This is a genomic window from Streptomyces sp. NPDC002588 (genome assembly GCF_040295925.1).
Lineage (GTDB): Bacteria > Actinomycetota > Actinomycetes > Streptomycetales > Streptomycetaceae > Streptomyces.
This window is the reverse complement of record NZ_JBEOWF010000018.1, coordinates 134,971-192,641: the sequence shown is the minus strand read 5'-3', so window position 1 is coordinate 192,641 and position 57,671 is coordinate 134,971. Positions and strand designations below refer to the sequence as shown.

47 protein-coding genes (2 of these 47 only partly in view) are annotated in these 57,671 nt (G+C 71.2%); 5 read left to right on the top strand and 42 right to left on the bottom strand.

The annotated features are described in order from the left end of the window. The 15 genes from ABT057_RS22320 to ABT057_RS22250 all read right to left on the bottom strand — a co-directional run. Nucleotides 1-422, bottom strand: partial view of an MFS transporter gene (locus ABT057_RS22320; RefSeq protein ID WP_352345047.1) — the beginning only. 1,063 nt of this gene lie to the left of the window's left edge; 422 of the gene's 1,485 nt are visible here — the first part of the coding sequence; it begins with the start codon at nt 420-422; the stop codon falls past the left edge of the window. 88 nt (nt 423-510) lie between these two features. Further along, nucleotides 511-1,731 (bottom strand): acyl-CoA dehydrogenase family protein, encoded by a 1,221-nt coding sequence (locus tag ABT057_RS22315; protein WP_352345045.1) that lies wholly within the window; start codon nt 1,729-1,731, stop codon nt 511-513. Between the two features lie 128 nt (nt 1,732-1,859). Then, nucleotides 1,860-3,371, bottom strand: a complete 1,512-nt coding sequence (locus ABT057_RS22310; protein ID WP_352345043.1) for an FAD-binding oxidoreductase — start codon at nt 3,369-3,371, stop codon at nt 1,860-1,862. A gap of 320 nt (nt 3,372-3,691) precedes the next feature. Continuing rightward, nucleotides 3,692-4,495 (bottom strand): discoidin domain-containing protein, encoded by an 804-nt coding sequence (locus ABT057_RS22305; protein ID WP_352345041.1) that lies wholly within the window; start codon nt 4,493-4,495, stop codon nt 3,692-3,694. A 611-nt stretch (nt 4,496-5,106) separates the two neighbouring features. After that, complete coding sequence (locus tag ABT057_RS22300) at nt 5,107-5,664, bottom strand: phage tail protein (RefSeq protein WP_352345039.1); 558 nt, start codon at nt 5,662-5,664, stop codon at nt 5,107-5,109. Next, nucleotides 5,661-7,619 carry a putative baseplate assembly protein gene (locus tag ABT057_RS22295; protein WP_352345037.1) on the bottom strand — a complete coding sequence of 653 codons (1,959 nt, stop codon included), beginning with the start codon at nt 7,617-7,619 and terminating at the stop codon, nt 5,661-5,663. The genes ABT057_RS22300 and ABT057_RS22295 overlap by 4 nt, the downstream gene beginning before the upstream one ends. Before the next feature lie 6 nt (nt 7,620-7,625). Further along, nucleotides 7,626-8,033, bottom strand: coding sequence for a GPW/gp25 family protein (locus tag ABT057_RS22290; protein WP_352345035.1), 408 nt, complete (start codon nt 8,031-8,033; stop codon nt 7,626-7,628). After that, the gene (locus ABT057_RS22285) at nt 8,033-9,901 is read right to left on the bottom strand and encodes a VgrG-related protein (RefSeq protein ID WP_352345033.1); all 1,869 of its coding nucleotides are present in this window, start codon (nt 9,899-9,901) and stop codon (nt 8,033-8,035) included. Before ABT057_RS22285 ends, ABT057_RS22290 begins: the two co-directional genes overlap by 1 nt. Continuing rightward, on the bottom strand, nt 9,898-10,626 hold the full coding sequence (locus tag ABT057_RS22280) for a CIS tube protein (RefSeq protein WP_352345031.1): 729 nt from the start codon (nt 10,624-10,626) through the stop codon (nt 9,898-9,900). The genes ABT057_RS22285 and ABT057_RS22280 overlap by 4 nt, the downstream gene beginning before the upstream one ends. Continuing rightward, a complete protein-coding gene (locus ABT057_RS22275; protein WP_352345029.1) occupies nt 10,626-11,063 on the bottom strand; it encodes a phage tail protein in 438 nt (145 codons plus the stop codon). The genes ABT057_RS22280 and ABT057_RS22275 overlap by 1 nt, the downstream gene beginning before the upstream one ends. 60 nt (nt 11,064-11,123) lie before the next feature. Further along, entirely contained in the window at nt 11,124-11,522 is a 399-nt protein-coding gene (locus ABT057_RS22270) for a hypothetical protein (RefSeq protein ID WP_352345027.1), read from the bottom strand. Nucleotides 11,523-14,618: 3,096 nt separating this feature from the next. Next, on the bottom strand, nt 14,619-14,771 hold the full coding sequence (locus ABT057_RS22265) for a hypothetical protein (RefSeq protein ID WP_352345025.1): 153 nt from the start codon (nt 14,769-14,771) through the stop codon (nt 14,619-14,621). After that, nucleotides 14,768-15,253 (bottom strand): hypothetical protein, encoded by a 486-nt coding sequence (locus tag ABT057_RS22260; protein ID WP_352345091.1) that lies wholly within the window; start codon nt 15,251-15,253, stop codon nt 14,768-14,770. The genes ABT057_RS22265 and ABT057_RS22260 overlap by 4 nt, the downstream gene beginning before the upstream one ends. Next, nucleotides 15,253-15,696, bottom strand: a complete 444-nt coding sequence (locus ABT057_RS22255; RefSeq protein WP_352345023.1) for a phage tail protein — start codon at nt 15,694-15,696, stop codon at nt 15,253-15,255. The genes ABT057_RS22260 and ABT057_RS22255 overlap by 1 nt, the downstream gene beginning before the upstream one ends. A gap of 69 nt (nt 15,697-15,765) precedes the next feature. Next, a complete protein-coding gene (locus ABT057_RS22250; RefSeq protein WP_352345021.1) occupies nt 15,766-17,313 on the bottom strand; it encodes a phage tail sheath subtilisin-like domain-containing protein in 1,548 nt (515 codons plus the stop codon). A gap of 273 nt (nt 17,314-17,586) precedes the next feature. On the opposite strand from ABT057_RS22250, the gene ABT057_RS22245 reads away from it, so the two are divergent. Next, nucleotides 17,587-19,035 (top strand): RICIN domain-containing protein, encoded by a 1,449-nt coding sequence (locus ABT057_RS22245; protein WP_352345019.1) that lies wholly within the window; start codon nt 17,587-17,589, stop codon nt 19,033-19,035. A 51-nt stretch (nt 19,036-19,086) separates the two neighbouring features. Then, on the top strand, nt 19,087-20,814 hold the full coding sequence (locus tag ABT057_RS22240; RefSeq protein WP_352345017.1) for an eCIS core domain-containing protein: 1,728 nt from the start codon (nt 19,087-19,089) through the stop codon (nt 20,812-20,814). A 25-nt stretch (nt 20,815-20,839) separates the two neighbouring features. On the opposite strand, the gene ABT057_RS22235 is transcribed toward ABT057_RS22240, so the two are convergent. The 12 genes from ABT057_RS22235 to ABT057_RS22180 form a co-directional block, all read right to left on the bottom strand. Then, nucleotides 20,840-22,855 carry an ATP-binding protein gene (locus ABT057_RS22235; RefSeq protein ID WP_352345015.1) on the bottom strand — a complete coding sequence of 672 codons (2,016 nt, stop codon included), beginning with the start codon at nt 22,853-22,855 and terminating at the stop codon, nt 20,840-20,842. Beyond that, nucleotides 22,852-23,481, bottom strand: a complete 630-nt coding sequence (locus ABT057_RS22230; RefSeq protein ID WP_352345013.1) for a Pvc16 family protein — start codon at nt 23,479-23,481, stop codon at nt 22,852-22,854. Before ABT057_RS22230 ends, ABT057_RS22235 begins: the two co-directional genes overlap by 4 nt. Before the next feature lie 43 nt (nt 23,482-23,524). Further along, entirely contained in the window at nt 23,525-24,154 is a 630-nt protein-coding gene (locus ABT057_RS22225; protein ID WP_352345011.1) for a response regulator transcription factor, read from the bottom strand. Nucleotides 24,155-24,222: 68 nt separating this feature from the next. Then, nucleotides 24,223-24,810, bottom strand: coding sequence for a hypothetical protein (locus tag ABT057_RS22220; RefSeq protein WP_352345009.1), 588 nt, complete (start codon nt 24,808-24,810; stop codon nt 24,223-24,225). Nucleotides 24,811-24,837: 27 nt separating this feature from the next. Continuing rightward, nucleotides 24,838-25,701 (bottom strand): alpha/beta fold hydrolase, encoded by an 864-nt coding sequence (locus ABT057_RS22215; RefSeq protein ID WP_352345007.1) that lies wholly within the window; start codon nt 25,699-25,701, stop codon nt 24,838-24,840. 23 nt (nt 25,702-25,724) lie between these two features. After that, nucleotides 25,725-26,414 (bottom strand): type 1 glutamine amidotransferase domain-containing protein, encoded by a 690-nt coding sequence (locus ABT057_RS22210; RefSeq protein WP_352345005.1) that lies wholly within the window; start codon nt 26,412-26,414, stop codon nt 25,725-25,727. A gap of 29 nt (nt 26,415-26,443) precedes the next feature. After that, on the bottom strand, nt 26,444-27,127 hold the full coding sequence (locus ABT057_RS22205) for an alpha/beta fold hydrolase (protein WP_352345003.1): 684 nt from the start codon (nt 27,125-27,127) through the stop codon (nt 26,444-26,446). A 60-nt stretch (nt 27,128-27,187) separates the two neighbouring features. Then, nucleotides 27,188-27,622 carry a VOC family protein gene (locus tag ABT057_RS22200; RefSeq protein WP_352345001.1) on the bottom strand — a complete coding sequence of 145 codons (435 nt, stop codon included), beginning with the start codon at nt 27,620-27,622 and terminating at the stop codon, nt 27,188-27,190. A 182-nt stretch (nt 27,623-27,804) separates the two neighbouring features. Beyond that, nucleotides 27,805-31,029: a BTAD domain-containing putative transcriptional regulator gene (locus tag ABT057_RS22195; protein WP_352344999.1), complete on the bottom strand. Its 3,225-nt coding sequence runs from the start codon at nt 31,027-31,029 to the stop codon at nt 27,805-27,807. Nucleotides 31,030-31,340: 311 nt separating this feature from the next. After that, nucleotides 31,341-34,229, bottom strand: coding sequence for an AfsR/SARP family transcriptional regulator (locus ABT057_RS22190; protein WP_352344997.1), 2,889 nt, complete (start codon nt 34,227-34,229; stop codon nt 31,341-31,343). Nucleotides 34,230-34,354: 125 nt separating this feature from the next. After that, nucleotides 34,355-35,413: a type 1 glutamine amidotransferase family protein gene (locus ABT057_RS22185; protein ID WP_352344995.1), complete on the bottom strand. Its 1,059-nt coding sequence runs from the start codon at nt 35,411-35,413 to the stop codon at nt 34,355-34,357. A 28-nt stretch (nt 35,414-35,441) separates the two neighbouring features. Beyond that, nucleotides 35,442-36,278 carry an oxidoreductase gene (locus ABT057_RS22180; RefSeq protein ID WP_352344993.1) on the bottom strand — a complete coding sequence of 279 codons (837 nt, stop codon included), beginning with the start codon at nt 36,276-36,278 and terminating at the stop codon, nt 35,442-35,444. A gap of 129 nt (nt 36,279-36,407) precedes the next feature. Here ABT057_RS22180 and ABT057_RS22175 point away from each other — a divergent pair, with 129 nt between their 5' ends. After that, nucleotides 36,408-37,136 (top strand): TetR/AcrR family transcriptional regulator, encoded by a 729-nt coding sequence (locus tag ABT057_RS22175; RefSeq protein WP_352344991.1) that lies wholly within the window; start codon nt 36,408-36,410, stop codon nt 37,134-37,136. On the opposite strand, the gene ABT057_RS22170 is transcribed toward ABT057_RS22175, so the two are convergent. From ABT057_RS22170 to ABT057_RS22135, 8 genes are all read right to left on the bottom strand, one after another. Continuing rightward, nucleotides 37,066-39,138 (bottom strand): carbamoyltransferase C-terminal domain-containing protein, encoded by a 2,073-nt coding sequence (locus ABT057_RS22170; RefSeq protein WP_352344989.1) that lies wholly within the window; start codon nt 39,136-39,138, stop codon nt 37,066-37,068. The two genes, ABT057_RS22175 and ABT057_RS22170, sit on opposite strands and share 71 nt — an antisense overlap. Continuing rightward, nucleotides 39,131-40,006, bottom strand: a complete 876-nt coding sequence (locus ABT057_RS22165) for a phytanoyl-CoA dioxygenase family protein (RefSeq protein WP_352344987.1) — start codon at nt 40,004-40,006, stop codon at nt 39,131-39,133. Before ABT057_RS22165 ends, ABT057_RS22170 begins: the two co-directional genes overlap by 8 nt. Nucleotides 40,007-40,084: 78 nt before the next feature. Then, nucleotides 40,085-41,161 (bottom strand): nucleotidyltransferase family protein, encoded by a 1,077-nt coding sequence (locus tag ABT057_RS22160; RefSeq protein ID WP_352344985.1) that lies wholly within the window; start codon nt 41,159-41,161, stop codon nt 40,085-40,087. Nucleotides 41,162-41,199: 38 nt separating this feature from the next. Then, the gene (locus ABT057_RS22155; RefSeq protein WP_352344984.1) at nt 41,200-42,414 is read right to left on the bottom strand and encodes a hypothetical protein; all 1,215 of its coding nucleotides are present in this window, start codon (nt 42,412-42,414) and stop codon (nt 41,200-41,202) included. After that, nucleotides 42,411-43,256, bottom strand: a complete 846-nt coding sequence (locus ABT057_RS22150) for a class I SAM-dependent methyltransferase (protein ID WP_352344982.1) — start codon at nt 43,254-43,256, stop codon at nt 42,411-42,413. Before ABT057_RS22150 ends, ABT057_RS22155 begins: the two co-directional genes overlap by 4 nt. Then, complete coding sequence (locus ABT057_RS22145; RefSeq protein ID WP_352344980.1) at nt 43,253-44,464, bottom strand: acyl-CoA dehydrogenase family protein; 1,212 nt, start codon at nt 44,462-44,464, stop codon at nt 43,253-43,255. The genes ABT057_RS22150 and ABT057_RS22145 overlap by 4 nt, the downstream gene beginning before the upstream one ends. Further along, entirely contained in the window at nt 44,457-45,746 is a 1,290-nt protein-coding gene (locus tag ABT057_RS22140) for a type III PLP-dependent enzyme domain-containing protein (RefSeq protein WP_352344978.1), read from the bottom strand. The genes ABT057_RS22145 and ABT057_RS22140 overlap by 8 nt, the downstream gene beginning before the upstream one ends. A gap of 17 nt (nt 45,747-45,763) precedes the next feature. Further along, nucleotides 45,764-47,239, bottom strand: coding sequence for a class I adenylate-forming enzyme family protein (locus ABT057_RS22135; protein ID WP_352344976.1), 1,476 nt, complete (start codon nt 47,237-47,239; stop codon nt 45,764-45,766). Nucleotides 47,240-47,376: 137 nt separating this feature from the next. Between ABT057_RS22135 and ABT057_RS22130 the strand changes: the two genes are divergently transcribed. Beyond that, nucleotides 47,377-48,309, top strand: a complete 933-nt coding sequence (locus ABT057_RS22130; RefSeq protein WP_352344974.1) for an HAD family hydrolase — start codon at nt 47,377-47,379, stop codon at nt 48,307-48,309. Nucleotides 48,310-48,357: 48 nt separating this feature from the next. After that, nucleotides 48,358-48,858, top strand: coding sequence for an NUDIX hydrolase (locus tag ABT057_RS22125; protein WP_352344972.1), 501 nt, complete (start codon nt 48,358-48,360; stop codon nt 48,856-48,858). Between the two features lie 56 nt (nt 48,859-48,914). On the opposite strand, the gene ABT057_RS22120 is transcribed toward ABT057_RS22125, so the two are convergent. The 7 genes from ABT057_RS22120 to ABT057_RS22090 all read right to left on the bottom strand — a co-directional run. Continuing rightward, entirely contained in the window at nt 48,915-51,266 is a 2,352-nt protein-coding gene (locus ABT057_RS22120; RefSeq protein WP_352344970.1) for a peptidase domain-containing ABC transporter, read from the bottom strand. Next, nucleotides 51,263-52,636, bottom strand: a complete 1,374-nt coding sequence (locus tag ABT057_RS22115) for a condensation domain-containing protein (RefSeq protein WP_352344968.1) — start codon at nt 52,634-52,636, stop codon at nt 51,263-51,265. Before ABT057_RS22115 ends, ABT057_RS22120 begins: the two co-directional genes overlap by 4 nt. Nucleotides 52,637-53,078: 442 nt before the next feature. Next, nucleotides 53,079-54,380: a DegT/DnrJ/EryC1/StrS family aminotransferase gene (locus ABT057_RS22110; protein WP_352344966.1), complete on the bottom strand. Its 1,302-nt coding sequence runs from the start codon at nt 54,378-54,380 to the stop codon at nt 53,079-53,081. 64 nt (nt 54,381-54,444) lie between these two features. Further along, nucleotides 54,445-54,999 (bottom strand): P-loop NTPase family protein, encoded by a 555-nt coding sequence (locus tag ABT057_RS22105; protein ID WP_352344964.1) that lies wholly within the window; start codon nt 54,997-54,999, stop codon nt 54,445-54,447. Next, nucleotides 54,996-56,060: a nucleoside-diphosphate kinase gene (locus ABT057_RS22100; protein ID WP_352344962.1), complete on the bottom strand. Its 1,065-nt coding sequence runs from the start codon at nt 56,058-56,060 to the stop codon at nt 54,996-54,998. The genes ABT057_RS22105 and ABT057_RS22100 overlap by 4 nt, the downstream gene beginning before the upstream one ends. After that, complete coding sequence (locus tag ABT057_RS22095) at nt 56,057-57,298, bottom strand: methionine adenosyltransferase (RefSeq protein WP_352344960.1); 1,242 nt, start codon at nt 57,296-57,298, stop codon at nt 56,057-56,059. Before ABT057_RS22095 ends, ABT057_RS22100 begins: the two co-directional genes overlap by 4 nt. A gap of 13 nt (nt 57,299-57,311) precedes the next feature. Further along, a protein-coding gene (locus tag ABT057_RS22090) for a phosphoenolpyruvate carboxykinase (ATP) (protein ID WP_352344958.1) crosses the window boundary here: on the bottom strand, nt 57,312-57,671 show its 3' end. 738 nt of this gene lie beyond the right edge of the window; the window shows 360 of its 1,098 coding nt (coding positions 739-1,098); the start codon falls outside the window, past its right edge — the gene reads right to left on this strand; it ends in the stop codon at nt 57,312-57,314.

Genomic DNA, 57,671 nt, shown 5'->3' with positions numbered 1-57,671 from the left:
GTGAAGGCAGCGCTGACGCCCATCACGAAACGGGCGGCGATGACCAGCGCGCCGTCGCTCGCGAGCCCGCCGGCCAGCGAGGCGGCGGCGAACACGGAGACGGCGACCAGCAGCACCTTGCGCCGGCCGAGCAGGTCGGCCATCCGGCCGCCCAGCAGCAGGAAGCCGCCGAAGCCCAGCACATAGGAGCTGACGACCCACTGCACGGCCGAGGTGGACATGCCCAGGGAGGACTGGATCGGCGGGACGGCGATGCCGACCATCGCGTTGTCGAGCGCGTCCAGGAACATCGCGCCGCACAGCACGATCAGCGTGCCCCAAAGGCGGGCGCTCCAGGCGGAGTTGGCCTCGGGCGGCGCCGAGGCGGCTTTCGGTTTGCCGGTGGCGTCGTTGATGACGGGTGGTTCGGTTGACGTAGCCATGAGAGCCGGTCCTCGTGATCGATGGGGTGTGGAGTGGTGCGGGTGCTGCTGCGGTGCGATGCAGTGCGGTGCGGTGGCCGTCGTCGGATCAGGCGACGACGCCCACGCTGTAGGCGTTCTGCGGGACGCCGCCCAGCAGATGGGCACCTGCGGACTGGACGACCTGGTCCTGGGCGATGACGTGCTGGCACATGGTGTTGAGGTCGCGCAGCCAGCGGTCGAGCACCGAGGGCCGGTAGACCGCGGAGGTCGCCACCAGGTCGAAGAGGGAGGCGACGACGGAGCGGGCGGTGCGGAAGGCGCCCACCCGGGCCAGCACGGTGGCCACCTGCTCGTCCCTGGTGGGCACGTTGCCGGCCTCGAGGATCTCCCACTGCTCGCGCAGGCTGCCGTAGACGGCGTAGCGGGCGGCGGACAGGTCCATCTCGGCCTGCGCGATGGTGGTCTGGACGCGGTAGCTGTCGGTCCAGGGGGTCTGGGTGGTGCGGTCGATACGGGTCTCGGCCACCTGGCGGACGTGGTCGATCGCGGCGCGGGCGACCCCGAGCGGCACGCCGGGCATGTTGCGCAGGACGGCGTCCGGGGTGCCGGCGGCGCCCTTGACGCGGGGGAAGGCGAAGCTGAAGGTGTACTCCTCGGGGACGTACAGGTTCTCCGTGCGGTAGTCACGGCTGCCGGAGCCGGCCAGGCCGGTGGTGTACCAGGTGTCCTGGATCTCGAAGTCCTCGACCGGGGCCACGATGATCCGCCAGTTGCCGGGCGCCCCGGCCCCGCCGGGCTCGAGTTCGCCGCCGCGGGTGACCAGCACGCCGCCGACGACCCAGGTGCTGTGCGTGATGCCGCTGCCGAAGTGCCACTGCCCGTTGACCCGGTAGCCGCCGGGCACCCGCTCGGCGCGCCCCATCGGCATGATCGCCCCGGCGGTGACGGCGTCCGGGTCGGCCAGCAGCCGGCGGGCGACGTCCTCGGCGAGGAAGCCGGCGTAGATCGGGGTGTCCATGCCGATCATGGCGCACCAGGCTGCGGAGGCGTCACCGGTGGCGAGTGCCTCGACGACCTCCGTCTGCTGCATGGGATCGAGGTCGGGCCCTCCCCACGCCTTCGGCAGGGCCATGCGGAAGACACCGGTCCCGCGCAGCAGTTCGACGACGTCCGGCGGAAGCTGCCGGTTGTTCTCGATGTCCTCGGCGCGCTCCCGCAGCCGGGGCGCGACGGCGCGGGCACGCGCCAGGATCTCCTCCGCGGTGAGGGAGTTCTGCTGCGACTCGCGTGTGACGGAGGCGGTGTCCAGGTCTTCTGTCAGTGTCATACGGCGTTCTCCCGGCGTCCGGTGTGTTGCAGGCAGGGGCAGGTACGGCGATTCGGCACGTGCGGCAGGCGCTGCAAGTGCTGCAAGTGCTGCAAGTGCGGCAGGCAAGGAATCGAGGGTCGGGGCACTCAGGCGTAGCGGCCCGGGGCGATGACGTGGTGGGGGTCGACGGCGTCCTTCAGCAGCCGGGCGAAGGCCCGCGCGCCGGTGCCCGCCGAGAGCCGGTCGGCCCAGTCTGCGTGCTCGATGCCGAGGCGGTAGGGGATGAACCCCTCGGCCACGAAGAGCTCGTGGAGCCGGTCCAGCGCCCGGTGCGCCCGCTCGGCCTCGTCGTCGGCCCGTGCGAACTTCATCGTCACCACGCAGTCGACGAGGTCCGGCCCCAGCGCGTTGAGCGTGACCCCGCAGCGTGTTCCGGTCTCCACGCGTACCTGCTCGACCAGCTCGTCCACCCGCGCCAGCGCCGGCCCGGTGAACGGCACCAGCGGAAGGAAGAACAGAAAGCCGCCCTCCTCGTCCAGCCGTGCGGCGGGCCGGCCCATCTTGGCCTCGAACAGCACGTCCGTCGGGTCCGGATCACCGGCGTACGCCCGCTCCACGCGGACGGCGATGTCGTGATTGGGGGCGTCCGGGTCCCGGGCGTCGCGGTCCGTGACGGTGGTGAACAGCCCGGACCTGACGGCCTCGGTGACCACGATGCCGCTGAGCGCGTCGACGGCCTCCGCGGTCCCGTCCACACAGACATGGACCAGGTACTGCCCGGCCGGGCTGTCGTAGGCCTTGGCGGCGGCCTCGTTGTAGATCTTCACCACACCGCGGCTCAGCCCCTGGCTCACCCAGCGCTGCACCTCGGCGGTGGCCGCCTCCACCTTGTCCGGTGTGAAGTTGAGCCGGACCACCCGCAGGTCCTCGGGCCGCGGCAGCAGCCGCACGGTGGCCGCGGTGATCACCCCGAGGCTGGACTGGACGAACAGTTGCACGAGGGAGGGTCCGAGCCCGTGGGAGTACACGGGGGTGGTGCGACCGGCGTCCGGCCACCATCCCACGCGTATCAACTCGCCACTGGGCAGGACGACTTCGAGCCCGGTCAGATCCTCCACGCGCTGATGGCGCAGCCCCACCCCGCGGTCCAGCGCATTGCCGACGACACTGGTGCCCGCGGAGGACACCGTCACGTTCAGCATGCGCTCGCTGCCCTCCAGAAGGCGGGCGAGCCGGGCCTGGGTGACGCCGGGCTCCAGCACGGCCCAGCCCTGAGCGACGTCGATGTCGCGGATCTGGTCGAGCCCGGACAGGTCGAGCACGACGGCCCCGTCCTGAGCGGGCTCGCGGGAGCCGAGGCCCCAGTTGCCGCCGGTGCTGAAGGTGTGCAGCCGGGCCGAGGTCCGCCCGTCGGCGAACAGCCCGACGACACGGCGCACCTCCTCCGCGGTCTGCGGGCGTACGACACCGAAGACGGTGCGCGAGCGGTACAGGCTGACATTCGGGCCGAGCGGAGTGGACGGCCCGCCGTCCGCGGCCTCCTCCGGGTAGATGACCCGGTCCGCACCCACCACCTGGGCGGCCTTGTCCAGCACGGCCCCCAGATCGTCGGGCCCGAACACCTCGTGCCCGGCGGTTGCTTCCGGCAGGACGGTCATCCGAAACACCTCGAATTCCTTCGTCAGGGGCGGTCGAAGGCGGCCGGAGGACGGTGCTCACCAGGCGCCGCGTCCACGTTAGGAAGGAGGAGCCGTCCGCTTTCCCGCGAAAGCGCACGCACACTGCGGAGTTCGCGCACACCTCACCGACGTGCGGGTTCTTCCCACGCCTCTGCCGGGGCCGAGCGGCCGCACTACCGACAAAAAAAGGGCCCCTGACCAGTACTTTCACTGGTCAGGGGCCCTTGGCGGCAGACGAGTCGGGCGGTACGCCGGGGGCATCTGACGCGCCCTGCCGACCTGCACCCTGCCGGCCGTGTTCAGCTCGGCGTACGTCCGAACATCTCCACCTCGGCGATCGCCACCTGCTTGTCCTCGGCCGTGCCGTACGCGCCGCGCAGGATCACGTCGACCTGTACGACGTCGTCCATCGCGGCGTCGACCAGTTGGGGACCGCCGTCGGCGAGCTGGTGACGAGTCAGCGAAGTGCGGCCCGAGGCGTCGGTGATGAGCAGATCGAAGCGTTCGGGGCGGGCCTGGACGTCGAGGTCCTCGGAACGTGTCGAGACACCAGGCGTGATCATGATCTTCTCCAGATCGACCGGCCGGCCGTAGTTCGCCTGGAGGTACTGGCCCGCGGAGTCACCGGAGAAGCCGGGCCCCCACCAACTGTTGCTGACCCCGTCGAAGGCGTTCTGCACGGGGTGAGCGGCGTCGGAGTTCGACGCGCTCACAGCGGCGGGCTGGAGCGGGGCGGGGTCGGTGAAGTGGTCGCGTATCGCGCGGATCACTGCGGGGGTCAGGAACGCGGCACCCACCAGCACCGCGACGACACCGACGGTGATCAGCACCCGCTTCCAGGGCACGCGGGGCCGCCATCCCGCGAAACGTTCGCCCCGCCGACGGGCGGCCGTGGGTGCCTGCCGTCCGCCGCGGTCCAGTGGGGCGCCGTCGTTCCGGCAGAACGTACGGTCCGAGCGGTTCTGCACCCCGCACCGCCAGCAGGTGATGCCGCTCTCCTCATCCGCCGTCACGGCGCGCACACTCGGCCGCGCGGGCTCGGGACGACCCGGCAGTACGGCCGGCACCGCCGAGGCGGCGGGCTCCGTCTCGGGTACGGGCACGAGGAGCGCTCTGGCCCGTGTCCGGCCGTCGGCCGCCGTGGGCCGCGCCGGCCGGGACCCGGGCTCACCGCGTGGGGGACGTGGTGCTCCGTCTCCGCTCGCCGGCCGGGTGAGTTCCGGCTCACCGGGATTTGCGGAAGCCACCCCTCCGGACGCCGGCGTCGGTTCCGTACCGGATTCCTCGCCGCCGCAGCGGCGTGCCGAACCGTCCGCCGTGGCTCCCGCGCCGGGTTCCCGGGTCACGGGGGCTCTCCGGCCGGAGACGGACGAGTTCTCTCGGGCCGGGCGCGAGGCACCGGCGGTGGGCTCCGCACGCGAATCGACGGCCTCCGACGAGGACCTGTCGGGCTCGGGCCGCCGCCGGCCGGATCGCTCCTCCGCGGACGCGGAGCCGGACGCGGAGCCGGAAGGGGAGCCGGAAGGGGAGCCGGAAGGGGAGCCGGAAGGGGAGCCGGACGCGGAGCCGGAAGGGACGGGCCCCGGTCCGGCGGCCGGAGCCTGCGGCGCATCCCAGTCCACGAGCGTCCCGCACACCTCGCAGAACGATTCCCCGCTCCCGGGACCCGGAGTTCCACACACCGGGCACAGCCCTTCGGCCGTGGGCTTCTCACTCATCTCTCGTCACTCCTCTCATCCAGCACCACGACGGTGAACGGCAGATGCGCGGGACGGGCCGCGGCGACCAGGGTTTCCAGGCGGTGCGTGTCGAACGCCGCGGGGTCGGCGACCCGCACGACCACCCGCAGACCCGGGCGCGGATCACCCGGGAACGGGCCACGCGGTCGGGCCGACCAGGTCGCGCCGCCGCTCTCCGCGATCTCGGGCGTGACACCGAAGGCGAGGCGGATCGCGGCCGCGAGCCCGTGCGCCGTCCCGCGGCGACGGTGCAGCGCCATCGCCGTCCCGACGGCCTCCCGCCGGACCGACTCCGATGCCAGGCCGTCCAGTTCGGCTCCGACCCAGCCCCCGATCCAGTCCAGGAAGTCGGCGGGCGCGAGCCCCGGGCGGAAGTACGCGTCCAGGCAGTCCAGAACGTTCAGTACCGGGGCCTGCATCGTGTCCAGCCCGTCCGCGAACACCCCGGCGAAGCCGTCCTCCGCGTACACACCGGGCAGTTGGTCCCGCAGGGGGTAGGCGGAAGCCGAAGGAGGAACAGGAGGGGAGGTCATCGATCCCCGATCACTCTGACTCGGTGGTCGTACGGGAACAACAGGGCGGATCCGGTCAGTTCGATGCGGTCCGTCGGCTCGCCGCGGCGACCCGTCAGTGGATCGGCGGGGCACAGCTCCACCTCGTCCACCAGTTCCACGCCCGGCACGCGCTGCAGCGCGGCGAAGATCTCTCCTGACCGCAGGGGCCGGCCGAACGGCCACCCCCGCCCGTCCGCCCCGCCGGTCAGCGGATCCAGATAGGCGTACAGGGCGTCGAGCGCGGCGGCCCGCACCTCCTGCGCGGGGACGCTCCGGTACGCGTGCAGCGTCGCCGTGACCGAGACGCCCTGGTAGTAGGGCGGGCCCACGGCCAGTCGCGTCCCCAGCGGGCGGCGCTCGTCCAGATGGCGCGTCACCCGCCCCAACAGCTCGTCCTCGGGGACGAGTTGCTCGAAGCGGAGCCGGCCGCCGGGGTCGGGAACGGCCCTGGGTACGACAAGGACCCGTACGGCTCCCTCCCCGTCCGTGTCCGACTCGGCCCCCACGCATACGATCCGTGCGGTCTCCGGCGCGGCCTGCCGGGCGAGTTCCTCGTAGTCCCGCGAAGTCACCGCGCGTTCCTGCGCCCGCAGTGCGATCGGCGCCCGGACCTTGGCCTCCTCGACGGTCTCTCCGTCGACCCCACCGCGGGCGGCCTCCCGGTTCTCGACCCGGGCGATGTACGGGATGGAGCTGCGCAGCACCTGCAACCGGCCACGCGAGACATTGCCGCCTCGGCCGCCCCCGGCGCGGTAGCGCGCGGCCCGCACCACGGCCCCCTTGGCGGGCACCGCCCCGTACTGCCGGAGGCTGCCGTCCGGTTGTCGTACGGACGGTCCGAACGTGATCTGTCCTGTCGTCGCGTCGACCGTCAGATGCCGGTCGGACGGCCCGGAGGCCGCGAAGTCGGTGACGATCCGCCATGCCCGCCAGCCGTCGCCGCCCTCCGCCACCTCGACCTCCAGCGGCGGATCGTCCGCGACGATCGGCGCCTGCCCGAGCCGCATCCGCTGCCCGGGCGCACCCGACGACTCCCCGAGCCGCTCATCGCGTATCTCGACCGCGTGTACGGCCCGGACGGTGCCGCCGATGGTGTAGGCGGAGGCGGACCGGATGGTGGGGGTGGCGGCGTAGAAGGGCTGGTCGCGGGCGGGCTCCAGGACCCGGCAGCGCAGCCAGCCCGCCTCGTGCTGCCCGAGCGGGGAGAGTGTGTGCCCGCCCGGCACGTGCAGGATCACCTCGCCGGCCCGGTTGAGGCCACCCGTGGTGTCCTCGTCCACTTCGCACGGCTCCCATCCGGCGGCCGTCCGCGCTTCCCAGACGAGCGGCGGCTGGCGGGGGTCCACTCCGACGCCGTCGACGCGGCTGTCCAGGGCGAGCACCACCGCGCAGTCGGGGACGGCCGCGGACAGCCCGAAGAGCAGTACGTCCCCGGGCTGAGGTTTCGCGGCGAAGGCGGGCACGTCGGTGGTTCCGAGGACCGCGCTCGTACGGTCCTGGGGGCTGCCCTTGTTCTCCTGCCGCAGCACGCGCTGGAGCGAGCACGGCGGCACGGTCAGGTCCCGTTCGGTGGTGAAGACGACCGCTTCCTGGGTTTCGGTGCGCTGGGTGGCGACCTCGGTCCCGGTGGGCAGCAGCACGGGCTCGGGCTGTGCGGCCGACAGCCAGAAAGTGACGTCGGCGCGGGCCGCCGACGGCGGAAAGAGGGTCACACCGAGGAGGTCCAGGAAGGACAGGTAGTTCTTGTCCGGGACCCGGTTGAGCCGGTAGACGAGCTGGTCGGTCATATAGGCGACGGCTTCGACGAGTGTGATGCCGGGGTCGGAGACGTTGTGGTCGGTCCACTCCGGGGCGCGCTGCTGTATGTAGCGCTTGGCGTCGTCGACGAACTGCTGGAAGTGCCGGTCGTCGAGGTTGGGGGCGGGCAGGGGCATGGCGGGTCACACATCGCCTTCACTGGACGGGATCACGTAGAAGGGGAAGACCAGGCTGCGCGGATTGCTGGTGCCGCGGATCGCGTACCGGACGTCGATCAGCAGCACCGCCGGGTCGTCGGGGGACGCGGTGACGGCGACCTCGGCGACGTCGATGCGGGGTTCCCAGCGCTCCAGGCTGGTGCGCACCTCGTAGCCGATGCGGCCGGCGGTCGCTTCGTTGACCGGTGCGAACACCAAGTCGTGGACGGCGCAGCCGAATTCGGGGCGCATCGGCCGCTCGCCGGGCGCGGTGGCGAGCACCAGCCGGATGGACTCCTCGATCTCGCGTTCGCGGCGGACCAGGGCGATACGGCCGGAGGCGTCGGTGTGCAGCGGGAACGCCCAGCCCGCGCCGACGAACTGCTCGCCCATCAGAACGGCACCCCGTTGCGCAGGGTGATCCCGGTCAGTGTCACGGTCGCCGCGGTGACGGAGGCGTTGGCCGCCGACAGCAGTGACACCGGCCCGGCCGCCTTGATGCTGGCGGTGCCGACCGCGTCGAGGGTCACGGCACCACCCGCGGTGAGTCCGACCCTGCCCCCGGCTTTGAGGTTCAGCGCGGCACCGGCGGAGATGTTCACGGCCCGCCCCGCCGTGAGGTTGAGGTCTCCCCCCGCCTTCACATCGACGCCGCGTGCCCCCTGAATGGTGACGCTGCCGTCGCTGCGGACCGTCACGGTCGTCCGGTTCTGGTCGAGGTGGACGGTGAGCGAGCCGTCCCCGGTTCGCAGCCTCACGCCGCGGGCCCTTCGGGCGTCGTCGAGCAGTTCGACCGCCTGACCGCTTCTCGAGGCCAGACTGCGCCAGTTGACCGCGCCGCTCGTCGCGTCCACGGGCGGACTGCCTTCCTGGATGCGGGGCAGCTTGTCGACGCCGTTGTAGAGACCGGCCAGGACGTACGGGTGCTCCAGCGAGCCCCGGTCGAAGGCGGCCAGCACCTCGTCGTTGACCTCGGGCAGGATCAGCCCGCCCCCACCCACCCCGCCGAACTGCGCCACCCGGCACCAGTCGCTCTCGTACGTGTCGGACAGCCAGGGAAAGCGCAGCTTGACCCGGCCAGTCTTCAGCGGGTCCTTGATGTTGCTGACGACGGCGACGGCGACACCGGGCATGGTGGGCGCCTCCTGGGAGCCGGCGGCCAGCCCGTACAGCGAGCGGAACTGCCGCCCGCTGACCTGTACCCACGTCGTGTACCGCTGCCGGGACGCGAAGACATGCCGTACACCCGTGACCGTGTACTTGCCCTCGAACGGCGGCCCCGCGCCGTTGAGCGCCACCGGAACCCCCGGCCGCAGCTCGGGATTGCCGTCGACGGCGACCTCCAGCTCGGCGAAGGAGCCTGTGACCTCGTCCGCCAACGCCTGTGCGGCGTGGCGCACTTGGGCCTGCGTGGTGTACGGGACGGCCGTGCCGGTGAGCGAGGCCGCACCGAACGGGGCGCTCAGCCTGGCGGGCGTGGTGTCCGCCAGGATCTCCTTGCTCGCGGTGGCGGGCGCGTCGGCGGACAGGGGCCGCTTGGTCCGCACGTCCCAGCCGCGTACCGAGACGGAGGGCACCTGTCCTGCGGCGGTGACGGAGACCCGGCTGTCGGCGGCGTTGACGCCGAACTCCAGGACGTAGGGGCTCTGCGTGGCCGGGGTGGTGTCGGCGGGAGCGCCGGAGGCCGTGCGCAGCGCGGTGAACTGGAGGCGGCCCTCCTCGTCGAAGTACAGATGCACGTCGTTCTCGCGGGCCAGGCGCGCCAGGAAGTCCCAGTCGGTGAGGTTGGGCTGGGTGGCCAGCTCGTAGACCGTCGGGGTCGGGTCGATCGTCCCGGTCCTGAGCCCGTTCTGGGTGGCGAGCCGGCGCACGATGTCGGCGGCGGTCATGTTCGGGTACCCGGCGACGCGACGGTTGCGCAGGAGCCGGTGGCCGGGGTCGTAGCCGCGGACGATCAGCGACTTGCCGGTCCCGTCGGCATCCGCCTCCAGAGCGGTGACCTCGCCGGTGAGCAGCGCGCGGCCCTGGGTGCCGTCCGTGTACGGGATCAGCTCCGCCTTCGCGCCGACGGTGAGCCCCGGGAAGGTGCTCAGCAGGTCACGGGCTGGGTCGCTGAAGACGAGCCGGAAGGCGGCCGGCACGTTCACGCTCGTGTCGATCCAGGCGGAGACGAGCCGCCCGGCCACGGGGTCGGGCAGCGGGGAGCCTTGGACCAGCACTTTCAGGATGGTCGTGAAGGACTTCGTCGTCTGCGTCGTCATGGTGTTCCGCCTCGTCGTACGTCGTCGGCCGACGGCAGCAGGAGTTCGCTGCCGGGCCGCAGTCGCATGGGGTCGTCGATGCCGTTCGCCTCCGCGATGGCACGCCAGCGGGCGGCGGTGCCGTACTCGCGCCAGGCCAGCGACGGGAGCGAGTCGCCGACGACCACGCGGTGGACGCGCTGGGCGGTCAGGGCACCGGAGGTGGGGTTCTGGCCCTTGGTCTGGGTCGGGATCTCCTTGAGGGACAGTCGGCAGGTGGCCCGAAGCGGTTCCCCGGTCGGGCTGAACAGCGAATAGGCGGCGCTGACGCTCTCCACGTACGCGGTGAACTGGACGGTGCTGAAGCCGCCCCACGAGAAGCGGACCCACGGCGGGGACGGCCGGTTGGTCGGCAGGCTCTGCGGATCGACCTCGCAGCAGGAGAGCAACTGCTCCACCTTCTTGCGGACTTGGGGGTTGGTGGGGGTGGCGGAGGCGTCGAGGAAGACCTCGACGGACAGCGAGGCCGGGTCGGCGCCGGAGAACTCCTGCTGGGCCCCGCGGTCGAAGCCGACGGCCCGCTGGGCGTACCAGGAGGCGGAGCGCGAGAGCTCCAGCTGGTTGGGGTTGAACTGGAACTCGACCTCGTCGATCCGGCCGCCCAGGGTGCGGCTCGACCCGCTCGGCGGATGGTGGATGGCGAGACGGGCCCGTACGAGGCTGTTGTTGGCACCGGTGGACGGCATCAGGTCCCCCCGGCATCGGTGAAGCCGTGGTGGGCGATTTCGAGGGTCTCGGTGGCGACGCCGGGGCTGGCCGGGTCCATGCCGGGGCCCTGCCACCGCACGGGCAGCACCTCGACGAGACCCCACTGTGCGACGACGGAGCCGTCCGCGCGCAGGGCGGCGATCTGACCGGTCGGCCGGCTGATCCCGGTGGCGATGGACGAGATCCACGCGGCGGCCTTTCCCGTGTCCGGGGTGAGCGGCCGGGTGAGCCGGATGGTGGGGTACGTCACCCGCGACGGCAACTGCCACACGAACCCGTTGTTGCCTCCCTCTTCGCGCTGCTCCACCTGCACCTCGGAGGCGAGCCCCTCGCAACTGTTGAAAAGACCGAGGTCCAGACCGTCGATGGAGAGCCGGAAGAAGACGGTGGAGGCGGGGTCGAGGGAGGTTGGCATGGGTGGGGTCCTTGGATTCTTGGGTCATTGAGCCAGGGCGGCGGAGTGACGGGCTTCGGGTCAGGGGGCGTCGCGGAGACGGCCGAGGCGCTCGCGGTCGCCGCGGAGTTCGGAGCGGAGGAGACGGGAGAGGGGTTCCAGGAGGGAGCGTGCGAGAGCGTCGAGGGACTCGGGAGGCAGCGCGTCGAGGGCGGAGCCGGGAGATACGGAAGCCGCGGTGTGGTGCTGTACGGCGGGCGCCGGGGTCTGGCGTTGCACCGGGGGTGCGGGGGCCGGGGGACGCGGGGGTGGTGCCGGGCTCTGACGGTGTGCGGGCGCGGGCGAAGCCGGGGTGGTCCGTGCCGTGGGCGAGCCGGCCGGAGGCGTGGTCGGCCGGGTGGCGTCCGCCCGCTGGACCGCGGTCGGGGTGGAGCGGGTGGTCGCGGTGCGGGGGGTCCGGGTGGCCGGAGCCGGGATCACCGGCGGGCGCGTCCGGGGAGGGCGGAGTGCGACGGGCGGCGCGGAGGCCCGAACCGCGGTTCGCGGGACGGGCGTCAGGCATTGCGTCCGCTGGAGCGGCAGTCGGCCGGGCGGTGGCGGAAGTGCGTCCGGCGACGCTGTCGCGTAGGTGGCCGAGGCCGTCCTGGCAGCGTTCGAGAGTGGTGTGTTGCCGGAGCTCCAGGCCTTCGCGGCGGGCTCCGGCAGCCGCGTCGAGGTGTTTCCGGCGGTGGTCCGGAGAATGCGGGACGCGGCGAGGGCTGTCCCGCCGGCCTGGGCTGCCCGGCTCTCGGGCGGCGCGGTGGCCGGGCGCCGCTGGACGGACGGCGCTGCGGACCGATGCCCGACGGCCGGTTCCGCAGCGTCGCCGAGTGTGCCGAGGCCGCCGTGGACGACGGGTGATTCGGCCGGCTCCGTCGCGCGATGCGCGTCGGCGGGCCCGATGCCGGAGTTCTCGGGCCCCTTCGCGGGGCGGACGGAAACCTTCCGAGCGGCCGGAACGGCGAACAGCCTGGTGGGCGGCGGGGTTTGGGTACGCGGCGTTCCCTCGGAGGAGCGTTGCACCGCCGGGGACAGGACCGTCGGCATCCGGGTGGCCGCCATGGGACGGAGGGTTCGTGGGGAGCGAGGGCCTGGCGGCGTGAGCGTCACGCTCCGCGCGGTGGCACCGCCCGCCGCGACGGGGACGGGGAGCCCGGCGGGTACGGCGGGCGGGTCCGGCGTGGCGGCCGGGGCGGTGGGGATGGTGGACATGGCAGCAGCGGCGAGAGCGGACGGGGAGGAACGGGCGAGCCTGGCGGGGGTGGCAGGGCTCACGGGAGTGGGCCGGGAGGTCGGCCCAGTGGGCCCGTTGGACGTGGGCGCAGCCGGACCGGCAGGCGTGCGCTGAACAGTCCCACCGGAGCCGGCAGCGGCGCGCCCTGCAGTCGGCGCGGCAGAACCGGCAGCCGCGGTGGGGCGGGCAGGGCCGGAGTGCCTGGCCGGGGCAGCAGGCCCCACAGGCACGGCCGACACCGCAGGCACGACGGACACGGCAGGCACCGCAGGTGCGGCAAGGCTCACGGGAGTGGGCCGGGAGGTCGGCCCAGCGGGCCCGTTGGACGTGGGCGCAGCCGGACCGGCAGGCGTGCGCTGAACAGTCCCACCGGAGCCGGCAGCGGCGCGCCCTGCAGTCGGCGCGGCAGAACCGGCAGCCGCGGTGGGGCGGGCAGGGCCGGAGTGCCTGGCCGGGGCAGCAGGCCCCACAGGCACGGCCGACACCGCAGGTGCGGCAGGCACCGCAGGCACGACGGACACCGCAGGAGACCCGGCGGGCACCGCGAGCCCGGCAGGATTGGTGAGCCCCGGCTGCGAGGGGCCTCGGCCACCGTTGTGCGCCGACGGCTCGGTCGCCGCGGCGGCGCCGGTCCGTCGCTGCACCGGCGCGGGTGCCGGGGCGACGCCCGGTCGCCGCCCGGAGCCGACGGAAGTCGACTCGGCGGAGGACTGCGCCGCAGGGACGGCGGGCTGTGGCCCCTCTGTCCACGCGCCGTGTTCGGAGGACGCGGACCGGCTCACCTGATCCGCACCCGCGGTGGGAACAGGGCTGTCACTCCTGCCTGGGTGCGGGTGCCCCGCCCGGGGCGGCAGCCCGGCCGAGCCACCCGGACTGCCGCCGGAGCCCGCTGATTCTCGGACCGCCCGCGGAGTGGCCGTCGTACTGGGCGATGGCGGGGCAGCAGTCGTGCGAAGCATCTGAAGGGCCGGAGCCGCGGTCGTGCCGGCCGGCTGTGGCGCGGCCGACGGCGACGCGGTGACCCTGCCCGGTGGCTCCTGTGCGGGTGCATCGGGTGTCGCCGGTGCGGGTGCCGGGCGCAAGGGGGCCCCGAGTCCGCCAGGCCGTGATGCGAGGTTGGTGACCCCCGCCCGGTCGTCGTGGCCCTGGCCCGCGGCAGGGCCACGTGGCGCGGGGACGGCGTCGGTGGCCCCGGGCGCCGGAGTCAGCGGTGCGCCGAGCCCGACCCGCGGTCGACGGGCTGCTGACGCCTCCGGGAGCGGCCCCGTCCCGCTCGACGAGACCGACTCGTCCCCGGCTCCGCCGCCGCCCTGAGCCCCGGCCTCGGTGGAGTCGGCGTTCACCGACCGTTGGAGCCTTGCCGAGCGCTGCCCTCCCGTCGCGATTGCCCGCCCGGCGGCCCTCGGTCCGGAGGCGACGACCGCGTCCGCGACAGAGGCATCCTGGGCCCTCGCGGTTTCGGGGGATCCGCCCGATGACGTGGACTGCGCGACCGAGGAACCCGACCCGTCGGCGGTCGGAGGATGAGACGGCCGGGCAACCGGGCGTCGTTGGACCGGCCGGCTTCCAGAAGCCGTATCGCCCGCCGCGGGAGCCGATGCCGCAGTGTTCTGAGTGCGGGCGACTCGGCCCTCGCCCGCAGTCGCCAAGCGTCGCACGGGGGTGACCGAGGGCGCCGAGAGCATCGACGGTCGCGCGGACCGCGGCGGCGTGGCTCGCGCGACACGCCGAGCCGACGGCCCTCTGGAGCCGGATTCCCCGCCGGGGGTATCAGCCGGGCCCGAGGCGGAGGGCGTACCGGACGGCACGAGCGTCCCGCCCGGCGCGCCCGGCATCGCGGGGGCGGAACCACCGACCGGTCCCCCTCCCACCGCATGCCGCGTCCCACCCGATCCGCCGGCCCTCGCCGGTGCGGCCGACCGCCATACCACCGTCGGCCCAGCCACCGCGGCCCGTTCCCCGGTGCCGCGGCCCCGGTTCGGTCCGGCGCCGATGTCAGCCCCGCGCCCGGCATCGTCCAGGACCGGCATCCCGCCCCCGGCGGCCGGGATTCCCCCGGTCAGCGCCGGGTTCCCGTGCGTGGCCAGCCCACCGGCGAAGTCCGGTGTCATCACCGGAAACATGGCCCCCAGCACCCGCTGGACCGGCGCCACCGACCGCCACTCCATACCGGAGGCCCTGGCCGCACCCGGCGCACCCGATGCCCGAGGCGAACCCGGCGCCCCCGGCTCACCCGGGTCGGAGCCCGGCACAGCCCTCCGCAGCCGGCCTCGGACTCCGGCCAAGAACCCCGCCATGTCGGTTCACCCCTCCTCGCGGCTCAGCAGCGCCGCGGTCCGCTCCACATATCCGGTGCGGTCCGCGTGTTCCATGTCCAGCAACTCGCCCAGGCCCCAGTTCAGATGGAAGGCGAGGTACGCGACCTCCTGGTGCAGGCGGTCGGTCGCGTACGTCACGATTCCCCCAGGCGGCTCCCGGCCAGTTCCACTTCGAAGGGCTCCGAGCAGTGCGGGCAGGCCACCGCCGCCCGTGTGTGGCCCTCCGCGTTGATCTGCCGGTAGAAGTCCTGCAGGAAGGCGAGATCGGAGGCGAACATGCTCTCCACCACCCCGTCGTGCACCGAGGGAAGAGTGCCGAGGCGGGTGATGACCCGGCCCAGCAGGACCACCGACAGATAGGCCGGGTTCTCCTGGACGCGCATGTCCCGCAGGGGGACGAGTTCGTCCCGGGCCGTGGACAGCCGCATCGTGCCGGCGCGGTGGACCGTCCCCGACTCGTCGACGTACCCGCGCGGCAGTTCGAAGGCGAACTCCGTCCGCAGAGCTGCCACGGTGGACGCGGGAGACATCGGAGTTTCAGGCGGCTGGGAGGCCACCGGCTCGGAAGGCGGTGCCTCGGCCGTGGCCGCACCCCCCGCTCGGCCGGCCGTACGCCTGATCACTCGATGACCAGCTCTTCGAAGACGATGGTCACCTGCTCGGTCAGCGCGGAGGTGTCCCCGGCCTTGACCCCGCTGGTCTCCACCTTGCTGCACCAGGCGTTGCGCATGTTGTAACGCTTCACCGGGCTGTTCTGGTAGTCCATCATCATGATCGTCGCGTTCTTGCGCGCGGCGCCCATGTTCCCGGCGATGGAGTCGTTGATCCACGACGTGAACGCCGCCGACTCGGTCATACCGCGGGTGACCGTGCACTCGCCGGCCTTCTTCACACCGGGCATCTTCTTCGTGACGGGCTTGCCGTCGGCCGAGACCTGCTGGTACTCGATGACGTCCTGCTCGACGGAGAGGCCGCTGACCTCCTGGAGGTACTCGACCATGACGCCGTCTATCTGCAGGCCGAAATTGTGTGAGGTGAGGGCGTCACCGGGCTGAAGGGACATGCTTGTTCGCTTCTCTTTCCGAAGTCGGGAAAACGGGGACAGTGCTCAAGGGACGGTGGTCCGTGCGGGCTACTCGGCCAACTCGCCTGTGCCGTCCGAGAACTGGGCCAGCCGGAACACCACGAACTCGGCGGGCTTGACCGGCGCGATCCCCACCTCGCACACCACGCGCCCGGCGTCCACCGACTCCGGAGGGTTGGTCTCGGAGTCGCACTTGACGTAGAACGCCTCCTCGGGACGGGAGCCGAACAGTGCTCCGGCCCGCCACTCGTTCACGAGGAAGGCCGACACATTGCGGCGGATCCGGGCCCACAGCGCCTCGTCGTTGGGCTCGAAGACCACCCACTGGGTGCCGGCGAGGATCGACTCCTCCAGGTAGTTGAAGTAGCGGCGCACGTTCAGGTAGCGCCAGGCCGGGTCGGAAGCGACCGTACGGGCGCCCCACACACGGATGCCGCGGCCCGGGAAGGCCCGGATGCAGTTCACGCCGATCGGGTTGAGCAGGTCCTGCTCGCCGCGGGTGATCTGGAGTTCCAGGTCCACCGCTCCTCGTACGATCTCGTTCGCGGGCGCCTTGTGCACTCCGCGCTCGGAGTCGTTGCGGGACCAGATGCCCGCCAGGTGGCCGCTCGGCGGGACCAGGCGCTGGCGGCCGCCGGACGGGTCGAAGACCTTGATCCAGGGGTAGTAGAGGGCGGCGTGCGAGGAGTCGTAGCCGGCCGTGTCCTGGCGCCAGTCGCGGATCTGCTGGGCGTTCATGCCCGGGGGCGGGTCCAGGATCGCCATCCGGTCACCCATCAGCTCGCAGTGCGCGATCATCCCGAGCTGAACCGCCTTGACGGCGTCCAGGTCGAGGGCGCCGCGCTCGTACGCGGACATCAGGTCGGGGACGGCGACCATGGTGATCGCGTCCAGCGCCTCGAGGCCGCCGAAACCGGTCCGGTCGGCGGGGTCGCCGAGGAACTGGCCGCTGGTGAGGCGCTCCTGCGAGGCGGCCGGTGCGGACGCGGGCGCGGACACGGCGGCCAGTGCCACCGTGCCGTTCCCCGGGCGCGCCAACTGCGCGGCGGGGGCGGCCTCTTCGACGGCGATCAGCTTGGAGCGCTGCTTGACCTGGGTGACGACGTAGTTGCGGTTGCTCTTCTTCGCCGAGACGTCGAAGGTTTCCAGGATCTTGTCGCCGTCCTTGACGGTGAGCGTGAACCGGTCGTCGGGGCCCTCACCGGAGGTGTCGGAGATCTCGACCAGCGGCGCTCCCCCGAGGTTCGCCCCGTTCAGTGCCGAGACCCGGAAGCCGCCCAGGGCGGCCTCCCGGGCCGACGCCTCGATCGCCGGGCGCCCGGCCGAGGCCGTCCCGCCCCCGACTCGCACGACATACGCGGCCGTACCACCGTTGTTGAAGTATCCGTACACCGCGTGGGCCAGCAGGAAGTCCTCGGTGAACTCGCCGAACGCGGCGGTGTACTGGGACCAGTTCGTCACCAGCATGGGCTGGTTCAGCGGACCGGTCGGGGCCAGGCCCACGAAGGCGGCCACCGAGGTGCCGACCCCTTCGATGGGGCGGGATCCACTGGCCACCTCCTCGACGTAGACGCCGGGGGAGAGATAGGTGGGCATGTGGCTTCTCCTTGGATGACGGCTGGGGGGTGCGTAGGACCAGGCTGGCGTGGGCGGGCCCGTCGGGTAACGCCCGCCCGACAGGCTCTTGGGGCCGACCGGCGTGGCCGTACGGCCACCGCCGCCCGGGACACCGGATCCGACCGGGCCCGTAGGAGGCCCGCTGCCGGAAAGGGCGGGGCCGGACGGTGGCCGTACGGTCTTCCGCACGGCCACCGGACCCTGCCCGGCTGCTTCTGACGGGCCGTCGGCCCCGCTTCCTACGGTGGCCGCGTGACCACCTTCATCTCCCTGGAACCCACCGGCGCCGCAGTCGATCCCGGATCGAGCGCGACCGCGACCCTGCGGTTGCGCAACGACGGCGACACCGTCGAGGAGTACCGGCTCTCCGTTGTCGGCGATCCCGCGGAGTGGACGCGGATCGCTCCTGACACGCTGCGGCTCTACCCCGGCGAAGAGGGCTCGGCCGAGGTGGTGTTCGCCCCGCCGCGCTCGGCGGGGACGACGGCCGGCACCGTCCGGTTCGGTGTCCTCGTACGGCCGCGTGAGAACCCGGAGCTGTCGAACGTGGCCGAAGGCACCCTCGCCGTGTCCGCGTTCGGCGAGATGCGGGCCGAGCTGCTGCCCGTCACCGTGCGCGGACGCCTCTCCGGGCGCCCCCGTGTGGCGGTCGACAACCTCGGCAACTCACCACTCCCGGCCCGGGTTTCGGGGCAGGACGACGAGGATGCGCTGACGTTCCGTCCGGTGCCGGAGACGGTGCTGATCGCACAGGGGCGGACCCGACTGGCACGGGTACGGGTCCGGCCGAGCGGGGTGAAGCTGTTCGGCCGGCCTGAGCGGTATCCGTTCGCGCTCACCGTGACGCCGACGGCGGAGGAGACCCCCGGGACCCCCGCAGGCCCCGGAACCCCGGGGGTGGCCCCGCCCGCCCAGCTGCGCGGCACCTTCGTTCGGCTGCCGCTGTTTCCGAAGTGGCTGCTCGTGCTGCTCGGGCTGTTGCTGGCCGCGGCCGGGGTGTCCGCCGCGCTCTGGTTCGTTCCGCGGCCGTCGCTCGTCTCGAACGCGGTGGCACAGCAGCAGCCGGCCGTGGCTCCACCCACCGCGTTGCCGCCCGCTCCGGCGAGCCAGGCGCCACCGCCGGTGCCCAGCCCGCCGGCCGCCGCCCCTTCGCCGTCGCCCTCGCAGTCCGAGGAACAGCAGCAGGAACAGCAACAGCAACAGGACGGCGATCAGGCGCAGAACGCCGGGGAGCAGGCCACGGACGAGGCCGGCAACACGGTGGTCACCATCCGCAGCGTCCAGAACGACAAGGACCTCACCGTCCAGGACGGCCGCACCGACGACGGCACCCCTGTCGTGGTCTCCGACTGGACCAACAGGCAGCAGGGGCTGAACCAGTTCTGGGCCCAACTCCCCTTCGCCGACGGCACGGTGGCACTCACCCCGGGCAGCTCGCCGGGCAGCGTCCTCGACCGGGCCGACGGACAGGCACTCGTGCGGATCCGTTCGGTCCAGGGCGGCGACGACGCCGTACGCCAGGGCCAGGTCCCGCCGCTCCAGCGCTGGCGTCTGCAGACCGTGTCGGACGGCGTGGTGACGATCGTGAACGCCCAGACCGGCGAATGCCTGACCAACACCGGCGACGACACCCAGGTCCAGGCCGTGGCCTGCGACGACCGCTTCGCGCCGCTTCAGCAGTGGCGGCTCGGAAATTCCTGACGAAGCGGTTCATGTGGCGCGCCTTGTCGAGAAGCACAGAAAGGAACCGTCATGAGCCCACCCCAACCGCACCATGTGTCGCGTCCGGCAGCGTCCCCCGGACGCACGGCACCACAGCAGGCGCCGAGGGCGGTCACCGCCCTCCCCACCGTGTCACGAGGCGGCCTGCCAGGCGGGTTCTCACCCGAGACGCTACTCGCCCTCCAACGCAGCGCGGGCAACGCCGCCGTGCTGCGGGCGCTGGAGCAGGCCCGTCATCAGCACAACGCGTCCTGCGGTCACACCGAGAGCACCGAGACCCGGGTGCAACGGTCGGCGGTCCACCGGGTCCTGCGTTCCTCGGGGCGTCCCCTGGACGACGGAATCCGCTCCGAAATGGAGAGCCGGCTCGGATCGGACTTCTCCGGCGTGCGGCTGCACACCGACTCCACGGCGCACACCGCGGCCCGGTCGGTCCAGGCCGACGCGTTCACCTCCGGCTCACACATCGTCTTCCGGCGGGGCCGCTACGACACGTCGTCCACCGCCGGGAAACGACTGCTCGCCCATGAACTCACCCACGTCATCCAGCAGCGCTCGGGGCCCGTGGCCGGCTCGCCCACCGGTGACGGCCTGAGCGTCAGCCATCCCCAGGACACCTTCGAGCGCGCGGCCGAGGCGAATGCCGTCCGCGCCATGGCGGGACGACCCGTTGCCCAGCGGACAGCGGAAGGCAGAGCCACCGGAGCGGAACCCGGGGTTCTCCCCGGACCCGTGTCCGTGCAGCGTGGCCAACTCACCACGACCACGGACGAGATCGACGACGTGTGGCGGGGCTACCAGGCCCGGACAGCGGATGTGGACTGGTACCTCCATCAGCAGTTCCTTCCCGCACTTCGCCGACACCGCAAACACCAGGGCGCCACGGTGACGGGTTCCAGCAAGAATCGGGGCGTGCCCAGTTCCGGGATCAGCCAGATGTACTTCAACGGGCTTCACCCCGACGCCAACCAGCTCGGGTGGACAACGGGCAACCACGGTCAGTGGGTTCAGGCGGTCTCCCAGGACGGCAGGAGCGCCCCCGTATTCGACCAGACGGCCAACAGGTTCAACAAATGGCGGAACCTGGCGAACCCGGCCGGCGGCGATTTCGCCTACCACCCCGACAAGGTGCGGGCCAAGGAAGTGGCCAGAGGCCTGGTCCACTGGGTCAAGGAGGCCACGGCGGGATCGGACCGCTACTACGCGGAGATGCGACAGGCCGTGACCCAATGGTCGACCTGGACCCCTGCCGGCGCTTTCGTCTCGGCGAACCCCCTCCTATGGCAGTTCGGTACGAACACGGACACGGAACCGGATGCCTTCTCCCTCCCGCCCGGTCAGCAGGCCGCCGTTTCCATGGAGTCGAAGAACGTGATCTCCGCGGACAACAACGCGGTGAACGGGCACATCAGAAAGGGGAGATTCCAGAGCGAGAAACGTGCCACTGTGCCGAACACCAACCAGGTTTCACCGAACGCGAACTTCGGCACATGGATCGTGGCGATAGAGATCGCCAACCAACAGAATCCCTGGCCCTACACTCGCGAAACCGCGCCCACGATCGCCACCGCGGCCCAGGTCACCACCGCGTTCAACGCTCTGCGCGACAGCGGCAGGCTACGTCCGGCGAACAGCCCGAAACCCCCCATCGCGCCCCCGTACAATTTCGCCCATCAACTCGTGGTCACCTGGCCCAACGGAAGCCCCTTCTGCGCCCCCGGGACCTCCGTCACGTTCCACTTCAACCTGAACAACTGACGGCGTGCGGCTGTGGCACCTGCGGTCAGTCGGTGCCACGGCCCGATGGCATCACCAACCGCCCCATCTTCCGGTACTCCCGTCGGGCTCCGGCCGTGACGTCCTCCGTGGTGACCCGGCCGTCGGGGCGTGCGGCGGCCAGATAGGCGGCGGTGACGGCCGCGCTGCGGATCGCCCCGCCGGACAGCTCGTACGCGGAGGCCTGCGCGTCCAGGTCAAGGCCCGGCGCGCACGGTGCCGAAGCCAGACACTGCCGCCACAGCTCGGCGCGCAGCGAGGCTTCCGGGAACGGGAAGTCGATCACCAGGTCGAGTCGGCGGGTGAAGGCGTCGTCGATGTTGGAGCGGAGGTTGGTGGTGAGGAGCACGATGCCGTCGAAGGCTTCCAGCCGCTGGAGGAGGTACGCGCTCTCCAGGTTGGCGTAACGGTCATGGGAGTCCTTCACCGCCGACCGCTTCCCGAAGACCGCGTCGGCCTCGTCGAAGAGCAGCACGGCGTCGGTGCGGTCGGCCTCGGTGAAAATGCGTTCGAGGTTCTTCTCCGTCTCGCCGACGTACTTGTCGACGACGGCGGACAGGTCCACGACGTAGAGGTCCACGCCGAGTTCCCCGGCGACCACCTCGGCCGCGAGCGTCTTCCCGGTGCCGGAGTCCCCGGCGAACAGCGCCGCGACACCGTGCCCGCGCCCGCCGCCGGTACACAGCCCCCACTCCCCCAGCACCCGCTCCCGCTGCCGGGCCCGGCTCACCAACTCCGTGAGCTGCGAGCGGGGTTCCTCCGGCAGGACGAGATCGCCCCACCCCACGGCGGGGCTCACCCGCCGTGCGTGCCGCTCCAGGGCGGGCGCCGACTGCTGCCGGGCACCCCGCTGCACCTGGGCGGCGGTCAGCGGCCCGCCCTCCAGCGCGGCGAGCGTCCGCGCGGTCCTGGCCGCGCGGCGGATCTGCTCGGGGGCGAGGCGGTACGGGGCCACGGCTGCCGGCAGGTCGAACTCCTCGAACTCCTTGGCCTCCTCGGCCTTCCGGCCGAGTTCGGCCGCCCAGAGCAGCCCGGTGTCCACCCTGGCGGGAGGCACGTCGAGGCACAGCACGTCCCCGTCGGCGGACCAGCGGGGGTCGAAGGGTTCGGTGCCGAACATCACGACGGGTACGGCGCCGGACGCCGACGGTACGACGTGCCGGGGCAGCGCGCCGGACTCCAGTGCCCGCACCAGGGCACCCGCCTTCTCCGGCAACGGCCCGACCACGACACCCGCCCCCCGCAACCGCGCCTCCCTCAGCAGTACCGGCACCAGGTGCTGGTCCCCGTGCGCCGGGTCGTACCGCAGTACCGGAAGCCCTGCCGCCCGGAGTGCCTCCACCGCCGTCCCGGACTCCGTCCCGCGCCCCCTCAGATGAACCAGCGCGGCCCGGGCGGCGAGGAGCGCCCCGAGCCGGGACGCGAAGGGCCCCGGCGGCTGCCCTGCCGTCAACAGCTCGACCGAGCCCAGCAGTTCACCGTCCATCCCGGTATCCCCCAGCAGATGCGCGATCACCCGCTCCGGAACCCGCAACCCCCGCCCCGGCAGGGGCCGTTCGGCGTCCTCCATGACCAACAGGCCGGAGGCCGTCAGCGGCGCCCCCGGATGGAACCGGGCCCGCGCCGCCCAGTCGTGCGGTGCGAGCCCGGCCAGATCGAGGGCGAGCGCCACGCTGGCCCGGCGGCGCCCGACGTCGTCGTTGAGGTACCCGTACATGGGCTCGAAGTCGCGGTCCACGTCGGGCGCGAGGGCGGTGAGAAGGATGTGGGTGTCCAGGAGCGTGAGCCCGAACCGTGCGGCCAACTCCGCCAGGGCATCGACCGTTTCGGCTCCCCCGTACGCGTCGACGGGGGGTACGGGAATCCGCCCGCCCCCTTGCAGCAGATGCTCCACCCGCTCGGCCGGCACATACAGTCCGCGCAGCGGGTCCCTCGCCGACGGGTCACCGGCGCTCCGAACCTCGACCAGGGCGCTCACCCGTTCCCGCAGCAGCCCGAGGCGCTTCAGCAGGGCGTCGCTCACCGGGACTCCCGTCGTGCCGGTGCCGGTGCTGTGCCGTCGGGCGGGCGGCTGTTCGCGATGTCGTGCACCCGGACGACCGCCGGCTCCAGGACCGGCGGCGCGACCTGGTAGTCCGGCGAGACCGGCATCGGTGCGACCACCACGACCTCCAGCGACGGCTTGAGCTCGCCGCCGAGCGCCGACCAGATGTCCGCGATGGAGCGGGACTCGGCGGGCGGCACCCCGACCGTCAGCGGAATCGCCACGCCCAGGCCGGGCAGGGTGCCTTCCAGATACCCGGCGGGCAGAACCTCGTACGGAAGCAGTCCGGCGAGCACGGCGGACAGCAGCCGGTGTTCGTCCTCCGTGCGCTTGGTCCACGCCGTGACGAGGTACGAGAGCCGGAACCAGCGCGGGGGCTGGCGGCGCCCCGTCACCAGGCCGGCCGAGTCGCGCAGCGCCATCGCTCCGCGCTCCCGGCGGGCCACCTCCTCGCGGATGTCGTACAGATAGGCGTCCACGGTGGGCGCGTTGCGGCGGGCGGCCCAGTCGCGGGTCGGTGAGTCGAAGACGACCTCCGCCATGCCCCCGGGCAGCGCTCGGGCGCTCAGCAGCCGCCGCAGGGCCTCGTCTATCTCGTGAATCACCGGTGGTTCTCCGGTTCTTCGTTCTCCGGGCGCCTGGGGAGCGTCACAGGTATCCCTCCCGCATCGCGAACGCCACCGCGTGGGCCCGGTTGCGGAGCTGCATCCGGGTCATCATGCCGTGCAGGATGTTCTTCACGGTCCGCTCCGAGTACGCGAGCTTGCCGGCGATCTGCCGGTTCTCCAGCCCCTCGGCCACGAACCGCAGTACCTCCACCTCCCGGTCGGCGAGCCCGGTGACCGAGACCACCGCGGTGCCGCCCGCGCCGTGTCGTCCCAGCTGCACGAGCAGCCGGTTGAGCAGGTCGGGCGGGACCTCGCTGTCGCCGCGCGCGGCGGACCGTACGGCTTTCTCCAGCCGGTCGGCGGTGGCCTGGTGCCGCCATACGAAGGTGTGCACCCCGCAGGCGACCGCGGTCAGCAGCTCCCGTTCGCGCAGCCCGTCCACGACCAGCACGACCTGCCGGGACTCGGCGCGTACGAGGCGGCGCAGGGCCGCGGCGACCGGCCCGTCGATCCGGTCGGCGAGCACGACCGCCACGGAGCGATGGCCGGCGGTCCCCACGGGCCGCTCCCGGACCTCGATGTCCGGGCGGCCCCGCAGACAACCGGTGACTCCGGCACGCGAGAGCGGGTCGTCGGCGTGCACGGTCACAGTGATCGGTTTCGTCGTCATGAGTGTCTCCCCCCGCTGGGTGCGGGCGCGAGGCTCTGCCAACGCCTGAGCCCGTGCCCGGCCGGGCGTCAGAATTGGCTGTCCTTGGCCTTGTAGCCGTCGGGTGCGACGGCGAACCAGGTGCCGCCGACTCCCTCGCCGCTGGTCTCGCCCGCCGCGGTGTCCTTGGAGAACCTGTAGACGGGCCAGCCGCCGATGGTCACCTGGCTGGTGCCGTCGGCCCGCTGAACCGTGGAGATCTTGTCCCTGTCCAGGCCCTGGAACACGATCTTGTCGTTGGCGAGGACCGGCGGCCAGGTCACCGCGCAGGCGTCCACGCAGGTCGCCTTGGACGGATTCGCGGAGTCCGGGTCGAACCGGTAGAGCGTGAAGCCCTCGCCGTCCACCACGGTCTTGCCGAGCTGGTCGTTGTGGCCGAGCTGCACGGTGGCGGGCCAGTAGCCGCCCGACGGGTTCGTCGACTGCGCGGGCTGGGCGGGCCCCGATGCCTGTCCGGCCGGTGTCCCGCCGGCCGCGCCGCTGGGTGCGGCGGCGGCCGGGGAGGACGCGGCGGCGGGTGGCGCCGCCGCCGAGCTGTCGGAGTCACCGCATCCGGAGAGCAGGAGGACGCCGCCGAGCGCCGCGACCATGCCGAAAGATGCGTAGGAACGCGTCATTACATTTCCCTTGGTGTTGTTCATGGCTCAGAGATGGGCTGCCAGGAAGGTGCGGATCAGTGGCGCCGCCTCGTCGAGTGCGCTCTCGAGGAGGAAGTGGCCGCCGTCGAGAAGGTGGATCTCGGCGGTCGGCAGGTCGCCCGCGAAGGCGAGCGCGCCGTCGGGGCCGAAGATCTCGTCGCCGCGTCCCCACACCGCGAGCAGGGGCACCTGGCGCTCGCGGAACCAGCGGTGCACGGTGGGGTAGAGCGGCGGATTGGTGGAGTAGTCGCGGAACAGCCTGAGCTGGACGAGGTCGTTGCCGGGGCGGGACAGCAGCGCGTGGTCGTGCTGCCAGGTGCCGGGATCGACCAGGGTTTCGTCGGTGACGCCGGTCAGGTACTGCCAGCGGGTGAACTCCGGGGTGAGCGCCTGACGGGCGCCCGCCTCGGTCTTTGGGGTCTGCTCTTTCCCGTAGTCCCAGACGGTCTTCCAGAACGTCGGCACGAACCCTTCCTGGTAGGCGTTGCCGCTCTGGCTGATGACGGCGGTCACGGCCGCCGGGTCGCGCAGCGCAAGCCGCCAGCCGATCGGGGCCCCGTAGTCCTGCACGTACATCGCGTACCGGTCGACGCCGAGTTGGCCGAGCAGGTCCTGGGTGAGATCGGTGAGCGCGTCGAAGGTGTAGTCGAACTCGGTGACCGGCGGCGCGTCGGACTGGCCGAAGCCCAGGTGGTCGGGGGCGACGAGGTGCCACCGGTCGGCCAGCAGCGGGATCAGGTTACGGAACATGGACGAGCTGGTCGGGAAGCCGTGCAGCAGTACCAGCGTGGGTGCGTCGGCCGGACCGGCCTCGCGGTAGAACAACCGCCGGCCGCGGACGACGGCGTAACGGTGATGGATTTTCGCCATGGTCTCCTCCTCCGGGTGACGGGTCAGGCTCCGGTCTTCTCGACCAGTGAGATCAGCTCGAGCGCGGCCGGCCCGGAGGACGCCGGATTCTGGCCGGTGACGAGCAGCCCGTCGGTCACCACGTACGGCAGGAAGTCGCCGACCTTGGAAAACTCGGCGCCCTTGGCGATGAGTTCGTCCTCCACCAGGAAGGGCACGACCTTCGTCAGGCCCATCGCCTCCTCCTCGCCGTCGGTGAAGCCGGTGACCCTCCGGCCCGCGACCAGCGGCGTGCCGTCGGGCTTCTCGCAGTGGCGCATCGCGCCCGGCGCGTGGCACACCAGCGCCAGGGGCCTGCCCGACCGGACGATCCGTTCGATCAGCTCGATCGACGTCCGGTCCTCGGCGAGATCCCACAACGGGCCGTGCCCACCCGGGTAGAACACCGTGTCGAAGTCGTCGACGGCCACCGAGTCCAGCCGCACGGTCGCGTCCAGCCGGGCCTCGGCCTCGGCGTCGGCCTCGAACCTGCGGGTCTGGTCGGTCTTGAACCGCGGCTCGTTGCTCTTCGGGTCCAGCGGCGGGCGCCCGCCCTTCGGTGAGGCCGGCGTGATCTCCCACCCCGCGTCCTTGAAGTGGTAGTACGGTGCGGCCAGCTCCTCGAGCCAGAACCCGGTCCTGCGCCCGGTGTCGCCCAGCTGGTCGTGCGAGGTCAGCACGATGAGAACCTTCATCTGTCTTCCCCTCATCCCTTCCCGCGGCCTCAGAGACCGGCTGCGGCTTCGGCGATGAAGTCGGCGACCTTCTCGGGCTGCGAGAGCATCGGCACATGTCCGGAGTCGAGGCTGAGAGTCGTGGCGCCGAGCCTGACCGCCGAGTCGCGTTCGACGGCCGGTGAAATCGTCCGGTCGTCCTCCGCCACGACGTACCACGAAGGCTTGGAACGCCATGCCGCGGTGGAGATCGCGTCCTCGAAACAGCGCGTCGCGAGCGGCCCCTGTGTGGCGTAGATCAGATCGGCGTCGGCCGCGTCGAGATCCTGAACGAAGTCCTTGTGCACGCCCTCGCGGGTGAGCGCGACGTAACCGTCACCGTACGGCCGGATCTCAGCCGCACCGGGGGCGGGTTCGTAGCCGTCCCACCACGCGCCGAACGACTGGCCCGAGTCCGGAGCCCCGGCAGCGACGTAAACCAGACCGGCCACCTTGGAGTGGTTGCCCGCCTCGGTGATGACGGCACCGCCCCAGGAGTGACCGACCAGCAGCACAGGAGCACTCTGCTGATCGATCACCCGCTGTGCCGCGCGCACGTCATCGGCCAGCGAACTGAGCGGGTTCTGCACCGCGACGGGGTTGAGCCCCTTGCCGCTCAGCAGGGGGATGACACGGTTCCAGCACGAGCCGTCGGCAAAGGCCCCGTGTACCAGAACGACATTGGTCACTGCCATGGAAGTCTCCTGTTTCGTCTTGTCGGCGGGCCGAGGCCCCTGGGGCTCACACGGGTGGGATCAGACATCGATGGCGACGACTTCCAGCTGAATGTTGTCGATGTCCCGGAAGACGATGGTCGAGAATACGAACGGCTCTTTCTTGCTCTGGATACCGGAATGCGCGACGCCGAGACTGTCCAGCCAGTTCGCCCACGCCTCCAGTCCTTCGCGCCCCTCCACCCGCAGCGAGATGTGGTCGAGTCCGGTACGGACCTCGTCGAACTCCTCGCCCCCGTTGTTCTCGTTGTGGTGCAGCCCGATGGCCAGGCCGGTGCGCGGCTCGACGACCAGACGCGCGAACCCGGTCCACTCGCGGCCGAAATGCGGCAGGTCTCCGTCCACGAGAGCGGCCTGAAAGACTTTCTGATACCAGGCGATACTGGCCTCGAGGTCCCGGACGGTGAAAGCGAAGTGGTGCAGCCCGCTGAGGCGCGGAGCGGTCGACTCGCCCATTTGTCACTCCCTACCCATGAATTGAAAAAACCGAAGCCGCGAATCACGGTGGCCCGTATTCGCATCTTCTTGGTTCAATTTAGGAAGATCCGCTTGAAGACGAGTGAGTGCTTTGTGGATCGACGAGTGGACAGTTTGTGGATCCCGGATCGGCACGGAGCGAGCACCCCGGTCGGAGCCGGTCAATGGCCGGCGGGCTCCTCGAGCTCTCTCAGGAACTCCTGGGCGCGGTGGGCGAACAGGTGAGCCTCGCGCCCGGTGGACAGCGCCCGGGCCTTCTCGGCGGCGGCCCGGACTACGGCCACCGGTTCCCCACAGGCCTGCAGAAGCCGCGCCCGCAGCAGAATGAGCAGGCCCTCCGGGTAGCGCTGGCCACAGGTGTCGAGGAACACATCGGCCCGGTCAAGGGCGACGGCGGCCTCGTTCGGCGCCCCGCCCGCCAACCACATCTCAGCGAGCAGCCCGTACCAGGTGGCGACACAGGAACGCGGCGGGTCGAGGAGGTTCGCCGTGATGATCCGCTGGGCCTCCACCGCCGCGCCGGCCGGATCGTCGCCGGTCATGGCCAGAGCCCAGCACCGGGCCAGTCGTTGGTAGGTGCCGAGGAAGACGAAGGAGAAGTCGGGGTCCACGGCGATCCCCCGCTCCGCCCCGCGTAACGCCTGAACGGGGTCACCGACCATCGATGCGATCCTCGCCGCCATGGTGGCCCAGATCGTGATCATGTACGGATCTTCGCCCGCCGCGTCCTCCAGCACGTCGAGCAGAGCCCGCGCCGCCTCGATGTCACCGTGCAGCGCGGTCACCTCCGCGAGCATCCCGGTCATGAGCAACTGCAGGTCGTGCCGGACCGGATTCTCCTCGCGCCGGGCGAGGTCGACGACCATGGCCCTGGACCGGCTGAGGTACCGGAACGCCTCGCCGACACTGCCGACGTCCCACTGGTGGATGCCCCAGGCCTGCAGGCCGCAGGCGAGCACGAACGGGTCGGAGGACGCCTCGCCCTGCTCCAGCAGCCGGCGCGCGAGCGGACCGCTGCGGTCGAACTCGATGGCCTGGGCGTGGGCAGCCCAGCGGGAGTAGAGGAAGCCGGCGGCCTCTGCCTCCCGGCCGAGGCAGCGAGCCAGGTGCTCTGCGCGCTCCAGCAGATCGAGCGACGAGAAGCCGTACATCGACCGCATCCCGACGACCGCGGTGAGCTGCGACAGGGCCGTCAGCTCCAGTTCCGTGAGGCCCGCCGTCCGCGCCACGTGAGCGGCCGACCGCAGCCGGCGCTCGGCGGCCTCGAGCGCGGATTTGCCCGCCGCGCGTCGGCCCGCGCGCACCAGTGCGGCCGAGGTGCGGGCGGGGTCCGCGAGCGGGCCGGCGGCCCACAGGTGGTGGGCCAGGCGCTCGGCGACGGACTCGCCGTCGGGGGCGGTGCCGTCCAGAGCCGCCGAGACGCGCAGGTGCAGCCGGCTCGCCCGAGACGGCGGCGTGGTCGCGGAGACGGACTCGCGGACCAGGTCGTGCGCGAACCGGAACGAGAACGGATCGTCCGGGCTGAACTCGAGCAGGCCGAGGGCCACCACGGGTTCGAGGCGTTCGAGGCAGCTCTCGACGTCGAGGCAGGCGACGCGGCCGAGCAGGCCGAGCTCGACGTCGCGGCCGATGAGCGCGGCGATCTCCAGCAGTTCCCTGGCGTCGCCGCCCAGGCCGGTCATCCGGTCGAGGACGACGTCTCGCACGGTGGCCGGCACCCCGGCCCGGGCCACGGCGTCGTCGGTGAGCACGCCGCCGTCGGCGAGCAGCCGGGACAGTTCCCGGACGAAGAAGGGGTTGCCGGCAGTGCGCGTGTAGATGCTGCGGGCAGCGCCGGGGCCGGGATGCCGGCCGGTTTCACGGCGGACCAGTTCGGCCACGTCGTCCGGGTCGAGCGGGCCGAGCCGGAACCGGCGGTGGCCGGGCACCCGGCTGACCGCGGCAAGCATCCGGGACAGCTCCGAGGTGGGTGCCGGTGCGCGGTCACGCAGTGCGCCGAGGATCACGGTGCCGGCCGGCAGCCGGGCCGCCACGTGCCCGAACAACTGCAGCGAAGTGCCGTCCGCCCACTGGAGATCGTCGACGACGAGCACCACCGGCCGCTGGGCCGACGCCTGGCCGATGACGGCGACGACCCGCTCGAACAGGCGGAACCGGAAGCCGCTGTCCGGCAGCACCGGTGCGGCGAGGACGTCACCGCGCGGCTCGACGAGACGGCCGAGCTCACCGGCGAGCCACTCCTCCCGGGCAGACGAGGGCAGACCGTCGAGGACCGTGCCGATCGCCTGCACCCACGGCCACATCGAGGGTGTCCCGTCGCCGTCCAGGCAGCGGCCCCGGACGACGAGCGCCCCGCGCCGCTCCGCCTCAGCGGTGATCTCCTCCAGCAGGCGGGTCTTGCCCACGCCAGGCTCGCCCTCGACGACGCCGATCGCCGTGCCGCCGGTGAGCCCCGGTTCCATGGTCTGGCGCAGCACCGCGAGTTCGTCGGCCCGACCGACCAGGCTGCCGGCCGTACGCTCCTGTGCCCCCCTGCCGTTGGTGTCCCTGTCCGGCACGTTCGCCGACGGCGTGGTCTGCATCAGCACCTGCCGGTGTGCGGCCTGCAATGCCGGGCCGGGGTCGATACCGAGGTCCTCGGCGAGGCGGGCGCGGACCGTGTCGAACACCGACAGTGCCTCCGCCTGCTGCCCGGCAGCGGCAAGGGTGGAGATGAGGCCGGCCTGGACGGGTTCGTGCAGGGGCGCCATCGACGCGGCCAGGTGCAACGCGGGGAGCACCCGCTCCGGGCGGGCCAGCGACACCGCGAGTTCGGCCGCTGCGCCGCACGCGTCGTAGAACTCGGCGTCGAGGGTGGTGAAGATCGGTGTCGCGGTGGGCCCGTGGGTCAGGCCGCCGCCTGCCGGACCATGCCAGTGACCCAGCGCTTCCACGTACTCGTCGAGCGCCGCTTCGTGATACCGCTGCGCGAGGGCGGTCTTCGCCGTCGCCACGCACGCGCGGAAGGCAACCAGGTCGAGCATCCCGTGGCCGGCGCTGAACAGGTAGCCGTTGCCGCGGCGATGGAGGTACGAGCCGATGCCGCGGGCAGGCAGTTCGGGTTCGAGCAGGCGTCGTAGGGCACCGACGTATTTGTGGATGACATTCAGGGCGCTGGCCGGAACGTCGTCGTCCCACATCAGGTCGATCAGTTCGGTGGTGCTGATCGGCCGGCCCTCGCGCGCGAGAAGCAGGGCGAGCAGATAGGCCTGTTGCCGCGGGCCCACGTCCAGTTCGACACCGTCGCGCCAGAGCCGCAACGGACCGAGGATCTGCAGACGCAGGGAGACGTCGTCGGCCTGCCGGACGCCGCCACCGGACAGGACGGAACGCATCGACACGGTCACGCCGACGGCCCCGAACCCACCGATACAGATGTGTTCACCGCCGCGACCACGGCGAAAGACGTACAGGAACGCGTCATCGTGTTTCTCCTGTCGATGTTCACACGGCGGTGGGCCTCTGCCCGGTCAAGGAAACCGGTTGGGCGTCTACGGCTCGTTGACAGCCGATACACGAATCGTTCACGTCCGCCTCGACGCGTGTCTCGCGCTGCGCGCGGCAGGGCACGCCGACTCGGTCCCACCCCCTGACCGCGGCCCGCGCCGAGTTGTGGGCGGGCCGGGTCGCGGCCGGGGGAAGGCCGGGGGAAGGCCGGCTACGAGTCGGTGAGTGCCGTGTTCGCGTCCGGAGAGCCGCCCGGCTCGTCGAGCCGACGCAATCTGGTGCGGAGGGACTCGGCGTCGGCGTGGCCGAGCCGTTCGAAGATGTCCAGCCCCTCGGTCCAGGCGGCGCGGGCCTCGTCCGGGCGGTCGGCACTCAGATGGGTGTCACCGAGGCGCATGAGGGTGCCGCCCACCAGCCAAGGGAATTCGTCCCGCCGCACGAGAGCGAGGGTGTTGCGAAAGGCGACGACCGCCTGCTCGTACTGACCGAGGTTGTGGTGGACATGGCCGATGGTGTCCCAGGTGCTTGCCGCACCGGTGTCGAATCCGAGTTCCTGTTGCAGCGCCAGCGCCTGTCGGCAGTGGTCGAGGGCCTGCTGATAGCGCCCGGACAGGGTGAGGTCCCAGCCGACCGAGTTGAGCGCCATCGCCAGCGCCATCCGGCCCCGGCTGTCGTCGGCGCCGGGGCCGCCGTCGGCCTGGAAGAACGCGAGGGACCGCTGTCCGGCGGCGAGCGCGCCTTCGGGGTCGCCCTCGTGCTCCGCCACCCAGGACAACGTGAGATAGCCCTCGGCGCAGGCCCTCTTGTCGCCCGACTCGGTGTACAGCTCGATGGCCCGCTCGGCATGGACCCGTGCCTCGCCGAGGCGGCGCAGCCCTGTCAGGGCGGCGGCGGAGCCACGGTGGGCATGGGCCTGGGCGGTCCGGTCGCTCAGTCGGCGCGCCGCGTCCAGGGCGGTACGGTGCACGGCCTCCTGCTCCTGGCCCAGGCCACGCCGGTAGAGATCGATGTCCACGGCCCAGGCGAGTTGCCAGGTGTGGACGTCGAAGCGGTGAGTGGCGGCCTGTTCGACGAGCGCGAGCAGCACCGCCTGCTCGGCGGCGAACCAGGCCTCCGCCTTCACGACGTCCCCTCTGAATTCCTCGGCACGCACCCCGTCGGCCACGGGCGCCAGGGAGACCATGAATCGTCCGGGGGCCATCAGCCCGGTCGCCTCGTGGGCGGTATGCAGATAGTGGTCGAACATCCGGTGCCGGGCCGCCCGCACATCCGACGGCGGGTCGACCGTCTCGGCCAGCTCGGTGGCGTAGGCACGCAGCAGGTCGTGGGAGGCGTAGCGGCCGGCGGCGGGTTCGTCCACGAGGTGGGCCCGGATGAGTTCGGCCAGCAGCTGACGGGTGTGCGGGACGGCGAGTCCGGCCAGGCTCGCCGCCGCGGGCAGGGTGATGTCGGGGCCGGGGTGCAGGCCGAGCAGCCGGAACAGCCCGGCGGCGTCGGGGGTGAGGGAGTGGTACGACCAGGAGAAGACGGCGCGGACATCGGCCGCGGTGTCGCCGTCGTGGAAGGCGTCGAGGCCGCCCGCACTCGCGCGCAGTTCGGCCGCGATCGCCGCCAGGGAGATGGCGGAGCGGGTCGCTGCGCGGGCGGCGGTGACCGCGAGCGCGAGCGGCAGCCCGGCGCAGCGGGCGATGATCTCCTCGACCGCGTCCGGTTCGGCCGCGACCCGGCCGGGCCCCAGGCGCCGGGCGAGCAGCGCGCGGGCCTCCGCCACGGAGAGCACGTCGAGGTGGAGGGGGTGCGCGCCGTCCACGGCGATCAGCCCGGAGAGCAGGTTTCGGCTGGTGACGATCACGAGGCAGCCGGGTGCCCCGGGCAGCAGGGGCCGTACCTGCGCGGCGTCACGGGCGTTGTCCAGCAGCACGAGCACACGCCTGCCGGTGAGCAGGGTGCGGTACAGGGCCGAGAGCGCGTCGAGGTCCTGGGGGAGCCCGCGCACTTCGGAGCCCAGCGACTCCAGCAGCGTACGCAGGGCGTTCTCCGGCGGGACCGGCAGGCCGACCGGGTCGAAACCCCGCAGGTTCAGATACAGCTGGCCGTCCGGGAAGCGGTCGGCGATCTGTCGCGCCCAGTGCACCGCGAAGGTGGTCTTTCCCACGCCCGCCGTTCCCGCGATGGCGCTGACCACCACTGTACGGGCCGACGGCAACCGGGCCACCTCGGCCAGTTCTGCGTCCCGGCCGACGAAGACCGCCAACCCTGCCGGCAGTTGGGCGGGCACGGCCGGGGCGGGCACGGGTGCGGGCACGGGGGCCGCCTCGGCCGGGGCCGACGGAGCGAGGAGTCCGACGTCGGCCCGCAGCACACGCTCGTACATCGACCGCAGTGCCGGGCCGGGATCGACCCCCAGTTCACCCGCGAGCCGTGTCTGTGCCTCGCGGTAGGTGGCCAGGGCCGCCGCCTGCCGTCCCGACCGGTAGAGGGCGAGCATCAGCAGTTCCCGGAACCGCTCGTCCAGGGGGTGCTCGGCGACCAGCCCGGTCAGCTCCGCGGCCGCCTCCGCATGACCGCCGAGGTCGAGTTCGGCCGTGATGCGCGCCGCCTCCGCGGACAGCCGCAGCTCACCGAGCCACTGCCGCTGGGCCTGCGCGTACTCGCCCCGGACACCGGCCAGCGCCGCCCCCCGCCACAGACCGAGCCCCTCCCGCAGGCACTCCCCCGCGCCCTTGGTGTCTCCCGCACGCCGCGCCCGCTCGGCCCGGGCGAGCAGCTCCCGGAAGACGCCGAGATCCAGCGTCTCCGGCGGGATACGGAGCTGGTAGCCGTCCCCCGTGGAACGGATCACCGACGACGCGCTGTCCCCGGCGGGCTCCAGCACCTTTCGCAGCCGGTGCACGTACGTCCGCAGAATGCCCAGCGCCGAGGCCGGCGCCCTCGTCCCCCACACCGCGTCGACCAGCCCGCTCGCCGGCACCTGCGAACCCTCCGCCAGCAGCAGTGCCGCCAGCACCGCCCGCTGCTGCGGCGGGCCGAGTTCGATCTCGCCCTCGCCGCGCCACGCCCTGACCGGCCCCAGGACCGAGAACCGTAACCGCTCTTCCACCGGCTTCCTCCTCGAGGAATCCCGCGTCCGGAGCCGGCGGTGAAGGCCGGTCGCCGGGCCAACCACGCGGATGGCTCCCGGAGTGTAAGCCGATCGCCGGCCCGGCCTCCGTCCATCCGGCCGGTTCATTCCACCCACGGTGACACCGTTCGGTTCGCCGAAGTCGGTGGCTCCTCCCGGCATTTCCGTGTGATCCGGGTGAGCTGTTCGGTCTGGGCGTCGACGGACTGGGGTCCGTTGCCGGTCAGCAGAGTGTGCTCGTCGTCCCAGACGACTTTGACGGCGGCGGGGTTCAGGGTGAGGCCGACGTCGTATCCGGCTTCGGCCAGGGCGACGTCGACGTAGTAGGGCAGGCGGGTGGCTTCGCCGGGCACCTTGGGGTACTGCGTCTCCAGCATCATGCGCTCGCCGTGGCGGGGGACTGTGGTGATGTGCGCGCCTTTGAACCGGTGCTGTTCATCGGTCGTGACGGTGCCTTCGTCATCGACGCGGTAGCGGGCGGAGGTCAGCGCGACGGGGGCGTGGCAGATGAGGGAGATCGGCACCGCACTCTCCTGGAGGGTGTGCAGCAGCTCGCCCATCCACGGGTTGTCGTGGAAGTCGACCATGGGTGCGTGGCCGCCGGGCATGTGGACGAATGCGAGATCCTCGAGGGAGAAGTCGTTGCCCGGGTCGCGGTGCCGGCGGATCAGTTCGGGGATCGAGTGGTAGTGCCGCTGTGGCAGGGCTTCGAAGCTTGCGACGACGTCGTCCCTGATGGAGGCGGCCTCGGGGTCGGTCCTGGGCAGTGCCTGGGAGACCGGGATGCGTCCGAGGTGTCGTCGCGCAAGGGCCAGTTCGGCGTTTCGGCGTTCCAGCAGGGCGGGGTTCTTGGCGCGCACTTCCTGGGGGGTGGAGTGCCTGGCGGCACTCTGAATGGCGGTGCGAGCGGTGGCGCTGCCCAGGTTGCCGGCGGCGTGGAAGTTGAGGGCGAGGCCGTTGATGTCGAGCTGGGGCGGGTTACCGTCCGGGGTGGCGAACAAGAAGTCGTATTCGTCTTCGAACGCCGCCATGATCGCGGCGAGTTCGACCAGGAAGAAGCCGGTGGGAATCCCTGGGTGGCCGACCGGTTTGCTCAGCGGCAGAGTCCGGGCGGAGGACAGCACGAACAGGGCCTGAGGGCGAGGCTCGACGGGACTGGACAAAGGGGTTCCTTTCCTTGGCGGGTGGGGATCAGGCCGGTACGCCGGAGCCTCGCTTGATGAGCGCGTCGAAGGCGCGGGCGGGCAGGAGCCGGCTGAGCGTGATCAAAGGGCGGGCGCCGAAGCCGACGCGGTAGCGGATGCGCGGGCGGCGGGTCGTGGCTGCCCTGGTCACCGCGTCCGCGATCACGGAAGGGGGAGAGGTCATCCGGGCCCCCTCCCGGGAGCTGCTTTCCAGGGACTTCGCCATGGCCTTGGCCTGCTCGGCGTAGGGGCCCTGGCCGGAGGTGGCGCGCAGCTTGTCGGCCGCGATGGCGCCCCACTCGGTATGGATCGAGCCGGGCTCGATGAGGACGACGCTGATGCCGAACCGCTTCAGTTCGAGCCGGAGTGCGTCGCTGAGCCCCTCCACGGCGAACTTGCTGGCGTGGTACCAGACTCCCATCGGTGTGGCGAAGCGCCCGCCCATGGAGCTGATGTTGACGATCGTGCCGCTGCGCCGGGTGCGCATGTGGGGCAGCACGAGCTGGGTGAGGTGGGCCAGGCCGAAGAGGTTGACTTCGATCTGGGCACGGGCCTCGTCCAGGGGCACGTCTTCCAGGGATCCGTAGGAGCCGTATCCGGCGTTGTTGACCAGGACGTCGATGCGCCCCTCGTCTTCGATGATCCTGCTGATCGCGTCCTTCGCCGATGTCTCGTCGGTGACGTCCAGGGGCAGCGTGCGTACACCTGCGGCGGCGAGCGCGTCCATGCGATCGACGCGTCGCGCGGCGCCGTAGACGATGAATCCCGCCTTCTGCAACCGGAGTGCGGTGGACTCACCGATGCCGGAAGAGGCTCCTGTGACCAGTGCGACCTTGTTCGACATGAAAGTTCCCTTGTTGGTGTGGGTTCGTTCGATGGGGCTTGCGCTGCCACAAACATAAGAGACCGCCAGTCTGAACACAAGAGGACGGCGGTCTCTAATCAAGAGACCGGCAGTCTGTACACTTCGGGCATGACCACTTTCCAGCGGGCACGGAGCGAGGAACAGCGTCTGGAGCGCAGGCAGAGCATCCTGCAGACCGCCGTGGCGATGCTCGCCGAGATGCCGGTCTCCGCGATGAGCCTCAACGAGCTGGCCCGCCGTGTCGGGCTCGCCAAGTCCAACGTGCTGCGCTACTTCGAATCACGTGAGGCCGTACTGCTCGACCTGCTCGACCAGAGCGCCCGTGACTTCCTGACCGAAGCGGGCGAACAGCTTTGCTCACTGGTCGACGCGCGCGACCCTCTGAACGTCAGGATCGAGGCCGCGGCATCCGGGCTGGCCGCATCCTTCGCGACCCGACCGATGCTGTGCGAACTGCTCAGTGCGCAGGCCGGCGTACTGGAGTACAACATCTCCATCGAGGTCGCGACCCGGTACAAGGAAGGCGCCCGCGACAGCCTGCTCGGACTGGCCGAGTTGCTGCGGCGCCTTTTCCCCGAACTCGAACGACCGCACTCCGAGCAGGGCGCCAACCTGATCATCGTGCTGGTCTCCGGCCTGTGGACCCACACCCACCCGGCGCCCGCGGTACGCGCCGTCTACGACGCCGACCCGAGCTTCGCATTCATGGACTCGAACTTCCCGGATGCCCTGCACCAGACGTTGTGCGTACTGCTCACGGGACTCCTCAGTCGTCGGCACCACTCCCCCGAACGGGAGTCACCCACAGGTCCAGGGCGTTGCGCCAGCGGTCCATGAATCTCCGCGCCCTGGCCTCGTAGCCGCTGTCCTGCTGCGACAGGCGACGGGCGACAGAACGAAGCCGCGCCAGGCCGGAGGGGCTGTCGGCGTACTTGTGCATGGTCGGCCAGAAGTAGAGGAGGTACATCACGTTCGGATCCACCGACGGGTCGAAGAGGGCGGCAGGCCGGCTGTCCTGCTGTGCGAATAGCGCGTTGAGCGGCCGCTCCTCGGGGCCGTCGGCACCCGGGGCCTGCCCCCGGATGTCGAGCAGATAGCGGCGGCGCCCGATGTAGGCGACCTCGATGCCTTTGCGGACGCACAGGTTGAGCGCGTCCGACGCGCTGTTGACGATCGGTTCGCCCCGGTCGTTGAGCGAGGTGTTGCAGATGATCGGCACCTCCGTCTGCTGCTGCCACGCCCGCAGCGCCTTCGCGAGGAAGGGTTCGTCCCGGTCGGAGAGCGTCTGGATCCTGGCGCTTCCGTCCAGGTGCACGATGGCCGGCACAAGGTGCCGCTTGTCCGGCGCGAGCTGGAAGGTCTCCAGCATGAACGGCGAAGGCCGGCCGTCCACGAACCAGTCGGCGACGCACTCCTCCAGCACGATCGGCGCCACCGGCCGCCACCACTGGCGCTGCTTGACCTCGTTGAGGAAGTGCTTGGTCTCCAGCGTGCGGGGATCGCCGAGGAGGCTGCGATGCCCCAGGGCTCTCGGCCCCACCTCGGCCGCCCCGTCCACCCAGGCGACCGGCCGGCGTCGCAGGTCCGCGACGAACGTCTCCGGGTCGAAGTCCCGGACGTCCAGGATCCACTTGTCCCAGCGTGCGACCCCCTCCTCGACGCCCAACCGGCACTCCCCCGCGTACGGCAGGGCGGTGGCGACCCGACGCCGGGTCAGGTCGCCCCGGGCGTGGAAGCCCATCAGCCCGATTCCCAGGGCCTGGCCCGAGTCGTTGGCGCATGGCGGGATGAGCAGACCGCGAAAACGGTGGAGCGACAACAGGTGTGAATTGGTGGGACAGTTCAGAGCGAAACCGCCCGACATGGACAGATAGGTCTCCTGCGGAGAGAACCCGGACTGCTCCAGCAGCATCTCGACATTGCGCTCGGCGATCGTGGTCGACACCGACTGCACGATCTTGGAGACGGCACTCGCCACCAACTCCTCCCGGCTGAACCGCTCGTCCCCCTCGCCGGAACCGGTGGTGATGACGCGTTCCGCCGCCTCGATGAGGGACTTGACGATCCGGACGCAGTCCTCGCTCAGCCGGTGACCACCCCAGTAGCGTCGGGCGATCAGCGGCTCCACGTCATGGTCGATGGCGACCGGGGTCGCGTGTGCGAGTGCCATCAGCGTGCCCGGCTCCTTCTCCAGGAGCCGCTCCGCCGCGGACCACAACTGGCCGGGGGACTCGACCGGTACCACCGTCACCGAGCCCTTCCGGGAGATGGCACCGGCATACCAGTACTCGTCCAGGACCGTGCTCTCCAGCAGGAAGTCGGGGGCCGCGTCCATGGCCAGCGCGATGATGTCCGACTCCTGGAACTTGTCGGAGTCCATACAGAGTCCGGAGAACAGGTGGGCCAGGCTGTGGGCCGGCAGGCCCCGGCGGTCGAACGCCGGAAGCACCTCGTTCACCTCCAGGCCGGGAGTACCCCATATCTCGGACACGTCCGCGCGGGTCAGGCCCTCCTGCGCGAGGAGAATGTCGAGCAGGTCGGCCGAGGACCGCGCGTCGTACAGCGGGAGCGGGTGGTGCTTGATGCCCGACAGACGCTCGATCTCCCAGTAGCGGACGAGGGTGACGGCCTGCTGGTCGACGTGCCAGAGGGCCACGTTCTGGTCGTGCCGGCGGGCGGTGAAGGCCGACAGCCCCGAAGGGCTCAGGTAGCTGGAGACGACGTAGGCGCCCCGGTTCATGTTGTCCATCGGTCCCTCGATTCCCGTGTTTCTGGTGCCCCGGCTTCCGGCCGGGCCACGGCGGGTGTCCGCCGCCAGGGCGGCGGACGGCTCAGACATGCCCGTTCCTGGATCCGTGCGGTTTGCCGTCGGCGATGTGCCGGCTGATCTCCCGGCCGGAGCGCATCCGACGGGCGAGCTCGGCCCGGGACAGCGGATGGGCCGCGTCCCATTCCGCCGTGTTGGCCAGCAACTCGCGCAGAGCCGGGTGCACGCTGTCCAGATAGCCCTCATGACGCATGAACCGCCACGACGGACGCGGGCCCCAGGGCTCGTCGTAGGCCTGGAGATTGATGTCCAGGGCGCGCCGGAGATCTCCCGCGCGGCACGATCCGCGGTGCACGGTGTGGTGGTTGCGGTAGAGGACGTCACCGGGCCCCAGCTCCACGGCGACCTCGCCCGGCAGCGGGGCGATGTCCTTCGCCTCGATCTGCCGGCGCTCCGCGTCGGTGAGCGGCCGCCGGTGGGAGCCGGGAACCACCCGGAAAGCCCGCTGGTCGGTCAGGCTGATGTCGAGCTGGACATGGTTGGAACCGCCGGAGGCATCGAAGTGCTCGTTCTCGCCGTTGTCCTTGTGCCAGTTCAGCTCATAGTCGACCCGCTGCGGCTCCCACAGGGCGTGTGCGTTCCAGAAGCGGAGCCGCGGCCCCAGAAACGCGTGCACGAATCCCATCAGAGCGGGGTGGGCGAACATCCCGGCGAGCTCCTCCTGGTAGAGCCCGGGGTCGAAGACATGGTTCACCCCCCACGTGTCCGCACCTGTTCCGTCCTTGGCCGTGTACCGGCTCTCGTACGCTTCCGGCGCGCTGCGGACCCTGTCGACCACGCGGTCGACCGCGGCGGTCAGCCGGGTCACCTCCTCCGCGTCGAAGACGCCCCGGACGACGGTGAATCCGTTCTCCCGGAAATCTGCTACGTGCTGCTCCATCTGTTCCTTCTCCAAGTCGGGATCATCTGTCGGGTCACTCCGGGCTCCGGTCGAAGCGCGCCGGTCGAAGCGCGCCGGTCAGAGCGCGGTGTCCGGTCCGCGGAGCCGATGCTCCATGTCTCCCGACCACTGCCGAATCCGGCCGTCCGAGCCCAGCATCGCGGCGAGCCAACGCCGCGTCGCCTGCCCGCCGAGCCTCAGCTCCTCGGTGATCCGCGTACCGAACAGCGCGTCCGTGTGACCGCAGACCCATGCGAGCGGCTGCTCCAGGCCGTGTTCGGCCGTCTCCCGCGCGATCCGCGAGCGCACCGGACCGGAGGCCCGCTCCCACTCCCGCAGCACGTCGGCGAACTGCGCGAGCGAGACGTCCTTGAGCTCGGCCGTGCGCTGCGTCCAGCCCTCCCTGAACAGATGCAGGCAGGTGAAGAGGAAGGAGTGCCACGAGGAGAGCGCGGGCAGCCGGGTGTCGGCGCCGAGGTCGACTGCGCGCAGGTCGGCGAGGACGTCGTCCATCGGCACCTGCCACGAACTGTGGTGCCACGTCAGGGAATTCGCCACATCCACCGCGATGCAGGGGACCACCGGATCGGTGCCCAGCCGGTGGAAGTGCGGCAGGTGGTCGGGGGAGAGCTGGTAGATCCGCCGGCTTGCCCTGGACGTCGGGCGCAGGGTGCCGCTGGGCTGGTGGTACGTCACGTCCGGCGTGTAGCCGAGGTCTACCAGCCGCTCCGGGAGCGTCGTCCGCTCCCTCGGATGGATCATCAGGTCGATGTCGTTGAACGTCCGGGTTCCGGTGCCGTCGTACAGGGTGGACTGCAGGACGACGCCCTTGGTCCAGGCCGCCGGCAGCCCGGCCGTCGTGAGGGCCGCGGAGATACGGGCCGCCTCGGAAGTGAGTCTGGCGGCACGGTACTTGCTGACCTGGAGGTACGTGGCGACCGGATTGCGCAGCCGGGCCGGCAGCGCCCGCCGCAGGTCATGGCGGAGCACGAAGTCGGCAAGGGCTGCCAGCAGGCCCTGCCGCATGGCTTGTTCGACCAGCCGTCCGTGGTCGAAGCCCTTGCGCCGCAGCAGCCCGGCACTGTCGTCGGGCTCCTGGTCCAGCCCCTGCGTGCGGGCGACCAGCTTCAGTACCTGCCAGACGTCGTGATCCACCCTCGGGCGGAGTGTCCGGTCCGGTGGCGTGACAGCCGTCATCGTCCCTCTCCCGCCGGCGCCGCGCACGGTGTTCCCGGCTCGGTCCGCGCTGTCGTACGACGCCCGCGAGGAGCGAGCCGGTTGTGTGTCTGTTCGTCGCAGTGCAGGTGCGGATCCCACCGCAGCTCCGCCACGGGGACGTCGGCGGCGAGCGCGGACAGGTGCCCGAGCGTCCAGGTCGCCGGTTCGGGCCGCGGGTCGTGGGCGAGCCAGCGGCTTCGGTAGGCGGGATCGGGAAGGAGTGCCTCTTCCCGGAGCGCGGGCACCGCCTCGGCCGGTGTCAGGGTGGACAGCCGCGGCATCGCCGTCGCACAGGCGCGCAGCACCACGACCCGGTCGACCCGCGTGGCGCTGACGAAACCGCCGCCGATCACGTCGAACACCTCTTCGTTGCTCAGCGAGAGTTTGGCGCGAGGGTCGGCCGAGCGCGCCCCGGCCGACGACGCCGGGGAGGGGGCCCCGGCCCGATGACGGATGAGAGGGCGGCGCAGGAGGTCGTCGGTCACCCCCAGGGCGCGCAGCGCGCCGACACCGAGTCGGGTGGACATCGGCAGACCGACGGCGATCCAGTCGGCTCCGTCGGGAAGAAGCAGAAGCCGGTCCGTCGCGACGCAGCGTCCTCGGGCGCGGGCGACGCGGACGGCGGCCGAGGTCTTGCCGGCGCCGGACCCGCCCACCATGACCAGCCCGCGCCCGTCGGGCAGGACGGCCGCCGAAGCGTGCATCATCAGGGCGCCCTCGGCGAGGAGGTCTTCACGCACCAGCTCGCGGATCGTCCGCGCCGCGGTGCCGGGCAGTGGGCCCGGATGCGCGCCGACGAGCGCCCACGACCTGAAGTCGGTGGTCAGCAGGGCGTGTTCGGACTCGTGACCGCGCCCGGAGGAGAGGACGAACACGCCGTCCCCGGCCCGCCAGCAGTCGTACCACCAGCCGGTGAACGACTCGCGTCCGGTGATCCGCTGTCCGCTCGCCGTGCCGCGTACCACGTCGAGCAGCCGGGCGTCGGCCGTGAGGTGCAGGGCCGGCGCCGGTGCCCGCGGGGGCGGCGGATCGCCGGCCGGAACGGGCGGCCCCACCACATGGTGCTGGGCGACCAGGTAGTCGGTCGCGTCCGGAAGGTCGCTGAACAGGCGTAACCGGGTGCGGAACCACTCCAGGTGTACTGCGTGCCGCCCGGCGGTGCGCGCCGTGACTCGTTCGAAGAGGGTCACCGGGCTTCGTCCTCGGGAATGTGTGCGTGCCCCTTCCCCGCACCGCTCGGAGCCGGCACACAGAACAGGACCTGGGTGTCGGCGTCCGGTCCGAACGGCTCACCGCGGAAGCCGCCCGCGGTGCCCGTCACGGTCAGCCCCGCCTGCTCGATCAGTCCGGTCAGTTCGTCGTGCGGGAACATCCGGCTCCGGCGCACCACCCGGTCGGTTCGGCCGGTCGCGGTGAAGTGGTAGTCGAGTTCGTCCACCAGGATCCGGCGGTCGGCGTCGTACCGGCGTCGGCCGCGGACCGTGACCAGGCCGGTGTTCACCACCGGGTCCGGGTACTCGAACCGGTCCCGCCACTCGCGGTCCGCCTCGTCGAGGCGACCGGGGTGGGGGTTGAGCAGGTCCAGCACGAAATGCCCGGTGTCCTTCAGATGCGCCCGGACCGACCGCAGACACCGGACGGCGTCCGTGGCGCGCAGCAGATGGGTGATGCTGCTGCACGGGAGCAGGATCAGGTCGAAGCGTCGGCCGAGGTCGAACGAGCGCATGTCGGCGGTGAGGAACCGGGGATTGGCGGTGCCAGGGCCTCGCTTGCGCTCGGCGCGGCCGAGCATGCTCGGAGCTATGTCGATTCCCGTGACCCGGCAGCCGGCTCGGGCCAGCGGGATGCTGATGCGGCCGGTGCCGCAGGCCAGCTCCAGCACTTCCGGCCCGTGCCGCCGCCCCAGTTCCAGCCAGAAGTCGAGATCGTGGGTGTAGGTGGCGTAGCGACTGTCGTAGTGCGAGCCGGTGTAGTAGTGGTTGTCGACCATCGCCAGCGCTTCGGCGGCCGATCCGGCAAAGGCGTCGTTCACAGCAGGTTCACCTTCCGGTCCATCAACGAGAGTGCGCCGTTGGCGGTCCACAGACGGTCGTTGGCGAAGTTCAGCGAGGCTGACCGCAGGTCGCGGAAGGTGCGCTCCAGCGGCAGTGGCGAGTCGGGGCTGTACCCCAGCCCGAGACCGGCCAGCTGGACCATCCGGTCGACGGCCGAGAAGGTCAGCTCCGAGGCGGCCAGCTTCAGTGTGTTGACGTGGATCTGCACCGCCGCGGCTCCGGCGGGCTCATGGGCCGCCCGGAGCAGCTGGACCTCCTCCACGACGCGCCGCAGATAGGCACTGACCAGTTCCAGGTCCATCCGGATCCGTCCGATGCGTTCCCGGACGAGCGGGGACCCCAGGTCCGTGCGGCCGTCTCGGGCCAGCCTGCGCAGCAGGTCCGCGAAAACCTGCCGGGCCGCCCCGAGCCAGCAGGAGCTCCAGGCGATGTGCCCCACCGGAATCATGCTGTCGACGGCCACTTCACGGAAGCGACCCGGCGCACCGACGATGTGTTCCCGGTGCACGACGCCTTCGAGGAACAACCCGCCGCTGTCGGTTCCGCGCATGCCCAGGGGGTTCCAGGTCCCGGTCGGCCGCACGGTCAGCGCGGTGCGGTCGGCGTAGACGAGTGAGACCGCGTGCTCGGCCGAATCCTGGTCGGCGCGCATGGTGATCAGAAAGCCGTCGGCGTGTGCGCCGCCGGTCACCACCGGTGCGGAGCGCCGAAGCAGCAGGGTGTGACTGCTGCCGTCCGCCTCGGTGTCGTCGCGCAGCAGTGCGTCGTGCGCGGAGAGCAGATGGCCTCCCTTGCCTGCCTCGGTGGTGACGGAGCCGAGATAGACCTCACCGGCGGCCACCCGGGGCAACAGGTTCTCGCGCAGCTCCTCGCCGGCGTGCCTGACCAGTGCATCGACCTGCTGGCAGTGCATGGCCCAGATCATGGCGGTGGACAGGCATCCCCCGGCCAGCGTCCGGGCGACCTCCGCGAAGCCCGCCAGTCCGCCGCCCGTGCCGCCGTATGCGGTCGGCACGAGGTAGCCGAGAAAGCCGGTCGAGCGCAGCGCCGTCAGACCTTCGACCGGAAAGCGGGCCGTCCGGTCCACCTCGGCCGCGTGGCGTGCGAGAAGGGCGACCAGTTCTTCGAGACCCGCGGGCCCGTCAGCGGTCCGCGCGGAGGTCTGCTGGGTGTCCGGGTCAGTCACGCGGCGTCAGCTCCATCGGTTGCAGGACGAGTCGCCGGGCGGACAGGACCCGGTCGTCCTCGACCACCACCTCGACCGGCAGAGGCCGGCTGAGAAAGCCCAGCAGACTTGCCGTCAGCCCGTACGCGCCCACGTTCGGCACCGCGATCAGCTGCCCTGGATACGGGTCCTCCAGCGCGGCGGAGCCACTGAGCACATCGAGCGGTGTGCACAGCGGTCCGACGAGGGTGCCCGCGCGACCCGGTTCGGGCTCCCCGGCGGCCGGAGCCGGCTCGTCCAGCGCGTAGGGCTGGATACCGGGTGCCAGCAGCCGGCCCAGCCCGGACATGCCGCCCAGGACGTTGACTCCGGCGTCCAGGACGGTGAACGTCCTGCCTCCCGATCGTTTGACGTCGAGGACGGTGGTGAGCAGGGTGCCGGCGGTGGCCACCAGGGACCGCCCGGCTTCGAAGAGGATCCTGGGCCGCCCGGCCCGCCAGCCGGGGAAGCGGGCATCCAGCGCGTGGGCCAGTCCCCGGGCCAGCCGCGGGTGCCGCGGGATGTCCCCGGGCCGGCCGGACGGGGCCGGGAAGCCTCCGCCGAGGTCCAGGATCTCCGGGACGAATCCAGCCCGGCCGACCGCCTCGGCGGTGCTGTCCACGGCCAGCGCGAACTCGGCCAGCAGCGCGTGGGGATCGTCGATGTTGGTGGCCGCGAAGGTGTGCGTGCCGACCGGGCGGGCCCGGCCGAGGGGGCGCAGCAGTTCCGCGAGTGCGTCGACGTCGGCCGTGTCCACGCCGAAGGCCGAGGGACGACCGGTCATCCGCAGTGAGCCTCGGGTACTGCCGCGCGGCCCGTTCAGGCGGACCAGATACCGGGTGTCCACCCCGAGCTGGGCGCATTGTTCGGCCAGCCGCCCACGGTCCGTCAGGGACTCCACGGAGAACAGCCGGATCCCGGCGGCGAGCGCGGTCCTGACCTCCCCCGCCGTCTTGCCCGGCCCGGTGTACAGGATCTGGTCGGTCTGCCGCCCGGCGGAGAGCGCGGTCCGCAGTTCACCCTCCGAGCTGACCTCCGCGTGCACGCCGAGTTCACCGAGGCGGCCCACCAGGGCGGGGTGCGGATTGGCCTTGAGCGAGTACAGCAGGCGCGCACCGCCGGGCAGGGCGGTGGTGAGGGATACGACCGCGGGCGCGAGCCGTCCGAGGTCGTAGACGTAGGCGGGGGTGCCGAACCTCCGGGCCAGTTCCGTGAGCCGTGCGTCTCCCGCCGGAATGCGGGTGTCGCCCTCGCCGGTCGTCACGCCGTTCACCACCCCGTTCACCGCGCCGCCGCCAGCGACGCCCGAAGCGCGGCCCTGTCGACTTTTCCGTGCGCGGTACGGGGAAGTTCGGCCACCACCACGCAACGGTCGGGCGTACGCGCCGCGCCCAGACGGACGGCCACCGAGCGCAGCACCTGCTTCGGTTCCAGCGTGGTCACCGCCCAGACGGTCAGCACCTCGTCCGGACCCGGTGGAAGCACGGCCGCCGCCTCCACCTCCGCTATGTCCAGCATCGCGCTCTCCACTTCCTGCACACTCGTGCGCCTGCCGCGCCGTTTGAAGATGTCGTCATCGCGCCCGGTCCAGTACAGGCGGCCCTCGGTGTCCAGATAGCCCCGGTCTCCGGTGAAGACAGCCGGGCCGGCCCCGTCCGGGGCCGTCCCGAACCGCTCGGCCGTCGCGGCGGGGGAACGCCAGTAGCCGCTCATCACGTGTGGTCCCGCCGCGACGATCTGACCGGTGTTCCCGGCGGACAGTGGACGGCCCTCCTCGTCGACGACGAACAGACGGGTGCCCGGCAGTGCTCGCCCCACGGCTCCCGGATACACCAGGTCCTCGTCCGGGTCGGCGATGGTGACCCGCTTGCACTCCGTCATGCCGTACATCTGCACCAGGGCGGTGCCGGGGAAGGCCGACCGCAGCCGCCGGGCGGCGGGAGCGGCCAGCGCCGCGCCGGTGTTGCTGAACATCCGCACGGCGGTCGGCCGCCGGTCACGCTCGGCCAGTCGGGCGAGGAGAGCGGCCAGGGTGGGCACCAGCGGCACGACGGTGGCCCCGGCGTCCCGTACCGAGACCAGCTCGGACGCCGACAACTCGGCTGCGGGCAGGACGAGTTCCGCTCCCGCGAGAGCGCAGAGGAAGATCTGGTACAGACCGTAGTCGAACGACACCGGCAGCCGGTTCCAGACGACGTCCCCCTGCTGGTACCTCAGCCGGCTCGCGATGGCCTCGGCGGCGAAGGCCACGGCGTCGTGGCGGCAGACGACGCCCTTGGGCCGTCCGGTGCTCCCCGAGGTGTACAGCAGCAGCGCGTGGGTGTCCGGCGCGACGGCGTCCGGGAACCGGACCGCGTCCCGGTGGTCGAGTCCGGTCAGTAGTTCGGACAGCCGGGTCACCGGGATCTTCGAGGCTTCCGGCAGCGCCGGACGGTCCGGGGAGGCCACCAGCACGGCCGGTTCGGCGTCGGTGAGCAGCCAGGCGAGTTCGTAGTCACTGGTGGCCTCCCCGGCGGGAATCAGGGTGGCACCGACCCGCAGCACCCCGAACAGCAGGGCGAAGAACCCGCGGTCCGCCGCGAGGGTGGACAGCACGCGCTGTCCCGGGCCGATACCCCGTTCCTTCAGGCGGTGCGCCGCCAGGCGGCTGGCACGGTCCAGCTCCGCCCAGGTCCAGGTTCCGGTTCGGTCCCGGACCGCGGGACGGGAACCGTGATCATGCGCGGCCCGGTCGAGGAAACCGGCGACATTCGTCACGCCGACAGCAGGGAATTCGGGCATGTTGACTGCCGCCTTCCGGATGGTGGGCTCTTGCGGAATGGAACGCCGGACGGAATAGGATCACGCTGTCCGCGCGATCGCCGGAGAGACGAACCAAATACCTGGGGATTTCGATGCCACTGGGAACGAACGGAACACGGCCGCCGGGAAGCGGCGACGCGGCGATACGTTTTGCGGCATTCGATCTGGACGGTACATTGCTGGACGCCGACGGCTGTTTCCGGCCGAACATCGCCGAGCGACTGTCCGGACTGCGGCGGCGCGGTCTTGTTCCGCTGGTGGTGAGCGGCCGTTCGGTGACGTCTTTCCTCCGGGTCGACCCGGGCGGTGGAACACTGGCCGCCCTGGAGGACCACGTCCTGCTCGGCGACGGCAACGTCCTGCTGCGGCGCGGCACCGGTGAGATCACGGTCCTGCGCCGGCTGCCCGACGCGGCGCTGACCCGGCTGCTCGACCACGGGGTCACCGACCTCGTGGCCGAGATCGACGGGACGCAGCTGGCCTGGTCCCGCCGGGCGCGGCTGCGGTACGCCCACGCGTACGACGTACCGCGTTCCTGTCTCGGCCTGCACTCCTCGCGGACCGTGCCGTCCGGGGCGCTCACCGGCATCGCGATATTCGAGCCGCTGGCCACGCCGACGGAAATTCTCGCCGGACTTCCTCATGAATGGGACCGAATCAGCTCTTTCGACGCACTGCTGATACGCCCCCACGGAACCTGCAAAGCCACTGGACTTGCCGACTATCTCACCCGGTATCGTGCTCCCGCGGGGTTGCAGGAGGTGGTTTCCTTCGGCGACGCGTACAACGACGGCTGCCTTCTCGGGTCGTCCGGAATCGGAATTGCGGTGAGCAATGCCGATTCCATTGCGGCGCGGTACAGTGATCTCCAGCTCCGGGAACCCGTTGAGGATTTCCTGGCGTCGTTCGATCCGGTTGCCGCTGCCGCTGTGCCGCGTGTGCGGGCTCGTACGGAGCGAGCCCGCACACCGTCCGCGCCGTGCTTCGGCGGCCATGTGCGGCTGCCGCCCGCCCGTCAGGGATGAAACGCCGGAGCAACCCTGTGATCCCTTCCCCTTCGAGAGGAACTCGTCATGCCGGAACGCCCTGTCGGCGCCGATGAGCCGGTGTACCGTCCGACCGCTCGGGTCCTGCTGCTCGACGAGTCCGACCGGCTGCTGATGTTCTCCAGCAAGGACGACCGGGACGGGCACACCTTCTGGTACCCGGTCGGCGGCGGGTGCGAGGAGGGGGAGACCTTCGAGCAGGCCGCGGTCCGCGAGGTCTTCGAGGAGACCGGACTCACCCGCATCGTCCTGGGCCCGGCGGTGTGGCGACGCCGTCGGACGGCTTCGTGGGGCGGGCGGACCTACGACTGCGATGAACGCTACTTCACCGCGAGGGTCACCGCTTTCGACGTCGACACCGGCGGTTTCACCGAGATGGAGCGCTCGTCGGTGGTGAGCATCCGCTGGTGGACGCTCGACGAGCTGGGCGCGACCACCGATCGGCTGGTGCCGGGCCGTCTCCACCGGCACCTGGCGGAGCTGCTGGCCGAGGGGCCGCCCCGCGAACCGGTCGTCCTGAAGTCCTGAACCGGCGGCGACAGTGCCGGCGGCCAGGACCGCGGCCAAGGAGTCCGTGACGGGGTTCACCTGTCCAGCAACTTCCGGTACGGGCCCTGAAGCTCCATCAGTTCCCGGTGGTGGCCGCGCTGGACGACCCGGCCACGCTGGAGCACGACGACCTGATCGGCGTCCTGAACCGTGGTCAGCCGGTGGGCGACCACCACCAGGGTGCATCCCAGCCGGCGCAGGCGGGTGAAGATCGCCCGCTCCAGCACCGGGTCGAGTGCGCTGGTGGCCTCGTCGAGAATCAGCAGCCGGGGTCTCCTGACCAGAGCCCTGGCGAGCACGATCCGTTGCCGCTGGCCACCCGACAGACCCGTGCCGCCGGAGCCCAGCAGCGTGTCGTACCCCATCGGCATCGCGGCCACGTCGTCGTGGATGCCGGCAAGTCGCGCCGCTCGACTCACGTCGACGTCCGTGACGTCCGTTCCGCCCCAGGCGATGTTGTCGCGCACCGTGCCCGAGAACAGCTTGGCGTCCTGGTTCACGTAGGAGATGGAGCGTCGGTACTCGGCGGTGTCGACGCCGGCGAGGTTCTGGCCGTCCACGAGGATCTCTCCGGACACGGGCCGACAGAGGCCGGTCAGCAGCAGGGCACAGGACGACTTGCCCGAACCGGAAGCCCCGAGCACGGCGGTGAAGCTTCCGCGTGGCACGTCGAAGGAGACGTCCTCGAGCACGAGACGGCCGCTCTGGTAGGCGAACGACGCTCCGCGCACCGCGATCGCGCCTTCGATGTCCGGTGGCCGGTCGCCCGCCCTCTTCTCCGGCGAGGCCTGCATGATGTCGCCCAGCCTCGAAAGCGAGGCGCCGATCCCGGAGATCTGCAGTCCCACCTGCACCAGGTTGGCCAAGGGGACCAGCAGCCCCATGGCCAGCACACTGAATCCCAGCACCCTGCCGGGGGAAAGCGCGCCCGACGAGACCCGCAGTGACCCGGCGGCCAGGACGAGCAGGGGTGCCCCCATCTGGAGTGCGGTGCCGGCCGCAGTGGACAGGGCGAGCAGCCGCCTGCTGTGCAGCCTGGTGTTCAGCTCGTCGGCGAGCGTGTGACTCCAGCGCTGTGCGGCCGGCCCCTCCAGCCCGGCCGCCTTCAGGGTGCCCATTCCCTCCAGTACCTCGGCCAGTTCCGAGTCGGCCCGCGAGCGGGCCTCCAGAGCGTCCACACCTGCGTACTCCTGGCCGCGCCAGGACACGACGAGGACGGCGACCTGGAGCAGCGCCACGACGACGACCAGCAGTGCCAGCACCCAGTCCGCGAAGAAGAGCACTGCCATGTAGCCCAGGATCAGCAGCCCGTCGAAGACACTGTTGAAGGCCGACGCCGAGAGCACCTGGCGGACGGCGGAACTGGTGCGTACGCGTTGCAGCAGGTCGCCGGGGCTCCGGCTGGCGAAGAAGTCGTACGGAAGTGTGAACAGACGGTTCAGGATGCCGAGGGTGACGTCCTCGTCGACCATGGTCTGCACAGCCAGGAACGACAGTGAGCGCAGGAGTTGCAGGGCGAAGAAGGCCGTCGGCACGACCAGCAGTCCGACGGCCCAGAACCGCGGGTCCGGGCCGCTCCCGCCCGGGGTCACATGGTCCACGACGTACTGGGTGGCCAGTGGCAGGGCGAAGTTGAACACCAGCAGCAGCAGTGAGCACAGCACGAAGGGGATCCACCGTGGCGTCCGCGGCAGGAAGAGGCGCAGGTACGTCCACGGGCTCCGGTCGGCCGCGGGGCCGCCGGCGCCGGTTCGGCTGCGGCGCTCGGCGAACCGAAGGCCCGGGGCGATCTGCAGGGCGATCCCCGTGAACGCCTCACCGAAGGACTCCAGCGTCATCCGGCGCCGGCCGTACCCGGGATCGACGAGGTGGACCCACCTGCCCGAAACGCGCTCCAGTACGACGAAGTGGTTGAAGTTCCAGAACAGGATGGTGCCCGGTGGCAGTTGGGAGAGCTTGTCGAGGCCGACCCGCAGTCCCCGGCCGTTGAAGCCGTAGCCGCGGGCCACGTCCATCAGCCGCCGGGCCGAGACTCCGTCCCGGCCGGTGGCGGTGGCCTGGCGGAGTTCGTGGATCGGAACCTCCAGGCCGTGCAGGGCGAAGACCATGGCCAGGCAGACCGCGCCGCAGTCGCTCGTCTGGGACTGCAGACGAACGGGCACCCGGCGGGCGCGCGATCCCCCGCCTCCCCTCCTCGGGCGGTTGTCCGCCCGTGCGGAGAGAGCTCTCCAGGTGGGCCGTCGTAACAGCCGGCCGTTCTCGAGGGGCGCTCCGAACTCGCGAGAGGCGCCCCTGGCCGCCATGGCCTGAGGACGGAAACGGGGAGCGCCGACCTCCGCGCCCTCCGCACCCTCCGCGCCCTCCGACGCTGCGGGTTCGGTGTTCATCGGACGGTTCCTTCCGGGCGCGCGGCGACGTCCGGGACGGCAGCCGTGGTGGCCAGGGGAGTTACGAGGGCGCCCGCCAGGCGCACGATGAACTCGTCGGCGGCGGCGTCGTCGTGGTCGCGGGGGTCGAACCGCACGGTCACCTCCAGCCGTCGGCCGAAGTCGTTGACCGCCAGATCGATGCCGTCGGACATGCGCACCAGGCGGAGGGGGATCGCTTCGGAAGTGGCGACGACGCCACCGGTCATCGCGACCGAACGGTCCTCGGTGTGCTCGTCGTAGGCGGCCGTGACGACCCCGCGGCGGCGGGAGACCGACGTTCGCCGGCTCGCGCGGGCGCGCTCCAGGTCGGCGTACCTCAGATGCCGGTGCCGCATCGTCTGCATCATCTCCGCTTTCACGTTGCGCAGGATTCCGGCCGGCTCGTCGGACCTGTGGACGAGCAGCGGCATGGTGATCGCGAACCTTCCCATGAGGGCGAGATCGGCCGTCTCCCTCGTGTCCATGGGAACGAGGACGTCGATGTGCGGACGGGACGTGATGCGGAAGATCTCGGCCGCGAACCGGGCCAGGGCCCACTGGAACGCGGTGGACGTGCTCGCGCGGCAGTTGCTCCGAAAGGCGAGCAACTCCTCTCCGCGCAGGGTGAAGTCACGCGTCAGGGGAAGGCGCGGCGGGCCGTCGGAATCGTCGCCCGAGGCGTCCTCCGACCGGGGCGACCCGGATTCGATGGCCTGGAACTTCGACGTCCAGTAGGCAAGGTTCGTCGTCGCCGAGCGGTGCGCGAACCTCTCCCGCTGCCGGCGAATGCTGGCCGGCAGGTCGCCGCTTCGTCCGGGCGTCGGCCCTCCGTTCCGGACATCCGTGTACGTCTGCCAGAGTTCACGCAGGAAGACCGCCCGGGATCTGCCGTCGACCGTCACCCGCGGGAAATTGGCCAGGAAAGCGTGTACCTCGGGCGAGAACCGCAGGAGCGTGAAGCGGAAGTGAGGGTTTTCGGCCAACCGCCAGGGGCGGGAGAATTCTCCTTCCCCGACTCTGGCGGCATAGGTGATGAACTGTGTTTCCGAGCCGCTCTTCACCAGCGTACGGGTCAGTACGGAAGCGGGATCGGGAGGAGCGGCCAGCCACTGTCCCGGCAGCCCCGACGGGCCGGGCGCGATGCGCAGCCGCAAGGCGTCGTGACGCAGCACCATGGTGTGCAGCGCGGTATTGAACGCGATCGCGTTCAACGGGCCGTCGATACGCAGGGAAGCATGGAGGGAGTGAGCGGGGATCCCGCCCTGCCGAAGACCCCAGTATGTCTTCTCCTGACCGAAGGAGAGCGGGAACGTCTCCCGGCCCCCGCGTTGTCCATGATGTGTCGTCATTCCCGTACGTGTTTCTTTGAGGCCGTTGTGGCGCCACGACGGGCCGGACATTCCTGCGCCCGCCGTGGCGCCGTCTCTCAACCGGGCGTGTTTCAGCCGCAGATGCCGTTCACGACGATGATGGAACCGCCGACAATGTCGTCGAGCGCACTGTCGGAAAGCTCCTCGATGTCGACGGAATCGAAGAAGTTGTCGTCTGTCATGGCTACTACCTCCCTTGCATGAATCGTTTCTCGACTGCTTCTTGGGTTCGAATCTTATCTTTGCCGTGGAAGGATCTGACAACCCTTCTTCGAGAATTATTTTTTTGTCCCTGATAAACTTTTTCGGCACGCCGACAAACAGTGGGAGCGTGGCGGAAAATCAATATTTCCGCTCCACCGTCGCCCACTGTTTCCAGCGTTTTGTTGGGATATGAAATCAACCGCGGTTCACTGTTACGTCACCGGTGCTGCTCCCGGCGGACCAGGTCGTGGAGCGCCTCCACGTTGTCGACCACCTTGGCCAGGGCTTCGGCGAACCGCTCCAGTTCGCGACGGGCGGGGGTGGAGTAGACGGGCAGCCGCAGAGCACGGGAGAGATAGCGGGCACTCGCGGGGAAGTCCTCGTCCCGGTAGTGCCGGTATCCCTTCCCGCCGCCGGCGAACGGGCCGAAGGTGCCGGAGTGCCAGGACGGGTCCTGGAAGACCGCTTCCCGGTGCAGCGGCAGGGACTTCGGCCGGGACAGCGGCACTCCTTCCGCGACGGCCGCCCGGACGAACACGTCCACGGGAAGCCCGCCCAGCTCTTCGGCCAGGTACAGAGGCTGGTAGCTGTAGTAGGCGACACGGTCCATGTGAGCCGGTCTGGCCGGCGGCCGTATGCCGGGGAGGTCCTTCAACAGGCCGTCCAGGAACTCGCAGTTGGCCCGCCGGGCCGCCAGCACCGACTCCAGCCGGCGCAGCGACCCCCGGGCCAGCGCGGCACCGAGCGGATGGATGCGGTAGTTGAGGCCGAATCCCGTACCGGCGAAGGCCCGGTACTCGAGGCTCGTCACGTCCTCCTCCGCACGGTCCAGACAGTGCCCGAGCATGACCGCCCGTTCGTACAACCGCGGTTCGGAGGTGAGCAGCATGCCGCCTTCACCGGCCGTCACGGGCTTCTTCGCCTGCAGGCTGAAAGCCCCCGCGGCCCCGAACGTGCCGACCTTGCGTCCCGAGGACACCGCGCCGTGGGCCTGCGAGCAGTCCTCGATGACGTGCAGGCCGTGTTTTTCGGCGACTTCGACCACGGCTCGCATGTCCGCCGGGAAGCCGTTGAGGTGGGTCACCACCACGGCCCGGGTGCGATCGGTCATGTGCCGTTCGAGCTGTGCCGGGTCGAGGTTGCCTGTCTCGGCGTCGGCGTCGACCAGCACCGGCACCGCGTTCACCGCGAAGACCGGCATCACCGTGGCCAGGAACGTGTAGGTCGGGGCGAGGACCTCGTCACCCGGTTCGAGCCCGATCCCGAAGAACGCGGAATGCAGGGCCGACGTACCGGAGTTGACCGCGAGCGCGTACCCGGTACCGAAGTACCGGAGGAACTCGTCCTCCAGGTGGGCCACTTGGCCCACCCGCCCGGTATAGGAGATCTCGCCGCGCCGCACCATCTCCACGATCAGTGGGATGTCGTCGTGGGCGATGGTCGGCGGTTCGGCCGGGGGGAGCCGGTCCACGACGGGGGTGCCGCCGAACAATGACAGGGCCCGGGTGGGTCTCGTCATGGGTGATGTCTCCTGTGGTCGGTGGTACCAGTGCGTTCCGGACGCCGGGTGCTCGCGGTCGGGGTCACGCCCATTGGGCGACGAGCAGGCTGTGGGCCTCCTGCGACGAACGGGCCCGGAGGCCCCATGCCCCCCGGGCGGCCAACCGGCCCAGCAGCCTGAGGTTGGCGCTTTCGACGTCGTCGCGTGTGCGCCAGGCCCAGACGAGCAGGTTCCAGGCACTGCGTGGATGCTCCCGGTTCCCGTTCCAGAGCTCCTCACGGCCCAGCAGCCGCCGCAGCGCACGCAGCGCGGTCCGGCGCAACGCGACCGCACGAGGCGGGTCGAGCCAGATGACGACATCGGCAACCTGCCCGAGCAGCGGGTGGACGTCCTCGTACTGGCCGTCGATGATCCAGGCGTCCTCAGCCGCCAGACCGCTCACCGCTTCGCGGAACGCCTCGTCGTCGGCCCGTCTCCAACCGGACTGCCAGAACAGGGCGTCGAGTTCCCGGTGCGGTAGCCCGAGCGTCAGCGACAGCGACTTCGCCAGGGTGCTCTTGCCCGCCCCGGGGGCTCCGACGATCCAGATGCGCCGTCCGGTCCTGCCGGCCGGGCGGCCGTCCGGTCCGGCGTTCACCGCACGCCGGCCGGTGTCTGCCGGAGCAGCTGCACCACCAGGTCGAACGCTTCGTCCACCGGCATGTCCTCGGTGACGTCGAACAGCGGGCCGCTGGTGCCGTCGACCTCGATCTGCGGGTTGTGCTCCAGGGCCTGGATCCGGGCCTCGGTGAGGCCCGCGGCGAGCAGTCCGCGGCCGAGTTGAGTGTCACCGAGGGGCAGGCGCCCCCAGTCGTCCGAGAAACAGCGCTGAATGGTGAACATGGCCTCGACCGCGCCGGGTGAGGCGTGGACCCCGTTCAGCCGCGTGCAGACCTTCCACGTCCGGAAGGCCTCCCGCTCGGTGTGCAACAGCTCCTTGACCGAACCGCGCTCCGCCTGCGCCGGATCGGTCGCCCCGATCACCTCGCGGCGCAGTTCGGCGACCGGCCGGTCGGTCAGGCATTCCAGGAACACCACCTGTCCGCCGGGCCGGTGGAAGTGGTCCAGCTGGCTGGGGTGGAAGGCGTTGAGGACCACCATCCGCTCGCCGTCGAGAACCATTTCCAGGGCGTACACCCCGGCGGCGACCTTCTCGATCGGCAGATTGCGCGCGAAGGCGTCCAGCGCGTACGCGGTCAGTCCGGGTACGGCGTCGAGCAGTTGATGGCCGCCCAGGATGCTCCGGCGCCCCGTCGCCTCGGCGGCGAAGGCCTCCGGGTAGAGCCGGGCGAGTCGCTCCGCACCGGCCGCCGGCACGGCTTCCAGGCCCAGCCGGGAGACCCGGTTGAGGACCGCGTACTGCTGCTCGATCAGCCGGCGGCGTGCGAGGCCGGCAGCGGTGGTGAGCCGGGCGGCGCGAATCGTCACCCCGCCGGCTTCCAGCCGGCCGAGTGCCCGGTGCAGCAGGCCGGACGGGGCGGCGTCCGGTTCGCGATGGGTGGCTTCCGCGGTGAGTTCGGGCTTGAGCATGACCAGGAACTGGTGCGCCGTGCTCCTGGGCGGCGCGGTGTAGCGGGTGATCCAGGTGCCGCCGGACGGGGCCGGTGTACCGGCCAGGGCCCGCAGCAGGTCATCGCTCAGAGCCGATGCCCGGGTCACCACATCGTCACCCCGGTGACGATGATCTCCCTGGTGAGTTCCGCGGTGTTCGCCAGTGCCTCGGCGACGACCGCACGGATCTTCTGCTCCTCGTCGCCGCCGTCCTGTAGACCGTGGACCCGGACCACGACCTGGTCGGGGCGGTCCAGCGGCGCCTCCTTGGAGGTGAACAGGTGGGTCTCGACCGGCTTGCCGGTCATCTCGTTCAGCCGCCGGGCGAGCTGCTGGGCGAGCACGCCGTAGAGCTTGCCCGTGTGGTCGAGCGGATTCTTGCCCGCCGGAGCCTCGATGCTCATCGCCCGCATCGGGGTGATGAGCCCGGTGACCCGGTTGCCCCGGCCCACCGCGCCGACGTCACCGGTGTCGGCGACGGAACCGAGAGCGGTCAGATAGGGGCGCCCGTTGCGGTCGGTGGGGTTGAACAGCACGGCGGGGTCCCCGCCGAGGGTGTCGCGCAGCAGGCCGACGACTTCTTCCCGGCACTCGGCCTTTCGGCTCAGGTAGTGGTCGAAGGAGGAGATGTCCGAGGCCAGGAACGGCATGTTGACGATGAAGCTGAAATCCTCGCCGTTGCGGCTGCCGAAGACCTTGACGTCCCATCCGGTGTCCCGGTGCCTGGCCTTGAAGTCCGGTCCGTTGATGAGCCGTTCGATGCGGAGTACCGCCTGCTCGAGACGGCTGAACGGGGCAAAGGCATGGAGCAGGTTGCAGTCGTTCGAGACGAGTGAGGGATCCCCGATCGCCACCAGGTCGTCATGGCTCTCGGGCCGGTACCGGGACCTGCCGCGGCCCGCGCCCTGATGGTCCACGATCCGGCAGTCGATCACCAGATGCCGGTCGGCGTCGAAGCCGGTCGTGACCTCGGACAGCACGTCGGCGGCGGCCCGGCGCAGGATGTCCGCCAGCGGAATCGGTGTGTCGCCGCAGCGGTGGGCGCCCTTGCCGGCGAAGAGCACCGTGTACGGGTTGACCAGTTCCCCGTGTCCGTAGTCCAGGTCGGACTCGCCGCCGAAGAGCATCACCTTGTCGAACCAGTGGTGGGCTATCCGCCCGAAGTGCTCCAGGCAGTACTGCGAGTAGTACCGCGAAGCCCGCTCGGCGATGGCGTCGCACATGGTGTCGGGATGCCCCACGCCCTTGCGCTCGACCAGCTCAAAAGGGATCTCCTCGATCGGAAGGCCGTCGTTCCGCCGGACGAAGACGAAGTCGGACAGGTCGGCGTCAGTGGTGGGCGACACGGTTTTCCTCCAGTCAGGGGTGGAGCAGGTGAGCGATGTGCTCGGCACCTGCCCGCAGGTTCGAGAAGTGCTGGGTCAGTTCGTAGCCGGGGACGGCGGTGGCCAGGGCTGTCAACGCCCCGGAAACGTCCGGCGCCGTCCCGGCGGAGCCGTCCCGCAGGAAGTCCGCGTGTTTCACCGGGTCCCGCAGCAGGTTGCGCCGCAGGCGGCCGAGCGCCTCCGGCGGCTCCAGTTCTCGCAGGACGGCGGGCCCCGGAAGATCGCTGAAGCGCGGGAACACCAGAGCGGTCAGGGGGGCGTCAGCGCGCGGCGGGGGCGCGCCCAGCAGGTCGACCAGTTCGTACGGGTAGAACGTCCGCCGTGGCCCCGCGGG

Bases quoted from the DNA above. Each gene is read 5' to 3' on its own strand.
- ABT057_RS22315 (WP_352345045.1), bottom strand. From the start codon at position 1,731: ATGACACTGACAGAAGACCTGGACACCGCCTCCGTCACACGCGAGTCG.
- ABT057_RS22310 (WP_352345043.1), bottom strand. From the start codon at position 3,371: ATGACCGTCCTGCCGGAAGCAACCGCCGGGCACGAGGTGTTCGGGCCC.
- ABT057_RS22300 (WP_352345039.1), bottom strand. From the start codon at position 5,664: ATGACCTCCCCTCCTGTTCCTCCTTCGGCTTCCGCCTACCCCCTGCGG.
- ABT057_RS22295 (WP_352345037.1), bottom strand. From the start codon at position 7,619: ATGCCCCTGCCCGCCCCCAACCTCGACGACCGGCACTTCCAGCAGTTC.
- ABT057_RS22290 (WP_352345035.1), bottom strand. From the start codon at position 8,033: ATGGGCGAGCAGTTCGTCGGCGCGGGCTGGGCGTTCCCGCTGCACACC.
- ABT057_RS22285 (WP_352345033.1), bottom strand. From the start codon at position 9,901: ATGACGACGCAGACGACGAAGTCCTTCACGACCATCCTGAAAGTGCTG.
- ABT057_RS22280 (WP_352345031.1), bottom strand. From the start codon at position 10,626: ATGCCGTCCACCGGTGCCAACAACAGCCTCGTACGGGCCCGTCTCGCC.
- ABT057_RS22275 (WP_352345029.1), bottom strand. From the start codon at position 11,063: ATGCCAACCTCCCTCGACCCCGCCTCCACCGTCTTCTTCCGGCTCTCC.
- ABT057_RS22255 (WP_352345023.1), bottom strand. From the start codon at position 15,696: ATGTCCCTTCAGCCCGGTGACGCCCTCACCTCACACAATTTCGGCCTG.
- ABT057_RS22250 (WP_352345021.1), bottom strand. From the start codon at position 17,313: ATGCCCACCTATCTCTCCCCCGGCGTCTACGTCGAGGAGGTGGCCAGT.
- ABT057_RS22240 (WP_352345017.1), top strand. From the start codon at position 19,087: ATGAGCCCACCCCAACCGCACCATGTGTCGCGTCCGGCAGCGTCCCCC.
- ABT057_RS22225 (WP_352345011.1), bottom strand. From the start codon at position 24,154: ATGACGACGAAACCGATCACTGTGACCGTGCACGCCGACGACCCGCTC.
- ABT057_RS22220 (WP_352345009.1), bottom strand. From the start codon at position 24,810: ATGACGCGTTCCTACGCATCTTTCGGCATGGTCGCGGCGCTCGGCGGC.
- ABT057_RS22215 (WP_352345007.1), bottom strand. From the start codon at position 25,701: ATGGCGAAAATCCATCACCGTTACGCCGTCGTCCGCGGCCGGCGGTTG.
- ABT057_RS22210 (WP_352345005.1), bottom strand. From the start codon at position 26,414: ATGAAGGTTCTCATCGTGCTGACCTCGCACGACCAGCTGGGCGACACC.
- ABT057_RS22205 (WP_352345003.1), bottom strand. From the start codon at position 27,127: ATGGCAGTGACCAATGTCGTTCTGGTACACGGGGCCTTTGCCGACGGC.
- ABT057_RS22200 (WP_352345001.1), bottom strand. From the start codon at position 27,622: ATGGGCGAGTCGACCGCTCCGCGCCTCAGCGGGCTGCACCACTTCGCT.
- ABT057_RS22180 (WP_352344993.1), bottom strand. From the start codon at position 36,278: ATGTCGAACAAGGTCGCACTGGTCACAGGAGCCTCTTCCGGCATCGGT.
- ABT057_RS22175 (WP_352344991.1), top strand. From the start codon at position 36,408: ATGACCACTTTCCAGCGGGCACGGAGCGAGGAACAGCGTCTGGAGCGC.
- ABT057_RS22170 (WP_352344989.1), bottom strand. From the start codon at position 39,138: ATGTCTGAGCCGTCCGCCGCCCTGGCGGCGGACACCCGCCGTGGCCCG.
- ABT057_RS22165 (WP_352344987.1), bottom strand. From the start codon at position 40,006: ATGGAGCAGCACGTAGCAGATTTCCGGGAGAACGGATTCACCGTCGTC.
- ABT057_RS22130 (WP_352344974.1), top strand. From the start codon at position 47,377: ATGCCACTGGGAACGAACGGAACACGGCCGCCGGGAAGCGGCGACGCG.
- ABT057_RS22125 (WP_352344972.1), top strand. From the start codon at position 48,358: ATGCCGGAACGCCCTGTCGGCGCCGATGAGCCGGTGTACCGTCCGACC.
- ABT057_RS22120 (WP_352344970.1), bottom strand. From the start codon at position 51,266: ATGAACACCGAACCCGCAGCGTCGGAGGGCGCGGAGGGTGCGGAGGGC.
- ABT057_RS22115 (WP_352344968.1), bottom strand. From the start codon at position 52,636: ATGACGACACATCATGGACAACGCGGGGGCCGGGAGACGTTCCCGCTC.
- ABT057_RS22110 (WP_352344966.1), bottom strand. From the start codon at position 54,380: ATGACGAGACCCACCCGGGCCCTGTCATTGTTCGGCGGCACCCCCGTC.